Source organism: Hafnia paralvei ATCC 29927 (assembly GCF_001655005.1).
Lineage (GTDB): Bacteria > Pseudomonadota > Gammaproteobacteria > Enterobacterales > Enterobacteriaceae > Hafnia > Hafnia paralvei.
On record NZ_LXET01000054.1, the window covers coordinates 57,672 to 115,342 of the forward strand.

The window sequence follows — 57,671 nt, forward strand, 5'->3', positions numbered from 1 at the left end:
AAAGAAGGTACCGCGGCATTTGAACAACGCATTGAGCAAGCCCAACCGCTGTCAGCATTCTTATTTGATACGTTGATGCCACAGGTCGATTTGAGTACTCCCGATGGGCGTACTAAGCTCAGTGCTTTAGCTTTACCGCTGATTGGACAGATCCCAGGTGAAACCCTAAGGTTGTACCTACGGCAGTTTTTAGGACAAAAATTAGGCATTCTCGACGATAGTCAGCTTGAAAAACTGCTGCCGCGTCAGGCCGAAACGGGAAATAGTTACCAGCAGCCTCAGCTAAAACGCACGACTATGCGTATACTTATAGGATTACTGGTACAAAATCCATCGCTGGCAGCTGAAGTTCCAACGCTTGAAGGTTTACGGGAACATCCACTGCCGGGATTGCCATTATTTATTGAACTGGTAGAAACCTGTTTGGCGCAGCCTGGGCTAACTACCGGTCAGTTGATTGAGCTATACCGCGATAATAAATATGCTCAACAGCTTGAAACTTTGGCAACTTGGAACCACATGGTTGTTGAGGACATGGTTCATCAAACGTTCGTCGATACATTAGGCAGTCTCTACGACTCCATGCTCGAACAGCGTCAGGAAGAACTCATCGCGTTGGATCGAACCCAAGGCTTAAATGCCGATCAGCGACGAGAACTGTGGGCCCTCAATCAAGCACTGGCAAAAAAAACATAATCACCAAGACATAACGAATAAAACCTATTTATTTTAAGCGCAACACCTTGTTTTAGCTAGGAATGGCAAACACTTCCCAAACCTAAGAAGCAGGATTAGCGTTTAAAATCTGAATTACGGCTTAAGTGCCGATGAAAAGCGGGGACAAGCCCCCGCATAATGCCGCAATACCGGGGAGCGGCGCGCAATCAAAAAAACCCGTGTCAGTTATTGTTGGCGGTTCTGCTGCCCAACACCGATTTAAACTCTGAAGTGTGGATACCGTCTTATGGAGCAAAACCCGCAGTCACAGCTAAAACTTCTTGTTACCAAGGGCAAGGAGCAAGGCTACCTGACCTATGCTGAGGTCAATGACCATCTGCCGGAAGATATCGTCGACTCCGACCAGATCGAAGACATCATCCAGATGATTAATGACATGGGTATTCAGGTGATGGAAGAAGCACCTGACGCCGATGATTTGATGCTGGCAGAAAACATCGCTGACGAAGATGCCGCCGAAGCTGCTGTGCAGGTGCTATCAAGCGTAGAATCCGAGATCGGCCGCACTACTGACCCCGTCCGCATGTATATGCGTGAAATGGGTACCGTAGAACTTCTGACCCGTGAAGGCGAAATCGACATCGCTAAACGTATCGAAGACGGTATCAATCAGGTTCAGTGCTCTGTTGCCGAGTACCCAGAAGCCATTACCTACCTGCTTGAACAATACGATCGTGTTGAAGCAGAAGAAGCGCGTCTGTCCGATATCATTACCGGCTTTGTCGACCCTAACGCAGAAGAAGATTTGGCGCCAACCGCGACCAACGTCGGTTCTGAACTCTCTTCAGAAGATCTGAATGACGACGATGAAGAAGAAGACGAAGACGACGACAGCGAAGATGACAACAGCATCGATCCAGAACTGGCTCGCCAGAAATTCTCTGAACTGCGCGAGCAGTATGAGAAAACACGCGTAGCGATTAAAACTCATGGCCGCAGCCATGCGAAAGCGGCAGAAGAGATCCTGAATCTTTCTGAAGTTTTCAAACAGTTCCGCTTGGTGCCGAAGCAGTTTGACTATCTGGTCAACAACATGCGTCAGATGATGGATCGCGTTCGTACTCAAGAACGTTTGATCATGAAGCTGTGTGTTGAACAAAGCAAAATGCCGAAGAAAAACTTCATCACCCTGTTCACTGGCAACGAAACCAACACCACTTGGTTCGACGCTGCGCTGGCAATGGCTAAGCCATGGGGCGAGAAGCTGAAAGACGTGCGCGAAGACGTTGAGCGCAGCCTGCAAAAACTGCATCAGATTGAAGAAGAAACCGGTCTGACCATCGAGCAGGTCAAAGATATCAACCGTCGTATGTCTATCGGCGAAGCGAAAGCGCGCCGTGCGAAGAAAGAAATGGTTGAGGCGAACTTACGTCTGGTTATTTCCATCGCGAAGAAATACACCAACCGTGGCCTGCAGTTCTTGGATCTGATTCAGGAAGGTAACATCGGTTTGATGAAAGCGGTTGATAAGTTTGAATACCGCCGTGGTTATAAGTTCTCAACTTATGCTACATGGTGGATTCGTCAGGCGATTACTCGTTCTATCGCGGATCAGGCACGTACCATCCGTATCCCGGTACATATGATTGAGACAATTAACAAACTCAATCGTATTTCCCGCCAGATGCTGCAAGAGATGGGTCGTGAGCCGACGCCGGAAGAGCTGGCTGAACGCATGATGATGCCGGAAGATAAGATCCGTAAAGTGCTGAAGATCGCGAAAGAGCCGATCTCAATGGAAACCCCAATCGGTGATGATGAAGATTCACATCTGGGCGACTTCATTGAAGATACGACGCTGGAGCTGCCGCTGGACTCTGCCACTTCCGAGAGCCTGCGTTCTGCAACTCGCGACGTTCTGTCTGGCCTCACCGCACGTGAAGCGAAAGTCCTGCGTATGCGTTTCGGTATCGATATGAACACTGACCATACTCTGGAAGAAGTGGGCAAACAGTTCGACGTTACCCGTGAGCGTATTCGTCAGATCGAAGCGAAGGCACTGCGTAAACTGCGCCATCCTAGCCGTTCTGAAGTATTGCGTAGCTTCCTAGACGATTAATGTCTTCCGCTTAGGACTAAAAAAACCCGCCTAGTGCGGGTTTTTTATTATCTGAAATAATGACTAATCAGCCTAGAGCTTCGTTTAGCACTCGATAGCTCGCCACCAGTTCATCTACGGTAATACGGCTTAAGCCACTCGGATTGGGTAACACCCAAATTTGCGTGTTTCCTATCGTCTTGTCTTGACGGCCCCAATCGACCTTACGAATACCAAATGCCTGCGTGTACGCCTGTTTACCGAGGATAGCGATAGATTGCGGCTGGTAGCTCAGGATTTTCTCTTCAAGCGCTTCACCGCCCGCTCGTAGCTCCTCGCGGGTAACCTCAGCCGCAGTGACGGTTGGTCTTGATACCAGCGCCGTAATACCACAACCGGTATCGAGTAAATGCTTCTCATCTTGCGGAGCCAACTGACGCTGAGTAAATCCTGCCAGATGAATCACCTTCCAGAAACGATTAGTGGGATTAGCGAAGTGAAATCCCTGATGTGCCGAACTCAACCCAGGGTTAATGCCACAAAATACAACGCGCAGATCGGGAGCTATTATGTCCTGAATCATCTGTCTTACATCCTATTCAATTTCAGAATGATTAAAATCTTACAGAAATTACAACGATCTAGCTATGCGCAAAAAAACCGCAACCACAACAAAGCCACTGGATCTCATGCCCTCTTTTACTCTATAATCCCCGCCACTCGGCCCCTTAGCTCAGTGGTTAGAGCAGGCGACTCATAATCGCTTGGTCGCTGGTTCAAGTCCAGCAGGGGCCACCAAATTTTAGCTTTAGATTCAGTCATTTAGGCCGCTTCCTGCGAAGTGGCTTTTTTGTGCCTGAAGAAAAGTGTCGCAAAAGCATCCCCTCAGCCCACCGAGTGCCCCCATTCCTGCAAAATATCTGCGGTGGTTTTTACTTCAATTCGGTTTCCGGGAATGGCTAACGTTGCCCATACCTCATTGAAATAGGGAATGAGGTGTTCGGCTTTCAGAGAGCCGCGATCGGCGGTGGTGTGGGCGTCGCTCGCGATGGTTAGAGCATAACCACGGCTAGCGGCATTTTTGATAGTAGTATCAACGCAGTAATCCGTTGCACAGCCACAAATCGTGATGTGTTTTGCATCCAGAGCCGCTAGTTCATCCGCGAGCGTGGTGCGATAAAATGCATCACAGGCCGTTTTATCCACATAGATGCTGCCTTCCGGTTGGTAGAGTTCAGGTAACAGTTCCCATTCATCGCTGCCTAGCGGGAGGTCAGCTTCATTATGAAGTATAAAAATCACCCGTTCAGCAGCGCGGCTCAGCTGATTAATTCGTTCTACGCGACCGATGCGGTCCATTCTCGGGGTTAAAAAAACGCCCTTTTGCATATCAACAACCAGCAAAACACGGCTCATGCTTATCTCCATATCAGAATAGACACTAGGGTAAATGATTGATGCAGGTCACTGTTTTCACTCTTGCACCGCAACAATGTTGAGAACAATCACACTTCATTAACATACAACTTTCAAAGCAACGTGGAGAGACTAGATTTAAAGAACTCATCCGACCAGAAAGCTACCGTTTAGCCTGCGTGAAATAAGGAAAGCCGCATGAACCACTACCCTCACCTGCTTGCCCCATTGGATCTCGGGTTTACAACCTTGAAGAATCGAGTTCTGATGGGTTCGATGCACACTGGGCTAGAAGAGCATCCTAATGGCAGCGCACGCTTGGCCGCATTTTATGCCGAACGTGCACGTGCGGGCGTAGGCTTAATCGTGACTGGCGGTATCTCCCCGAATCAGCACGGCGTGGTTCATGCCGGTGCCTCTATTTTCGATCATGAGAATCAGATCCCGCATCATAAAATTATTACCGATGCGGTGCATCAGGCCGGTGGAAAAATAGCCCTGCAAATTCTGCATACTGGTCGTTATAGCTATCAGCCTCAACCTCATGCGCCTTCAGCCATTCAAGCCCCCATCAACCCTTATCCGCCCATTGAAATGACGGAAGATATGATCCAACAAACGCTGTCTGATTTTGCCCAGTGTGCACGTTTGGCACAGCATGCAGGCTATGACGGCGTGGAAATCATGGGCTCAGAAGGCTATCTCATTAATCAGTTTTTAGCGGCTCGCACCAATCAGCGCGATGATGAATGGGGCGGAGATTTCATGCGCCGTATGCGTTTCGCGGTGGAATGCGTGCGCCGTGTGCGCGCCGCCGTTGGACGAGAGTTCATCATCATCTATCGATTATCGATGCTGGATTTAGTTGAGGAAGGTTCGGACTGGAAAGAGATCGAACAGTTAGCCGTTCAGGTGGAACACGCAGGGGCGACATTAATTAACACCGGTATTGGCTGGCATGAGGCTCGCATTCCAACCATCGCGACCATGGTGCCGCGTGCAGGATTTAGCTGGGTAACACGCCGTCTGATGGGGAAAGTGTCTATTCCGCTTATCACCACCAACCGCATCAATCATCCAGACGTTGCGGAAGCCGTGCTGGCCGATGGGTGTGCGGATATGGTTTCTATGGCTCGCCCATTCTTGGCCGATCCTGCCTTTGTGCAAAAAGCGGCAAGCGGACGGGTCGATGAGATCAACGTCTGCATCGGCTGCAATCAGGCCTGTTTAGACCAAATTTTTGAGCACAAACTCACCTCATGTCTAGTTAACCCTCGTGCCTGCCATGAAACTGAACTGGTGCTCACCGCCACCGAGAAACCTAAACGGCTCGCCGTGGTAGGCGCAGGCCCCGCAGGATTAGCCTTTGCCACCACCGCCGCCCAGCGTGGACATCACGTAACCTTGTTCGACGCTGACAATCAAATTGGTGGTCAATTTAATATCGCCAAACAGATCCCCGGCAAAGAGGAGTTCCATGAAACTCTGCGCTATTTCAAACGGCTGCTGATTATCCACAATATTCAGCAACGCTTGGGGCAGCGCGTAGAAGCCGCGGATCTAAGTGAATTCGATGAAGTGATCCTCGCAACGGGGATCGTGCCACGCCATTTAGATCTGCCGGGTAGCGATATGCCACACGTTCTCAGCTACACGCAGGTTTTGCGCGATAAACTACCGGTCGGTAAAAGGGTCGCGATTATTGGCGCAGGCGGGATCGGATTCGATACCGCGGAGTATCTCAGCCAGTTTGGGCAATCCACCAGCTTAAACAGCGCGGCTTTCGCCGAAGAGTGGGGAATTGATTTACAGCTAAAACAACGCGGCGGATTGGCTAAGGATGGGATGCATCCGACTCACAGCCCGCGAAAAATCTATTTGCTGCAGCGCAAAACCAGCAAAGTCGGTGAAGGATTGGGGAAAACGACCGGATGGATCCATCGCGTTAGTCTGCAAAAACGTGGCGTAATCATGATAAACGGTGCCCAATATCATCATATTGATGAACATGGTCTCCACCTCATTCGAGATGGGCAAATAGAATGCCTGCCCGTTGATAATGTGATTATTTGCGCCGGTCAGGAATCACAGCAGGCGCTGCTGGCCCCGCTACAAAATATGGGAAAAACCGTCCATCTCATCGGCGGTGCCGATGTCGCTCGTGAGCTAGATGCTCGCCGCGCAATCGATCAGGGTACCCGACTCGCATTAACGATTTAGTTTTCCCATAAAAAAAGGGCCGGAGAGAATCTCCAGCCCTTTCAGCGATAATCACTATTTTACTTTGGTAATCTGCTTCACATCTAATTCAACAGAGTTCCAATCTTTATCAATTTTCCCCTGCAGCTCAACGGTGTCTTTCGGGGTAATGGTTTGCCCATTCCAGCGTTTGTGGTCGATATCCACGTTCATGGTGCCGCTTGCATCACGGAAGGTGTAGTGATCGCCGCCGATACGTTGCTCGATGTTACCGCGCAGGGTCACCCAAGTATCGTCACTCATGGTTTTGGCTTTCTCTACGGTCATCGCTCCTGCGCTAGGGCCATTGAAACCACCGGCTGCCTGAGTTGTTTGCGTAGTTTGAGTGGCCGGTGCGTTCGGGTCTACAAAGCCACCGTTCTGAGCCAGAACAGGCGCACTACATACGGCAAGGATGGCTAATAAAGCTGCTGTCTTTTTCATTATTTTTCTCTCTCTTTATTGTATTAATCTCTGCAGAAACAGTTGCTGTTTTTGCTCTTCGGAAAGCATTACACCAAAGAGTTCTTAACAAGATCTTAAGCATACAGTTTAACCAATTATATTTTTAAAAACTGCCTATTAGGCTGGATCCGCGCAGTGTTAGGCTGTACAAAGCCCTTGCCAAATAGTTAGATAAAACCATACAGCGCAGCATAAAGGACACGGTTATGCGGGTATTACTCATTGAAGATGACAAACTGATCGGCGACGGAATCAAAGCAGGTTTAATAAAGATGGGGTTTAGCGTCGATTGGTTTACCGAAGGTAAGCAAGGACTCAACGCGTTAGATTCTGCGCCTTACGATGCTGTGGTACTCGACCTCAGCCTGCCGGGCATGGACGGATTAGATATCCTGCGCAAATGGCGACAAAACGGACACGACGAGCCGGTACTCATCCTCACCGCACGTGACGCCTTGGAGCAGCGCGTTGCAGGACTGCAACAGGGTGCTGATGACTATCTGTGTAAGCCTTTTGCACTCATTGAGGTCGCCGCTCGTTTACAGGCGCTGATCCGCCGCCGTCACGGACAGGTACAAACCACATTAACTCACGGCCCGGTTTCACTCGATCCCATTAATCTCACCGTCACTCTCGAGGGTGAAGCGATCTATTTAAAGCCGAAGGAGTTTGCGTTGCTCGAACTGCTGCTACGCAACGAAGGACGCGTGTTACCCCGTCCGCTCATCGAAGAAAAAATTTATAACTGGGACGACGATGTCTCCAGCAATGCCATTGAGGTTCATATCCATCATTTACGTAAAAAATTCGGTAGCAGTTTTATTCGAACCGTTCACGGCATCGGCTACACGCTGGGAGAAGCAACATGAAATCGCTCACGCTTAGCCTGCGACTGCGGTTGATCATCGGGTTCATCCTACTCATCACCATTACTTGGGTCTGCGCGAGTCTGTTGGCGTGGAATCAAACCCGCAATAACATCGATGAGCTCTTTGATACTCAGCAAATGCTGTTTGCCAAACGCCTAACGGCGCTCAACATCAGCGATCTTACGCTTAAAAGCCCACAGCTACCGCGTAGCAAAAAGATCGTGCGCCACAGCCATGGCGATCTAGACGATGACGCGCTCACCTTTGCCATTTTCACCACTGACGGAAAAATGGTGCTGAACGATGGAGATAACGGCCCCGATTTGCAATATCACTACCGACGCGACGGCTTTACCGACGACCAGTTGCAAGGTGATAAAGATCTGTGGCGTTTGGTATGGCTAACCACTCCCGACGGCAAATACCGCGTCGTGGTTGGGCAAGAGTGGGATTATCGCCACGATATGGCGATTGATATCGTTAAAGCGCAGCTTGTGCCATGGATTATCGCCCTTCCCATCATGATTTTGCTGCTGATTTGGTTAGTCACTCGCGAACTCGCACCGCTCAAGCGCTTAGCAAAACGGTTGCACCAACGTCAGCCGGAAGATGAAACGCCGTTACCATTACTGTCACTCCCGAGTGAAGTGAAGCCGTTGGTTGAAGCGCTTAACAGCCTATTTGCTCGAACGGGTGAAATGCTAGTAAGGGAGCGTCGATTTACCTCCGATGCGGCTCATGAACTACGCAGTCCGCTGGCCGCGTTGAAAGTACAGACCGAAGTTGCTCAGCTCGCCGGAGATGATACCGCTATGCGCGAGCACGCGTTGACGAACCTCACAGAAGGTATCGATCGCGCAACGCGAGTGGTCGATCAGTTGCTCACGCTTTCACGCTTGGATTCATTGTCTGGCTTGGATGACGTACAGGAGATCGCCATCGCGGATATCCTGCAAACCGGCGTAATGGATAACTACCATAAGGCACAGGCCAACGGTGTGGAACTGATGTTGGATATTCGCCAAACACCGCCGCCTCGCCGCGCTCAGCCGCTGTTACTGGCACTGCTGGTACGTAATCTGCTGGATAACGCCATCCGCTACAGCCCACGCGGCAGCACGGTCAAAATCACGTTAACCGCAACGCATTTCAGCGTCGAAGACAACGGCCCCGGCGTCAGCCCCGAGTATCTAAAACGCATCGGCGAACGCTTCTTCCGCCCACCTGGTCAAGAAAAAACGGGCAGCGGTCTAGGGCTTTCCATCGTGCAACGCATCGCGACATTGCATGGGATGACGGCTAGCTTTAGTGACGGGGAAAGCGGAGGATTTAGGGTGGAGGTGGCTTTTACTTAGGAGGGTAAGTGTTTTATGTGTGTGGTGTAAGGTTTTGTACCTGATTTATGTAAGAACGGTTTAAGGTTTCGACCGCCTATCAATGACAGTGACCATCCGTAACTTCAATAGAAGGCGTTCGAGCCGGGTGCGGGTGCGCCAGCGCACGCACCCGGCACCCGTGCGCTTTTATCCGAGATGTCATTTCCGCTCCGGTTTGGTATCGCCCATCCAGGGCGCCCCAAACTCCGGCACGACATCCCTGTCGTGCCGGCTCTCCCTACCAAGACTTAAACAATTAAAAAGACACAAACAAAACAATATTACAGTGTCTTTTTCGTGTTGAATGAAATGCATGATAGAACCGCCATCAGGGAAGATGGCGGTAGGTCGAGGGCGTACAGGATGTGCGCTCTGAGACCGGTCGGCCAAGCGACGCGGTAAAAAGCGCGCGAGTTCAGAGACCACGCGCTGGTGGTCTCTGCCCGTACGCCTTCACTCATGTATCAATGAAACTCGGTATAGACAGGTGGGCGGAACCTTACACTGTAACCACATAAACGACAGACGAGCGGAACCTTACACAGCCATACCAGAACAGGCATAACTACCTACACCCACCCTTTAGCCCTAAACGACTTCAACACACTTACAAACACCTGCATCTCCTGCGGGGTGCCTAGCGTTAACCGGTTCCAGCCTACGGCTGGGGGGAATTCGCGGCCAACGTAGACGTTTTGCTGTTTCATACGCTCTTGGTAAGTTTTCACATCACCGTTGACCTTATGGAAAATGAAGTTTGCCTGTGACGGAACATATTCCAAATTTAACTCATCAAGCATTGAGGTCACTATTTGACGAGAAAGATCGATAGATTTACGGCTTAAGGCCACAAAAGTTTTGTCTTTTAACGATGCCAGTGCGGCAACCGCGCCAGCGGCATTGGTGTTATCCAGCGAGACAAAATTTTCCACCTCGGCAATCACCGAAGGGGCAGCAATGCCGTAGCCAATACGTAATCCGGCCAGTGCATAAATTTTCGAGAAAGTGCGCGTTACAATCAGGTTTTTCTGCCCGCTTTGTACAAGGCCTATCGCGCTTTTAAAACGCGGATCGTTAACAAATTCGGCGTAAGCTTCGTCGACGATAAAGAACGTATCTGCCGGCGCGTTTTTAATCCAACTCTCTATCGTGGCCGCAGGCGTAATCGTCGCCGTCGGGTTATTCGGATTGCACAGGTAAACAATCGATTTACCAGAGAAACCGTCGGCTTTTTGCTTCATAGTGGCCAAATCAAACTCAAGTTTGTCATTCAGCGGCACTTTAACAATATCTGCACCCAGCGGTTTAGCGTATAGCTCAGCATAATTGAACGTGGGATCGGGAACGATCACCTGTACTTTTTTCTGCTGCTGTTGTGACTGTAAAACAATAGCCTGCACGGCAGCCTGAATCGTCTCTGAGGAACCGTTGCCCAGAGTGACGTTTTCTGTCTTCAGATTAAATTGCCCAGCCAGTTGTTCGATAAGTTCTGCGCGCGCGGCGTCAGGATAACGAAATGCCGTCGGCAAACAGTCCACTACGGCCTGTTTAGCCTGCACAGACATCCCTAACGAGTTCTCATTGAAATTCAGTAACAACGGATGTTGTTCTGTAGGAAACGAGATTTCAGCCGCTTTTACGGGCGTTGCAGCCTGTGCGCGATTAATCAAACCGCTTAGCGTTAATCCACCGAGAATAGCACCTGAAGATTTAAGAAGAGTACGACGATCCATGGCAAAGTCCCTGTCAGCAGCATTATTTATTTTAAGAAGCGTTTTTTTGATCAGCCGTCAGGCGGCTGTAGGACAGAGCATAACCGAGGAAAAGTGCACAACACAATATGTTATGCACTTTTTATGACTATAAATTCACATTAACGTATGAAATTAACGACGTGGAGGAAGTTTTGTCGCTTTTAAAACCACAAACTTTTTGTTGGTTTCAATCGTTGTACAGTTGCCGAACAAACGCTTAAGCTTGTGGAAATAATCCAGATGGCGGTTACCCACAATATATAGCGTACCGTGAATTTTCAGGCAGCGCTTAGCGCCAACAAACATATCCCAAGCAACCTGATCGGTGATGGAATGCTGCTGATGGAACGGAGGATTACACAGTACCGCGTTCAGGCTACCGCCATCCACGCCAGAGAAACCGTTACCGACACGGAAAGCACAGCGATCCATATCTTCTGGGCGGTTCACTTCAACGTTCATCTGTGCCGATGCGACAGCCATGTATGACTCATCGCAGAACAGCATGTCAGCGTTTGGATTGAGCTCTAATGCCTTCAGCCCGATCACACCGTTACCACAGCCGAGGTCGGCAATCGATCCTTCAATATCTTTCGGCAAATGCTCAAGGAAGAAACGAGCACCGATATCTAAATTGCTGCGCGAGAATACGGATGCATGGTTATGCATCTGATAAGGTTCGTCCGTGCCGCACAGATCTAAGGGCCACACGGTAGTTGGCTGTGCCGGAGCAGGATTACGTTCGGCCACTTTACAATGAATTAGACGCGCTTTTTTCCACGCCAGCGAAGTATGAGTATCACCGAGGATGGTTTCAAACAGCTGCAGCGTGGAAGTATGGATATCACGCGCTTTGGCCGCTGCAATAATCACGGTATCTGGAGCAACGACTTCACGCAGTGCACGCAGTTGGTGCTCAAGCAGCGCTAACGCTTTCGGCACCTTAATTAACACCAGCGCAGGCGACTCTGGCAAAGGTGCAAGGCTATCGAGCAGGGTTACGGTATCGTCATCCATGCCGTTCAGACCAAGGTTATGACGCGTTGCCAACTGGCTCACATAGGAGTCACTCACGCTATATAGCGGCTGTCCATGCAGTGCACAGGCCAACGCGCCAAAGGCGTCGTTAAACACGATCACCGGACGACCTTCTGTCTGTGGCAGCTCAAAGCTCTGCAACAGATATTCATCGGCGGCTTCCCACGCTTGTAACGTTGGATCATCAGACTGCTGTGGGTAGCGTTCTAGCTCAAGGCCATTTTCTTCAAAAAAACCGGAGATCGGTTCGAGTTGGCTCATCGCCCCTCCAAAAACTCTATCCATTTGATTTAATGGACGAATAAAATAAATGATCGTTCAGACGCAACGGTCTTTCACCGCCGACGCATCATGCTCAGAATTGTTATGTCACGCGCATGACGTACAATAGTCCGCTATTGTACCTGAAGGAATTGAATATGACGTCTTTGACTTACTTGGCCGGCTATCCGGAACATCTGCAAACGCAGGTTCGCCAGCTACTCGACCAGCAACGTCTGGGGACGGTTTTATTGCAGCGCTACCCGCAGCCACACCAGCTCACCACCGATCGCGCGCTCTATCAATACACCACCGACCTGAAAAATCAGTTTCTTCGCAATGCGCCACAAATTAACAAAGTGGGTTATGACAGCAAAATTCAGGTGCTCAAACACGCATTAGGATTACATACCGCGATTTCGCGTGTGCAGGGTAACAAGTTAAAGGCAAAAGCTGAAATCCGCGTTGCTACCGTATTCAAAAATGCGCCAGAGGCCTTTCTTCGCATGATAGTGGTGCATGAGTTGGCTCATCTGCGCGAGAAAGATCACAACAAGGCATTTTATAATTTGTGCTGTCATATGGAACCGGCCTATCACCAGCTTGAGTTTGATACCCGAATGTATCTCACGCATTTAGAACTGGTGGGCGCTCTGTATTAATTTGCTGGGCTGAGTCGTATTAATGCAATAACCGTATTAATCCAAGAAATGCTACTCTGTGGAAAATCTCACTTTCCCGATCGGAGCCGCCCATGATCCGTTTTGCTGTTATTGGAACTAACTGGATTACTCAACGCTTTATTGATGCCGCTCATGCTACCGGCAAGATGCAGCTTACCGCCGTTTATTCGCGCCATCTGGCTCAGGCCTATACCTTTGGTGAGCCCAATAAAGCCCAGTATTTTTTCGACTCGCTCGACGATCTCGGGAGCTGTGAGCATGTTGATGCGGTCTATATTGCCAGCCCAAACTCTTTCCATTACCCACACACGCTAGCAATGCTACAGCATAAAAAACACGTTATCTGTGAAAAGCCGTTGGCTTCCAATCTGCAAGAAGTCGAAAGCATGATCGCATGCGCGCATGAAAATCAGGTGGTCCTATTTGAAGCGTTTAAAACCGCTTATCTGCCTAATTTCTCTGTTATTCAGCAAGCCCTGCCACGTCTGGGAAAATTACGTAAAGTCTTTCTTAACTATTGCCAATATTCATCGCGCTACCAGCGCTATTTAGACGGTGAGAATCCAAATACCTTTAACCCGGCCTTTTCAAATGGTTCGATTATGGATATTGGCTATTACTGCCTCGCCAGCGCGATATCGCTGTTCGGTGAACCTGAAACGCTGACGGCAAGCGCGACACTGTTAGATTCTGGCGTCGATGCTCACGGGCACGTAGGAATGAACTATTCAGCGAACCATGCAAATGGTGAATTTGATGTTGTGCTGTTCCACTCCAAAGTCAGCAACTCAGATATTCCAAGCGAAATTCAAGGTGAAGATGGCACTTTAGTTATCGAAAAAATTTCTGAATGCCAAAAGGTGATATTCACGCCGCGTGGTGGACAGCCTGAGATTATTTCTCAGCCACAGCATGAAAATACGATGTATTACGAGGCCGAAGTTTTCGCCAAGCTGGTGCAGTATCAAAGCGTAGAACACGCTGGGATTAACGTATCACGCAGCACAGCCAAAATTCTGACACAGATTCGCGCCCTGACCGGAGTAGAGTTCCCTGCCGATGCCGCAATTCCGCCAGAGACGGTGGTTGTCCCTAATACCCGCGGTTGATCGCATAAGGCCTCTCTTTCCAGAAGAGAGGCCTACGCTTCCTAACGGGAGCTTTTGACCTGTTGAATTGGCGCTTTTATAGGTCGTTTGCCGCCAAAGCTTAATACCGCTAAGGCAAGCACAATCAACACAATGCCACTTCCTTCGACCGAGCCAGGATTTTCACCCAGTAACCACCAAGAAAACAGCACTCCACAGACCGGTACCGCTAAGGTGCTCAGCCCTGCGATACCCGCGGGGAGATTTTTCAATACAAATAGCCACAGCGTCCACGCCAAAGCGGTAGCCAAAATAGCGCTGTATGACAGAGCAAAATAAACATAAGGATCCCATACGATGGGACGCTCGGGTACTAGCCACGCAATAACGCTCATAATGATCGCGCCGTAAACCATTTGCCATGTGGTGAGCGACAGCAAATCCACTTTGGGATATCGCTGATACAGACGCTTCGCTACGATGGCGCTCGCCCCCCAACTTATGCCGGAAAGGATCGCCAGTACTGCGCTTTTCAGTGACTCTCCCGTCAACTTCCACGGCTGTAACACCAAGCACAGTCCGATAGCCGCTACCACAATGGCCAGATACTGCACTCGGCGCATTCTTTCGCCCAAAAACAGCGCTGCCATAATAACCACCCAAAACGGCATGGTATAAGTCAGAATAGCCACTTTGCCGGCACCACCGCTTATCAGTGCCCACTGAGCCAAGCCAACCATACCGCAGGTCTGCAACACGGCAATGGCCAGCGTATAGAGAAAAGGCGTCGGTTTCATGCCGCGTCCGCGCAGCTTCAATACCACCAGAAGTAGTATGGCCCCGAACACGCAGCGTAACGCAGTAAAATCAAAGGCACCGATATACAACGTGACCTGCTTCATCGCGATCCAGCTATAGCTCCAGATCAGCGTAAGCAACACCAGCCCGACAAACGCCAGCGGGTCGGTTTTTCCTGCAACAGACATTTCGTTTTCCTAATTATTATCAATCGTGCTTATTATCACTTCCTCTATCATCTCTCATTACCGCTCATGAAATCTACTTTGTATATTTCACAATGGCATTAGAAATATTGGCCAAATACGTCTAATTTGTAGTCTTCAATTATCTGGAAAATATCCAACGGCGCAGTACTCAGGAGATTCTATGGCGGAGTTTGAAGTGAAGCCCTTTGTCATTCTACAGACCGGTGATGCTCCGGATGTCATTCGCCAGCAGCACGGCGGTTTTACCGACATGTTTTTGCAACAGGGTGAGATAAACCCAGCCAGCGTAGTGGTAGTCAATCTTCCGGCCGGTGAACAGTTGTTAAGCCCTGAGCACTATCGCGGCGCAATCATTACCGGTTCAGCGGCGATGGTGACCGAATTATTGCCGTGGAGCGAACAGGCTGCCGTTTGGCTGCGCGATGCCGTCGGTATGGGATTACCTATTTTTGGTGCTTGCTATGGACATCAATTACTCGCTCACGCACTGGGCGGCGAAGTGGGCTATCATCCACAAGGAATGGAGATCGGTACGTTAGAAATAGAGCTCTTGCCGGAGGCCAAAAACGATCCTGCACTGCAATACTATCCACCACGTTTTTATGCCAACCTGATCCATTCACAAACCGTACTACGTCTGCCTGAAGGTGCCATCGCACTGGCGCGCTCTGCGCAAGATCCCCACCAAATTATCCGTTACCGAGATAATGTCATGAGCACCCAATTTCACCCTGAGTTTAATGGGCCGATAATGCACAGCTACATGAGCTGGATTGCCGAGTTAGAACCAGAACATCAGACAAAATATCTCGATATTCAGCGTCGAACCAGCAATACCCCCGTCAGCCAATCTTTGCTACGCGAATTCGTCAGCGGTTTATAAATATCACGCGTCATGGCTTTACAATGTGTAAAGCCATGACGCTAGTTTTAGCTTTCCTAATTCTCTTGAAAGATTGACCTTAGAAACATTTTGCATTATTTTCTCACACGCAAAGGGGAGTAACTTCATTGCTGGTTAATCGTCATTACGGTGCGTGCTACGTACCCGGTTGCCAGGCAACACATTTTAGCGATGAGCTAAAATGTATCTAAGCGCCCTGCTTAGATGAATACCCATGTCATTCATTGAGTACAGCTAATTGCGCTGTTTCATTGATGACAGAGGTATAGAGTTGTAAGTGAGACCTTGCCGGAAGGCGAGGTGCGCTTAAAACTCAGACAAGAGTCGTCGCTGTCGTCCTCCGTCATCGTGATTTTTGTATTTAATGAGTGTTACGAAGGATACTCCCATGATCAACTCCATTGGCTCTCCCCTGCTCTGGGGCAGTTTTGCCGTCATTGTCGTCATTATGCTCGCCGTCGATCTGCTGTTGCAGGGACGTCGCGGTGCAGCCACCATGACACTACGCCAAGCCGCCATTTGGTCGCTGGTGTGGGTAAGCTTATCTCTGCTGTTTAACGCCGGTCTGTGGTGGTATCTCAGTGAAACCATGGGGCGCGCCGTAGCCGATAAACAGGCTTTGGCGTTCCTGACTGGCTATCTGATTGAAAAAGCACTGGCCGTCGATAACGTGTTTGTATGGCTGATGTTGTTTAGCTATTTCTCTGTGCCGCCAAATCTACAGCGTCGCGTGCTGGTGTTTGGGGTTCTTGGTGCTATCGTTCTGCGTACTATTATGATTTTCGCGGGCAGTTGGTTAGTCACTCAGTTCCAGTGGATTTTGTATGTATTCGGCGCCTTCTTGCTGTTCACCGGCGTGAAAATGGCCTTGGCGAAAGAGGACGACGGCGATATCGGTGATAAACCGTTGGTGCGATGGATCCGTAGCCATCTGCGCATGACCGATAAAATCGAAAACGAACATTTCTTTACCCGCAGAAACGGCGTGCTGTTTGCTACTCCGCTGTTGCTGGTACTGATACTGGTTGAGCTCAGCGACGTTATTTTCGCCGTAGACAGCATCCCTGCGATCTTTGCGGTGACCACCGATCCGTTCTTGGTCTTGACCTCAAACCTGTTTGCGATTTTAGGCCTGCGCGCTATGTACTTCTTGCTGGCCGGCGTCGCAGAACGCTTCTCAATGCTGAAGTATGGCCTCTCAGTGATTCTGGTATTTATCGGCTTCAAAATGTTGATTATGGATCTGTACCATATTCCGATTGCCGTTTCCCTGAGTGTGGTGGCCGGTATTCTGGTACTCACGCTGGTGATTAACGTATTGGTTAACCGCCGCAACGACCGTTTGAAATCACAGATTTAATATTTTTGCCCCGGCCTGTCCGGGGCTTTTCTTAGCAAAAATGTCCCCACTCTCTACATTGTCATAATCTGTATAAATAATCGTTTAAAAGTGTTTTACGCTATTTTTATCTGCCACTAATACCAGAACTATCTACTCCGCACGCAAAATCACCCTATTTTTACCATTTTTGTTACCAACAACACATGGATGTTAATTTAATGTTTTAATATTTTAAGCGGAGCAGAATTTTATACTTTTCCCGTTTCTTATTTAAACAGTTTCCCTATACTGGCTTGGCAAACACAATTAGTTACATGTCTGTGAGCTAGCGCTCAAGGACGACAATAAAAAGAAACAGGTAAACATTATGGAAAAACAGTCTGGATTCATGCGTTTCATTACGCGCGGTAGTCTGGTGGGGCAAATACTTGTCGGGTTAGTACTCGGCATTTTATTAGCAAGCATCGCACCAAATGCAGCTATTGAGGTCGGTCTGCTCGGCTCGTTGTTCGTCAGTGCGCTAAAGGCCGTTGCACCTATTTTAGTTTTTGTACTGGTTGCGGCCTCCATCGCTAATCATAAAGCAGGTCAGCGCACCAATATGCGTCCGATTCTGTTCCTTTACTTGCTGGGCACCTTTTCTGCCGCATTGGTAGCAGTGTTGTTGAGCTTCGCCTTCCCGTCTACGTTAACGCTGGTGGCGGGTAATACTGACATCACTCCACCGGGAGGGATCGTCGAAGTATTACGCTCTTTGCTAATGAACGTCGTCGATAACCCATTCCGTGCCCTAACGACCGGTAACTTTATCGGCATCCTGGCCTGGGCAATTGGTTTAGGTGTGGCGCTACGTCATGCATCTGACACCACTAAACTGGTGGTCAGCGATCTCTCCTACGGCATCACCTTTATCGTGCGCGTTGTGATCCGTTTTGCACCGCTCGGTATTTTCGGTCTGGTGGCCTCTACGTTGGCAGAAACCGGATTTGATGCACTGTGGGGATATGCGCAACTGCTGGCTGTTTTGATTGGCGCGATGCTGCTCGTAGCGCTGGTGCTGAACCCGCTGATCGTGTTCTGGAAGATCCGCCGTAATCCGTATCCACTGGTGTTCACCTGCCTGCGCGAAAGCGGTCTGACGGCGTTCTTTACCCGCAGCTCGGCGGCAAATATTCCGGTAAACATGGAACTGGCCAAAAAGCTGAAACTACACGAAGACACCTATTCAGTATCGATTCCCTTAGGTGCCACCATCAATATGGCTGGCGCGGCGATTACGATCACCGTGCTAACGCTGGCGGCGGTGCATACTTTAGGTATTACCGTTGACCTGCCGACAGCGCTGCTGTTAAGCGTAGTGGCTTCAATCTGTGCGTGCGGGGCTTCTGGCGTGGCGGGAGGGTCACTGCTGTTGATCCCACTGGCCTGTAGCCTCTTTGGTATCAATAACGATTTGGCGATGCAGGTGGTTGCCGTCGGCTTCATCATCGGCGTGCTGCAGGATTCTTGTGAAACCGCGCTGAATTCGTCTACTGATGTGCTGTTCACCGCGGCAGCCTGTCAGGCGGAAGAAGCGAAAGAATTAGCGAAGCAGCCAGAGCTGAGCTAATCATCAAGTTTACCGCTCCCTGTTTATGGGAGCGGTCATTCACTCAGGTTAGCTTTTACGTCGCGCAGACCATGCTACGGCCAAAATAATCAGCAACCCGCCAGAAACCATCCGTAAACTGGGTACTTCATGAAATAGCGCCCACGCGATCAGAATCGCATACACCGGCTCTAACGCAATAATCATCGCCGCCATACGCGCTTTTAATGCCTGTAAGCTGCTAATAAATAGGCTGTATGCAAGCCCCGTGCAAATCAAGCCAAGACAGGCAATCCACACCCAATCCATAGCACTGACCTGAGGCAGCTCATGGTAAGTGAAAGGTAACAACAACACGATCACAGCCAGATTTTGCCACCAGCAAACCTGTGTACCGTTGACGCTGGCCGCTGAGTGGCGATTTGCTAACGCGAGGATCGCATAAATTAAACCAGATAGAACGCCCCACAGCAGACCTTCGGTCGCACTGTTTTCAAAGTTAAAGCTTGGCGTCACCAGCACTAACCCTATAGTCACCAACAGTATTAAAACATACTCCGACGACGACAATTTTTCTCGGTATAGCAGCCCTTCCAGAATGGCGACAAACGCTGGGAAACAGGCAAAGCCGAGTGTTCCCACTGCGACGCCACCCACTTTAACCGCAATGAAGAACGTGACCCAGTGTGCGCACAGTAGCGCACCGCAGGCGCACAGGCGTCCCACGCTGCGCAAGTCGAGATCGCGCCACGGTAAACGTTTAAGCTTCATTAATAACAATGACATGGCGGCCAACGCAAAAATCGCGCGGCCAAATACCAAGACGGCAGCACTGCTGGCAATCAGCTTGCCGAAAATACCTGAAATACCGAATAGCACGGTAGCACCGTGCATTAGCCATAGCGCACGGCGACGATCCATGCTCACTCCTCAAAAAATTTGCTGAAGGATCAGCGACTCAATAGTTTAGGAATCTCACGCAGCAGCCAAGACTTGGCCTCACCCATACTGTCACGACGCCACGCCATAATAATGTCAGTTTCATGGCTATATTCCGCGCTCACTACGCGTAGACGTCCTTCAGCGATATCTTGCTCCACCAGCGGATACGGCATGGTGGCCACCCCTAAACCATCGATCAGCGCTTGGCGTTTATCCGCAATAGTACTTACGGTTAAGCGCTGTTGTTTATCAAGCAGTTGAACCGTGAGAACCGGACGCTCACGGGCGGTATCCGCCACGGCAATACCCCGATATTTCACCCGAACAGCGTCTGACAACGGTTCTGGTTCCAGATGGATAGGATGCTCTGGAGCCGCCACGTAAACGCTCATGATTTTATACAGTTTGCGCACGTTAATTTCCGAGGATGAGCGGAAGTGCATATCTGGCGCAATCACGATGTCTGCTCTTCCTTGCTCTAAACGTTCCCATGCACCGGCTAACACTTCCGTCATCAATGACAGCTGAGTATTGGCTTTCTTCGCCAGTTTATCCACCAAAGGGAATAGCTGGGTCGCTGGTACTAAGGCTTCGCACACTACGGTAATATGCGTTTCCCAACCACGGGACAGAGCCTCTGCATCCGTAGTCAGTTTATCTGCCGCTTCGAGTAGAATGCGCCCACGTTCGAGCAACATACGGCCTACATTGGTAAATTTGGTTCGATGCCCAGAGCGGTCGAATAGCACCACGTCCAACTCTTCTTCCAGCTTCTGCATGGTATAGCTTAAGGCTGAAGGGACTCTGCCTAACTCGTCTGCCGCCGCAGCAAAACTTCCACGACGATCGATGGCATCCATGACCCGCAGTGCTTCCAATGTCAGCGCGCGATCTTTACTCATAGCATCCTTCTATTCAGGAAATTTGAATATACCGACCAGATTAACTGGCTAACAATCTTACGTCCAGACGCTTACCATGGTTATATCCATAATTAAGAGCCTTGAGCGCCATGATTACACAACGAAAAGCCCAAAACTGTGGACACGCTGACTATGGTTGGCTCAAGTCCCGCTATACATTCTCATTCGGCCACTATTTTGATCCTAAGCTGATGGGATATGCATCGCTGCGCGTTCTCAATCAAGATGTGCTCGCACCCGGCGCGGCACTCCAGCCGCGTACCTTTCCACGCGTCGACGTGTTAAATATCATTCTTGATGGTGACGTTGAGTATCGTGACAGCGAGGGCAGCCATACCCAAGCGCATACAGGCGACGTCGTTTTGCTGGCGACACAGGGAAACATTAGCTACAGCGAACACAACCTCAACAGCGATAAACCGCTAACGCGAATGCAGCTATGGCTGAATGTCTGTCCTGAAAGAGAAAATGATGAGATTCAGCGCCTAACGCTGACTGAAGAACCTTACCGGTTACTCGCCTCGCCCGAAGGCGACAACGGCAGTCTACAGCTACGCCAGCAAGTGTGGATCCATCATTTGGATCTTAAACCAGGCGAAAAACATACGTTACCGTTGCACGGATCGCGCGCCTATGTGCAATCGATTCATGGGAGCTACAAAACGCAAGATAGCACCGAATTGCTGGCCTGCGGCGACGGTGCCTTTATCAATGATGAAGAAAACCTAACCCTCACCGCCGTCACTCCACTGCGTGCACTGGTCATTGACCTGCCGGTGTAATTTGAACTGACATGTGGCTCTCTTGTAAAATGATAAGAGAGTCATATCGACGAATGAAAGAGTCCTAAAACCCATACAAATCCTATTGTATTCTACAGCCACATCACACCTCATTAACCACCTAAGTACCACCTGCAAACAACCTCGTTTACATTGAGAAAATCGACCTCGCTCTCGGTTTGTATAACGTTTCTACCGAATATAAAAATCTTTGCGCTAAGTCAAACTACTGTGCTTTCACAAAAAACAAATACCATATATAGTGTCCAACACATTAGATAGCACCCATATGTAGTAGTTATCCACAAAGCATCCACAAAAGTCCGCCAGGCCTTATAGCATGCGGATTTCGGCTGTGGATAACACATGAACCGGGTAAAAGGAGCGAAGCGGTGAAACCTATAGTGATTAAACGGGACGGTTGTCAGGTACCTTTTGACGAACAGCGAATCAAAGAAGCTGTGGTGCGCGCTGCCCAAGCGGCAGGCGTTGATGATACCGACTATTGTGCAACCGTCGCCCGCGTAGTCGCTATGCAGATGGCGGATCTCGAACGTGTTGATATCCATGTGATTCAAAACGCCGTAGAAAACCAACTGATGGCAGGCAACTATAAGCAGCTTGCGCGCGCATACATTGAGTATCGTCATGACCGTGACGTCTCTCGTGAACAACGCGGCCGTCTTAATCAGGAAATCCGTGGCCTGGTCGAACAAAGCAATGCGGCTTTGCTCAACGAAAACGCCAACAAAGACAGTAAAGTTATCCCAACCCAACGCGATCTATTAGCGGGTATTGTGGCTAAGCACTATGCGACGCAGCATATTTTGCCGCGTGACGTTGTGCTAGCGCATGAGCGTGGTGAAATTCACTACCACGATCTGGATTACTCTCCGTTCTTCCCTATGTTCAACTGCATGCTGATTGACCTTAAAGGCATGCTGACCAACGGCTTCAAGATGGGGAACGCTGAAATTGAGCGCCCTAAATCCATCTCCACCGCTACCGCCGTGACCGCGCAAATCATCGCGCAGGTTGCCAGCCATATTTATGGCGGCACTACCATTAATCGAATTGACGAAGTTCTAGCGCCGTTTGTGACCGCCAGCTTTGAAAAGCATCGTCAGACCGCCGCAGAGTGGAACATCCCTGACGCCGACGGCTATGCAAAAACACGTACGGAAAAAGAGTGCTACGACGCATTCCAATCGCTGGAATATGAAGTCAACACATTGCATACCGCTAACGGTCAAACGCCATTTGTTACCTTTGGCTTTGGTCTGGGAACCAGCTGGGAATCACGCTTGATTCAACAGTCGATCCTAAAAAACCGTATCGCGGGCTTGGGCAAAAATCGCAAAACAGCCGTCTTCCCTAAACTGGTGTTTGCCATCCGCGATGGCCTAAACCACAAGTTTGGCGATGCTAACTACGACATCAAACAGTTGGCATTAGAGTGCGCAAGCAAGCGTATGTACCCCGATATTCTTAACTACGATCAAGTTGTTAAAGTGACCGGCTCCTTCAAAACCCCGATGGGCTGCCGCAGCTTCCTCGGCGTGTATGAAGAAAACGGTGAGATGATCCATGAAGGTCGTAATAACCTCGGTGTCATTAGCCTAAACCTGCCGCGCATTGCATTAGAAGCTAAAGGTGACGAAGCCGCATTCTGGAAACTTCTGGACGAACGTTTAGAACTTTCTAAGAAAGCTTTAATGACGCGTATCGCGCGTTTGGAAGGCATTAAAGCCCGCGTTGCCCCCATTTTGTATATGGAAGGTGCATGTGGCGTGCGTCTGAAAGCCGACGATAACATCGCTGATATCTTCAAGAATGGCCGCGCCTCTATTTCACTGGGCTACATCGGTATTCATGAAACTATCAATGCGCTGTTTGGCAACCAGACTCACGTATTCGATGACGAAGCGCTGCGTGCAAAAGCCGTTGCCATTGTTGCCCGTTTGCAGCAGGCGACAGACAGCTGGAAAGAAGAAACCGGCTACGGTTTCAGCCTGTACAGCACGCCGAGCGAAAACCTATGTGACCGCTTCTGCCGCTTAGATACCGCTGAATTCGGCGTAGTACCGGGCGTCACCGACAAAGGCTATTACACCAACAGCTTCCACTTGGACGTTGAGAAAAAAGTTAATCCGTACGACAAATTGGATTTCGAAGCACCTTACCCGCCATTGGCGAGCGGGGGTTTCATTTGCTACGGCGAATATCCAAACTTACAGCACAATCTGAAAGCGCTGGAAGACGTATGGGACTATAGCTACAGTCGAGTGCCGTACTACGGCACCAATACGCCAATTGACGAATGCTACGAATGCGGTTTCACCGGCGAGTTCGAATGTACCAGTAAAGGCTTCACCTGCCCGAAATGTGGCAATCACGACTCGGCCAAAGTCTCAGTGATCCGCCGCGTATGTGGCTATCTTGGTAGCCCGGATGCTCGTCCGTTCAACGCTGGTAAGCAGGAAGAAGTTAAACGTCGCGTTAAGCATTTGAATAACGGACAGATTGGTTAATATCGCGAACTGACTGAACAGGTTCTGTTTTGGGCTTGTTCAGTCAGCGTTATTGTCGCCGCCAATTTGAATGCGGCCTGCGCAGAAGATCCGGAGCATGCACGTACATGAACCGATTTTTTGCAAGAAAGTCAGCGCAGCCCGAATCCATAAACGGCAAGTAACATAGCCTAATGGGCAAACCTTCAATGAATTTCCATCAATATTACCCCGTCGATGTCGTCAACGGGCCGGGTACACGCTGCACGCTGTTTGTTTCTGGTTGCGTGCATGAATGTCCTGGTTGCTACAACAAAAGCACATGGCGTTTGAATTCAGGCCTACCGTTTACCCAAGAAATGGAAGATCAGATCATCAACGATCTGAACGATACTCGTATTCGCCGCCAAGGATTATCCCTTTCCGGCGGCGATCCACTGCATCCACAAAATGTGCCTTTTATACTTAAGCTCGTACAACGCGTGCGCGCCGAATGTGAAGGCAAAGACATTTGGGTCTGGACTGGCTATAAGCTAGACGAGCTCAACGCCGCTCAACAAGAAGTGGTTGATCTGATCAACGTTCTGGTCGATGGAAAATTCGTTCAGGACCTCAAAGATCCGATGCTGATCTGGCGCGGTAGCAGCAATCAAGTGATCCATAAACTACGCTAAAAACTCGGATATAAAAGAGCCAACCTTCAATGGTTCACCAGTGGCACTCTCTTCGAAGATACCGGTACCGACGGATATCTTCGATTTAAGCCACGGTAAGCCTGCATCCATCGCCCTGTAGCCTCTCATCTATTCATTCCTGTCATCTGACCGCCTTTAACTATTCATATTTCTGCAACATATAAATAACCATTCTGTCATTTTCGAACGGCACCATGAGCGCAACTTAATTTCGCCCAACCCACAAATGGGGGTTACGCCATGTCACCGATCATCCGCGTCACGAATCTAAGCAAGACGTTTGCAGGTCAGCAGGCGCTTCACAGCGTTGGTTTAGAAGTTCAGCAAGGCCAGATGGTCGCGTTGCTTGGCCCCTCTGGCTCAGGAAAATCAACCTTATTGCGCCATTTGAGTGGCCTTATCACCGGAGACCGTCGCGACGACTCCCATATCGAATTACTCGGACGAACCATTCAAAAACAGGGGCGTCTAGCCTCAGACATCCGCAGCAGCCGTAGCCATATCGGCTATATCTTCCAGCAGTTCAATTTGGTTAACCGTCTTACCGTTATGGAAAACGTGTTGATCGGTGCATTAGGCGCTACGCCGTTTTGGCGTACCTGCTGCGGCTGGTTTACCCAAGAACAAAAACAGCAAGCGATGCAGGCACTTACCCGCGTAGGCATGGCGTCATTTGCCCAACAGCGAGTGTCCACACTCTCTGGCGGACAGCAGCAACGCGTGGCGATCGCCCGAGCATTGATGCAAAAAGCCAAAGTCATTCTTGCCGACGAACCCATTGCCTCGCTCGATCCAGAATCAGCCCGCATCGTGATGGAAACCCTACTGGATATTAATCAAAAAGATGGCATCACCGTAGTGGTGACTCTGCATCAGGTTGATTACGCACTGCGCTATTGCGAACGCGTGATTGCGTTACGTCAGGGTCATGTGTTCTACGACGGTGCAAGCGCCCATCTACAGCGTGAACAAATCGAACATCTCTACCGTGGTGTTAACCGCGTTGACGTACCGAATCCAGAAGCCGAAGCCGTTGCGGCCTAAATAACAACCTTTACCAAACTTCATATGGAGTTGTCATGACTTACAAGGTAGCTTGCAAAACCGTAGCCGCACTGGCCTTCAGCGTCTGTACTCTTTTCGGCACTGCACACGCAGACGATCAGGCTCCAGCATTAAACTTCGGCATCATCTCTACAGAATCACAACAAAACCTAAAACCCCAGTGGGATCCATTCCTGAAGGATATGGAGAAAACGCTGGGCGTGAAGGTGAATGCTTTCTTCGCACCGGACTACGCAGGCATTATCCAAGGAATGCGTTTCAACAAGGTTGATATTGCTTGGTATGGCAACCTATCGGCAATGGAAGCAGTGGATCGCGCCAACGGTCAGGTCTTTGCCCAAACCGTGGCAGCAGACGGTTCCCCAGGCTACTGGAGCGTATTAATCGTTAACAAAGATAGCCCAATCAACAACGTTCAAGAAATGCTCGCCAAGAAGAAAGATCTGACCTTCGGCAACGGCGATCCTAATTCCACTTCCGGTTATTTGGTCCCCGGTTACTACGTTTTTGCCAAAAACAACACTGCCGCCAGCGACTTCAAACGTACCGTCAACGCCAATCATGAAACCAACGCCTTAGCCGTCGCCAATAAGCAGGTCGACGTCGCAACCAATAACACTGAAAACCTCGATCGTCTGAAGATCACCGCACCTGAAAAATTCAAAGATCTGAAGGTGATCTGGAAATCCCCTCTGATTCCGGGCGACCCGATCGTGTGGCGCAAAAATCTCCCTGAAGAGACTAAACAAAAGATCTATGGCTTCTTTATGAACTACGGCAAAACCCCCGAAGAACAGCAGGTATTAAAGGGCCTGAGCTGGGCACCGTTCCGTCCCTCTAGCGACCTACAGCTCGTCCCTATCCGTCAGCTTTCACTGTTTAAACAGAGCCAGACGCTCAAAGCCAACGAAGGGTTAAGTCCTGCGGACAAAGCGACAAAAACCGCAGCGCTACAGGCTCAAATGGACGATCTCGATCGCCTAAGTTCTGCACTTAACGCGATGAATAGTTTGAAAACAGCGACTCAGTGATGAGGCGTAAATCCTTATAGCAGCCTCTCGATAGAGGCTGCAAGACGGATGAAAGCTCACACATCACCGAATTGGAGAAACAAATGCAAACCACTCAATCCACCGCGCCAGCAGTGCCGGAGCAAAAACGAAGTTGGTTTAGCCTGTTCACTTGGGCAATTCTAATTGCGGTACTGGCTTGGTCTTGGCACGGTGCAGAAATGGCTCCGCTGACCCTATTTCGTGATGCAGGAAACATGGCTACCTTTGCCGCTGATTTCTTCCCTCCCGATTTTAGCCAGTGGCAGCAATATCTTGGTGAAATGCTGGTTACGCTGCAAATCGCCGTCTGGGGCACAGCCCTGTCTATTGTGCTTTCAATTCCACTCGGCCTGATGAGTGCTGAAAACCTTGTGCCGTGGTGGATCTATCAACCGACCCGTCGTCTGATGGATGCCTGCCGCGCGATTAACGAAATGGTGTTCGCCATGCTGTTTGTGGTTGCGGTAGGTCTTGGCCCATTCGCCGGCGTACTGGCACTGTTTATCCATACCACTGGCGTCTTGGCAAAACTGTTTTCCGAAGCGGTAGAGGCCATCGAACCTGGCCCAATCGAAGGTGTAAAAGCCACCGGTGCCAACAAGTTGGAAGAAATTATTTACGGCGTACTGCCACAGGTCATGCCGCTGTGGATCTCTTATTCACTCTACCGATTTGAATCTAACGTCCGCTCCGCCACCGTGGTGGGAATGGTGGGTGCCGGCGGCATCGGCGTCACGCTGTGGGAAGCGATCCGCGGATTTCAATTTCAGCAAACCTGCGCGCTGATGGTGTTCATCATCGTCACCGTCAGCCTGCTGGATTTCATGTCTCAACGTCTACGCAAGCACTTCATCTGATTAAGAGGCTTTGTTTGTATGCACTTATCTAGACATCCGACCAGCTATCCAACGCGTTATCAGGAAATTGCCGCCCTGCTGGAGCTTGAACTACGCCAGAACTATCAGTGTGGTGACTATCTCCCAGCCGAACATCAATTAGCCGAACATTATGACGTTAATCGCCACACCCTACGCCGCGCTATCGACGAATTAGTGGTACGTGGCTGGGTACAACGCCGTCAGGGCGTCGGTGTTTTAGTTCTGATGCGTCCTTTTGACTACCCGCTGCATTCACAGGCGCGCTTTAGCCAGAACTTACTGGAGCAAGGAAGCCATCCCACCAGCGAACGTTTGATTTCCGTATTGCGCCCAACGGTTAGCCACATCGCCGATGCATTAGGTATGGAAGAGGGGCAGCAGGTGATCCATCTACGCACCCTACGCCGTGTCAACGGCGTGCCGGTATGCGTTATCGACCACTTCCTGCCAGATCTCACTTGGTGGGGCGCGCTGCAACAATTTACCAGCGGATCGCTGCACGACTACATTCAACAACATCTCGGCTGTGAACTTAGCCGAACACAAACCCGCATCAGCGCTCGCCGAGCTCAGGCCAAAGAGAGCCGATTATTAGAAATTGCCACCCATGCACCGCTAATGTGTGTGCGTACCTTGAATCACCGTGAAGGCCAGTCTCAGCCAGCGGAATACTCCGTCAGCCTGACGCGCGCCGACATGATTGAACTGACTATGGAGCACTAGATGGACGCCTCACACACTCATGCACATTTCTCCCTTGCTGAACGCCAGCGCTGGATGGCGACTCTAGCGCACAGCCAACCGGACGACCTAAATCCATTGTGGGATGTCATGCACTTTCCCCACGTGGAATGGAAAAATATCCGCTCAGCAGAAACCGGGTTGGTTCAGATTCAGGCTCGCGCGGGAGCCCGCGGCCAGCGATTTTTCCTTGGTGATGCCACGCTGACCCGTGCGGTTATCCAGTTGGAGTGTGGTACCTACGGTTATAGCTATCTATTGGGGCGCGATAAGTTACACGCCGAACGTTGCGCGTTGATTGACGCCCTACTGCAAAAGCGGGAGCACGCGCCACATCTGTTGGAAAACCTGATTAATCCCCTCGCCGCGCTGCAACAAGAACGACACCAGCAGCGCGCTCAAGAAATTGCAGCCAGCCGAGTAGATTTCTTCACTCTGGTTCGCGGAGATAACTAATGACGTTGATGACCGCCTTTACCTTACCTGTGCAGGATGCACAACACCATTTTCGCCGCCTGCTCAAAGCCATGAGCGAGCCGGGTGTCATAGTGAGTTTGAATAACACGCCAGAGGGCTGGCAGCCGTTGAACAGTGCAACCACCAGCGTATTGCTCACCCTAAGCGACCAAGATACACCTGTATGGTTAGCGCCTGAATTATGCTCGGAAACTGCCTGCCAGAATCTGCGTTTTCATACCGGAGCAGTGCTCGCCACCGAACCATCACAGGCCACCTTTACCGTTGTGAATGATCAGGTACGCGCTAAGCAACTCAATGATTTCGCACAGGGAGAAGATGTCTCACCGGAAGCCAGCGCCACGGTGATTGTTGAGGTGAAAAGCCTTAGCGGCGGCCACATGCTACGCCTGACCGGTCCCGGAATTCTTGAAGAGCGCATGATTGCACCGCAGATTTCAGACGTTGTACTCAACGCATTAACCGAACGTTTACACGCTTTCCCGCTAGGCTGCGATTTTATCTTTACCTGTGGAGAACGTCTGCTTGCCATACCACGCACGACTCATGTGGAGGTGTTCGATGTACGTAGCCGTTAAAGGGGGAGAAAAAGCCATTGCAGCGGCCCACCGTTTGCAAGAACAGAAGCGTCGCGGATCAACGCAGTTTGACGAACTCAACGTCGATCAAATCGAGCAGCAATTGGCTTTGGCGGTCGATCGGGTGATGACCGAAGGCGGGATCTACGACAGACAACTGGCGGCGTTGGCGATCAAACAGGCCAGCGGCGATCTGGTTGAGGCGATCTTTTTACTACGAGCCTATCGCACCACGCTACCTCGTTTGGCGATCAGCAACGCGCTGGATACGGGTGAGATGCGGCTAGAACGAAGAATTTCTGCGGTGTACAAAGATTTACCCGGTGGGCAGGTGTTGGGCCCAACCTATGACTATACCCATCGCCTGCTGGATTTTACGCTGCTGGCAAACGGCGAAATGCCTAACGTAGAACAAGTTTCCGAAGCAGAAGAAATTCCCTGCCCACATGTTTTCAGCATGTTGGCGCAGCAAAATCTGGCTCGTGAAGAACACGATGACGGCCACGAACCCGATGATATCACCCGAAATCCGCCGGTTTATCCCTGCTCACGCGCCTCACGCTTGCAGCAATTGGCGCGCGGCGATGAGGGGTATCTACTGGCGCTAGGCTATTCCACCCAGCGCGGTTACGGGCGCAATCACCCGTTTGCCGGCGAGATTCGTAGCGGCTTCGTGAAGCTCAGCATTACGCCAGAAGAACTCGGATTTTCCGTTGACGTGGGTGAGCTGTTGCTTACCGAATGTGAAATGGTTAACGGCTTTGTCGCGGAACAGGATACTCCCCCACACTTCACGCGCGGCTATGGCCTGGTATTTGGCATGAGCGAACGTAAAGCGATGGCGATGGCGTTAGTCGATCGCGCCCTTCAAGCTCCTGATTACCAAGAACAGGTCAAAGGCCCTGCGCAGGATGAAGAGTTTGTTTTAGCTCACGCCGACAACGTGGAAGCCGCAGGCTTTGTTTCACATCTCAAACTCCCTCACTACGTTGATTTCCAAGCTGAACTGGAGCTGCTCAATCGCTTGCAGCAGGAATTCAATGACCGTCAGGAGAACGCACATGACTAACGTGCTAACCGGCTATAACTTTGGTTATCTGGATGAACAAACCAAGCGCATGATCCGCCGCGCTATCCTTAAAGCGATCGCGATCCCCGGCTATCAGGTTCCTTTTGGCGGTCGCGAAATGCCAATGCCCTACGGCTGGGGAACCGGCGGGATCCAGCTAACTGCCAGCGTCATTGGTGAGTCAGATACGCTAAAAGTGATCGATCAAGGTGCAGATGACACCACCAACGCGGTTTCTATTCGTCGCTTTTTCCAGCGCGTCACCGGCGTGAAGACGACCGAAACCACCGCCGACGCCACGCTGATCCAAACTCGCCATCGCATTCCTGAAACGCCGCTGCGTGAAGATCAAATCATCATTTACCAAGTGCCAATGCCTGAACCGCTGCGTTTTATCGAACCTCGCGAAACTGAAACCCGCAAAATGCATGCTCTGGAAGAGTACGGCGTGATGCAGGTGAAATTGTATGAGGATATTGCGCGCTTTGGACATATCGCCACTACCTATGACTATCCGGTCAAAGTGAACAACCGCTATGTGATGGCTCCATCGCCGATCCCTAAATTTGATAATCCAAAGATGAACATGATGCCAGCGCTACAGCTATTTGGTGCCGGTCGTGAAAAGAGGATCTATGCAGTTCCCCCGTTCACCAAAGTGGAAAGTCTCGACTTTGACGATCATCCCTTTAGCGTCCAGAAGTGGGATCAACCCTGTGCAATCTGCGGCTCGAAGCAGAGCTATCTGGATGAAGTGGTCCTCGACGATCAAGGCGCACGCATGTTCGTTTGCTCGGATACCGATTTCTGCCGCCAGCACAATGAGGCCAATGCGCAATGAATAACACAGATTCGATTTTCTCCGCGCCAGAGAATGACCTGCCGCTGCTTTCCGTGAATAACCTGACTCATCTCTATGCGCCGGGCAAAGGTTTTAGCGATGTCACCTTCGATCTCTATCCAGGAGAAGTGCTGGGGATCGTCGGTGAATCAGGCTCAGGAAAAACAACGCTGCTTAAAGCGATCTCAGCCCGACTCACGCCACAACAAGGCAGCATTCGTTACCTAAGTACTCAAGGCGTACGCGATTTATATGCCATGAGTGAAAGCGATCGCCGGCGTCTGTTACGTACCGAATGGGGCGTGGTACATCAACATCCTCTCGATGGTTTACGCCCCCACGTATCAGCCGGTGGCAATATCGGCGAGCGCCTGATGGCCGTGGGACAACGGCACTACGGCAATATCCGTGCGGAAGCGATGCGCTGGCTAGAAGACGTAGAGATCCCAGCAACCCGCATCGACGATCTACCTACCACCTTTTCTGGTGGTATGCAGCAGCGTCTGCAAATTGCACGCAATCTAGTGACGCATCCACGCGTGGTGTTTATGGACGAGCCCACCGGCGGGCTCGACGTTTCTGTTCAAGCTCGTTTGTTGGATCTCCTGCGCACGCTGGTGGTGGATCTGCAACTTGCGGTGGTGATCGTCACCCACGATCTTGGCGTTGCGCGTCTGCTAGCACACCGTCTTCTTGTGATGAAGCAGGGAAAAGTGGTGGAAAGTGGTCTGACAGATCGTGTGCTTGACGATCCGCACCATCCCTATACCCAACTGCTGGTTTCTTCTGTCTTACAAAACTGAGCGAAAATTATGACTACAACGACACGCTTACGCGTTGAAAACCTGAGTAAAACCTTCGTGTTGCATCATCAGAATAGCATCCATTTGCCAGTGCTAGCGGGCGCATCATTAGAGGTTCACTCTGGCGAATGTGTAGTGTTGCATGGCCACTCAGGCAGCGGAAAATCAACGCTATTGCGTTCACTCTACGCCAATTATCTTCCTGACGAGGGCAGCATCTGGGTGAATCATCAAGGCGAATGGCTGGATATGGTTCAGGCTCCGGCACGACAAATTCTTGCGGTACGCCGCAAAACCATTGGCTGGGTAAGCCAGTTTCTACGCGTGATCCCGCGGATTAGCGCTTTAGAGGTGGTTATGCAGCCCATGCTGGAGCTTGGCTTTGAACGCCAAGCCTGCGAGCAAAAAGCCGCCGCTCTGTTAACTCGCCTCAACGTCCCCGAACGCCTGTGGCACTTAGCGCCCTCTACCTTTTCCGGCGGTGAACAACAGCGGGTAAATATCGCGCGAGGATTTGTCGTCGATTACCCCATTTTATTACTTGATGAACCCACCGCATCGCTGGACACCACCAACAGCGCGGCTGTTGTAAGCCTGATTGACGAAGCCAAAGCACGTGGGGCTGCCATTGTGGGTATTTTCCACGATGAAGCCGTACGCAATCACGTAGCAGATCGTCTGCATGTGATGACTGAATAGCGGAGCAAAACCATGATCATTAATAACGTCAAACTGGTGCTGGAAAACGAAGTGGTTACGGGTTCGATCGAGGTTCAAGATGGCGTGATCCGCACCGTTGCCGACAGCGATAGTCGTTTACCCGAAGCGCTAGACGGCAACGGTGGCTGGCTTCTACCTGGGCTAATTGAATTGCACACCGATAATCTCGATAAGTTTTTTACTCCGCGCCCCAAAGTCAGTTGGCCAGCGCATTCAGCCATGAGCAGCCACGATGCATTAATGGTTTCCAGCGGCATTACTACCGTACTCGATGCGGTGGCGCTCGGTGATGTACGCGACGGCGGCGACCGTTTAGACAATCTGGAAAAGATGATCAACGCAGTGATCGATAGCCAGCAACGCGGAGTGAATCGTGCTGAGCATCGTCTGCACCTGCGTTGTGAACTTCCGCATCACAGTACGTTGCCGCTGCTTCAACAGTTGATTGAGAAACGTGGCGTCTCTCTGGTTTCGCTGATGGATCACTCCCCCGGTCAGCGTCAGTTCGTCAATCCGCAAAAATACCGCGAATATTTCCAAGGCAAATATCATCTCAGCGATGAGCAGATGGATACCTATGAACGCGAGCAGTTAGAAAACGCCGAGCGTTGGTCACAGCCTAATCGACATGCCATTGCTGAGCTTTGTCGCTCACGAGGTATCGCACTTGCCAGCCATGATGATGCCACCGAGGCGCACGCAGACGAATCACATAAACTGGGCAGCGTGATAGCCGAATTCCCGACTACCGCCGAAGCCGCGCATGCGTCACACCAGCGCGGTTTACAGGTCATGATGGGAGCCCCCAATATCGTGCGTGGTGGCTCGCATTCTGGGAATGTCGCCGCTCACGAGCTCGCCTCATTGGGCGTGCTGGATATCCTCTCTTCTGACTACTACCCCGCAAGCCTGCTTGATGCCGCATTCAGCGTAGCAGCCTGCGACAGCAATGCGTTTACGCTGCCGCAGGCTATATCCTTAGTGACGCGTAACCCAGCCAAAGCCCTCGGGTTATCCGACCGTGGCATACTGGCTGAAGGCAAAAGAGCCGATCTGGTGTTAGCACAGCGTCATGGCGAGCACGTTCATGTCAATCATGTCTGGCGCGAAGGCATACGGGTATTCTGATGGGAAAATTAATTTATCTGGTTGGCGCATCGGGATCGGGTAAAGACAGTTTGCTGCAGGCGCTACGCAAGCAGCAAACCATCCCACTGCTGGTTGCGCATCGCTATATCACTCGAGCCTGCAATGCAGGCTCTGAAAACCATATTGAGCTGAGTGAAACCGAATTTATGCAACGCCGGAGCCAAGGGCTTTTCGCGCTAAACTGGCAGGCTAACCAGCACTACTATGCACTGGGAATCGAAATCGATCAGTGGTTGGCACAGGGGATTAACGTGGTGGTGAACGGCTCACGTGCCCATCTTCCTTTCGCACGTGAACGCTACGGTAACGCTATGCTGGCGGTTTGCTTACAAGTTTCTCCTAACATACTCCGTCAACGGCTACAGGCTCGAGGACGTGAAACTCCTCAGCAAATTGAGCAACGTTTACAGCGAGCGAGAGATTATCAGCTAGCTGAAAACGCGGGTTGCTACTATTTGAACAATAATGATGGCTTGTCCCACACGGTTCAGGCTTTTTTACGCTTGATGGTTGAAACGACGCCCGTATCCGTTTCAGCATAAATTAGAGGCACTTTCATGTCTGACATTATTTTACGCCCCGCCACCGCGTTGGATGAAGCCGCCGTTTACCGGTTAATTTGCGAACTGGAACAGTGTGAATTTGATTCTGTCGCCTTCGCCAAAGGCTATGCGATGAATTTGGCTAATCCACATGTGCACTACACCTTAGCCACGCGAGGTCATGAGATACTGGGTTTTATCGGTATCCATCTGCAATACCATTTGCACCATGTGAACTGGATTGCTGAAATTCAAGAACTGGTTATCTCACCGCAGGCTCGCGGCGCTGGTGTTGGGAAAGCGCTATTGCGCTGGGCGGAGAATATCGCCTGTGAATTAGGTGCAGAGCAGATCGAGCTGTCTACCCGCGCGACACGCCACGACGCCCACCGTTTTTATCTGCGTGAGGGCTATCTACATACCCACTTCCGTTTCGTTAAGCCGTTGTCGGAGCTGTAGCAATGAGCACTCTCAAGCTGACGTTTTTAGGCACCGGCGGTGCACAACAAGTTCCAGCTTTTGGCTGCGAATGTGCAGCCTGCCTGCGAGCCCAGCAGCAACCGTCTTATCGACGAAAACCCTGTAGCGCGATGCTGGAATATAACGGCGCGCTCACGCTGCTTGATGCCGGCTTACACGATCTCACTGAACGCTTCACGCCTACACAAATTAGCCAATTTCTGCTGACGCATTATCATATGGATCACGTCCAAGGATTATTTCCGTTACGTTGGGGAATGGGGGCGGCCATTCCAGTTTATGGCCCCCCAGATGAACTGGGCTGCGACGATTTATTCAAACATCCGGGGATGCTTGATTTTAACCATCGGTTGAACGCATTTGAGCCATTTTATTTACAGGAGCTGCAGGTGACGCCGCTGCCGCTCAATCACTCCAAGCTGACATTTGGCTATCTTCTGGCAACGCCCGATCGCCGCATTGCCTATCTGACAGATACTGCCGGATTACCCGAGTCCACGTTAAACGTCTTACGCCACCAGCCACCGGAAATCATCATTATCGATTGTAGCTATGAGCCACGGGCTTTCACTCCGAAAAATCATAACGACCTCAATACGGTGGTTGAATTACAGAAAGAGATTGGCTGCCAGAAAATATGGCTGACACATATTAGTCATCAGTTCGATTTATGGATGATGGAAAATGCGCTACCCAAGGGGATTGAAGCGGCCAGAGATGGGTTAACGCTGACCGCAAAAGCTGACGGGTATGACTACGCGTATTTTTGAATCTGCTCGGATTCAATAATCTGCAAACGATACGGCGGTGGATTACGCGCTGATTTCAACATCGCCATAGCAACGGCCGACGCTTCAACCGCCTTCCACTTTTCAGGTAGCAGCTTAAAGATAGGCTCCGAAATCTGTTCTAACAGTCGTGGTTTAGAGCGTCCGCCCTGTAACATCGAAGGACGCAAAATCGTTAAGAATTGCCACGCCTGTAGCTCTAGTGCCTTTTCCATTTCCCCTTTAGTGCGGCTATAAAGGAATGATGACTCTGGATTCGCACCTAACGCGCTCACCACCACATAGTGCTGGCAACCATTTTTCAACGCAACAGAGCCACATTCAACGACCAACGTATAATCAACGTAGCGAAACGCAGCATCACTGCCAGCATCTTTGCGCGTGGTGCCTAAACAGCAAAACGCGATATCGATCGGGGTCGTCCATGTTGCCATCGTGGCACAGAGATCGTCTGCAACTGGATTCACCAGTTTTTCTGATGGCGGCAGTGGCTTCCGCGTTGGGGCATATATCTTGCTGATGCCCGGATCTTGCTCTAGAAGTTTGAGTAGTTCACTTCCGACCAAACCGGTCGCGCCTAACAATAAAGTTTTCATCCGTTATCCTCCCTCTCTTGAGTATAACGCTAGAAAAGCAGAGGGTATGAACTTCAGACATTAAGTTTCAGTGATACATATCTAAGTATTGTGACATCTAAACCGATGAAGCTGGATTATTCTTATTCGGGATCCCTCTCCCAGTGAATTTTCTTAGCAAAACCCAGTTTGTTGTCCGTCATTTTGATCTGATGAAGCGAAAGCTGCCACACCGGCGCAGACATGAGCCTCGCCGCCGGAAACTGTTGATAATAGAGACTACGCGCGCGCTGTTCCTCTTCCCCTTGCAATTGAACCGCCTCGCCAGAGAATTGTAGGCCACGAATCAGCGCAATGGTTTTAGTTTGGTGTGCGATGGTGCCAGCAACCTTAGGATTATTGAGCAGCATCCCACCATGGCGCGTGCGGGTTTCAGTCATAAAATAGAGCGCCATCCGCACCTCATCAAACACATAAAAGCAGTTAGCGCACCACATCTCGCCTTCCCAACAGGTCGCTAGCGTGAGCACATGCTGAGCATTCAAAAAGCGGCAAATATGCTCTTTATCGGTTGTCATTCGTTGGCCTCACAAGATCCTTTGATGGAGGGTATAATGCCATAAAGACGTTAATTGGCCTTACCCTAATGACCACTGAACCGCACGAAACCCTCTGGTATCTCTATCTAATCCGAACCGCTTCTGGTGCGCTTTATACCGGCATTACCACCGACGTGGAGCGCCGGTATCAGCAGCATCAAACAGGGCGAGGAGCCAAAGCATTGCGCGGCAAGGGACCGCTGCAGCTGGCATTCAGCGACTTAGTCGGTGAACAAGGACAGGCGTTGCGGCTAGAACATCGGATTAAGCAACTGAATAAAAAGCAGAAAGAAAGATTGGTTGCTGAAAAACCAGCATTACTAGAAGTATGGTTAGAAGCTATCTTGAGCGGTAAATCGGCAGTTTCAGGCAGACATCTTAGTTCAACGCAACTGTCTGCAAAACAAACAACTAAGCAATAAATCTTATAAATCAAGACGTAAACAACCTACTCCACTTCGGCAATTTGCATTTGCTCTACTGGTGAAGTCATACGTTCTCGTTATTCTTTTTTAGCGGTGCCCTGGTGAGGCGAAATCAGCATTTCCAGACAGAGCAGCCCTAGCAGATAACTTTTATAAGTTAAGCTGGTTTCTTTTAACTCTGTCACAGTCAATATAGACACTTTTGTCCCTTGTAGGAACGGGTGAAAACCACTCTTGTAACACGTTAAGGAAAGTGATATTAAACGTGGTTTAATTTAATTAATTAGTTTCGTATTTAATTATTCACATGCAAGGGTATATTTCATAATGAAGATCAATGTTACGGATGCACCAAACCCACAGGATGAAGAGTATGTGATTGACAGTCTTTGGGCTCATAACAGCAAAACCGAAGCCGTCGATATCCATCCATTATTTTTGACCGTTACCGACGATAATGGAGAAATCGTTGGTGGGCTGGTAGCAAGAACGTGGTGGGGAGGGCTTGAAGTTCAATATCTTTGGGTTAGCGATAAATATCGTAAATGCGGATATGGCCGTCAGTTAATGGTAAGAGCGGAGGCAGAAGCATCAAAACGCGGTTGCCATATGGCTTATGTTGATACTTTCGATTTTCAGGCCAGAGGATTTTATGAAAAATTAGGCTATCGCGTTTATGGTAATTTAGACGGTTATGCAAAAAAATTCACACGACACTACCTAGCTAAAGAAATTTAACCCTTCGTTGCGCGGTGAGGTTGAAATGGATTTGCCCGAAAAGAATAATGAAATTTATTTCAAGGGCCTCATTGCCATGATGGAACACCTGAGTGAGCCATGGGGCATTAAAGATCGCCAATCCCGCCATATCTATATGAACAAAGCGGCTTATCTCTATACCAATACGCCATTAGACTTTGATATTGAAGGTAAGCTGGACAATGAGTTTCCTGCTCATTGGGCTGAATTCTCACCTGAATTTATCGAGCATGATAAAAGAACTGAGGAATCTCAAGATCGCGTTACCGTAATAGAAACGCATTATTGGTATGGGAAAGATTTCCTCATGCCATTTATTAGCGAGAAGCTGCCCATTTATAATGATAAAAAAGAATTAATTGGTGTGATGTGGAACGCCAAACCGCTTAATAGCTTATCGCCGCTTAAATATATAAATCATCAAAAGCCAAGTATTCTAACCACCGAAACTAATAGTGAGACTTTTACCCGTGCGGAGCTCGACGTTATATTCCTAATGCTACAAAGGCTTTCAGTGAAAGAGATTGCAAAAATATATAACATCAGCACCAAAACAATAGAAAACAGAATCTATACGATTTATCAAAAATGTGACGTCCATACACAGCAGCAATTTGAGGAGTTCTGTCAATTTGAGCAATTGGACAACTATATTCCTGACAGACTGGTAGCAAAGGGAATTCAGTTTATCTAAACCCTAAATAATTTAAGTTGTAGGTACCCCATATGCAACTTTAAATATGACGGGAATAAACCATAAAAGGCATACCTTATCGTGATCAAAATTGAAGATTATCCACTGAGCAGAGTGCCACAGGATAAAAGGGTTTCATTTTTAAGCGTCGCTATCGTTCATATGGGCATGTTGACCGCGCTGGATCAATTCATGCTTGGCGCTGTACTCGGTAACTCCATGACATTGACTGATGCGTTTACCGCCATCCTCATCGGCAGCGTTATATTTGGAATTGTGACCTATGGTCTTGGGCTGGCGGGAATGCGCGAAGGGATCTCCGGTAGTCTATTAGCGAGATGGTGCGGCTTTGGACGCTTGGGCTCGGTGCTGATCGGGGTAGTTGTTGCCGTCAGTTTACTTGGTTGGTTTGGGATACAAAACGCTATTTTCGCTAAATCACTGGATTTTGCCCTTAACCATAAATTGGGCTTTGGCTGGGCGGCGGCTTTATCTGGTAGCTTTTTGACGATATTGGTCGCATTTGGTTTCAAGGCATTGCGCATTGCGGCAAGAATAGCAGTACCCATGTTTATTTCACTGGTAGCGTATATTTCCTTTAATGTTTTATCTGGACATAACCTGCCTGAAATCATGCAGTTATTGCCTCCCGGTGAACCCATTTCAATTAGCGCAGGTATCACTATCGTTGTCGGCGGCGCCATTGTGGCGAGCCTGATGACTCCCGATCTAACGCGTTACTCTAAAAATCGTAAACATGTATTAGGCGTAACGATTTTAACCATTGTTGCTGGTGAGTTTATCATCAACGGGCTGGCCATTTTGATCGCCAAGACGCTAGGAACAGCTGATGTTGTGACTATTATGGCTCAGGCTGCGGGTGGTGCTGGCCTGTTAGTCGTGGTGTTCTCAACGCTGAGGGTGAATGACCTTAACCTTTATTCTTCGTCGCTGGGCATTGTGAACGCTGTCGAAGGGCTAACGGGTAAAAAACTCAAATATATCTCAACGACGTTAGTGATTGGCATCCTTGGAACCACGCTTTCCGTGCTAGGTATACTGGATCGGTTTGTTGATTTTTTAACCGTACTCGGCGTGGTATTCCCACCGATCATCGGCATCATGCTGGTCGACTATTTTGTGGTGCGCTCTCACCGTAAGATTTTGGATCTGAGCCGGTCAGAAGGAAAGCTGCCAGATGACGTTCAAACGCCTGCTATTGGCTGGATAGCCATTATCGCCAGCATTGTTGGCAGTATTGTTGGATTGGTGACTGAATGGGGAATTCCGACTATCAACTCATTGCTTGCCGCCAGCCTGATCTATTGGTTGGCCACGTTGGCTGTCAATCGCAGCCAAAAAACCGTTGAACCTGAAAAGGCGCTGTAGTGAAATTTGTAGTGCAATAACGGTGCAATAAATACGCGGATACTCCCAGCTATGGGGGTATCCGTAGAAAAACACTTTATCTAGAACGTGGTGGACTCACCACGCCCAAAAGGCGCTGAGTATTCCACCACGCCTTTGCAATTCTCCATTTCACCACCGGCTAATGGATACACCAAAAAGGAGTCCTCAGTGCCTGGCAGATGGCTACGTAGCCCTTGCTGAGCGGCGTTCTGGAAACCAAAGCGAGAGAAATAGGCCGGTTCACCGAGTACAACGACAGCCGAATAGCCAAACTCATTCAGAGAATCTAGCCCCTCATAAATGATCTGTTCCGCAAGTCCTTGACGGCGATGAGCTTCATCAACCACGACCGGAGCCAGCCCAACGCATTGGCGATCTTCACCATCGACGTAAACGGGACTGAACGCCGCATAGCCAATCACACCGCCCTCTTCATCAGTCGCCACGACGCCTAGCGTCAGCAGACCATCTTCGCGCAGGCGATGCACTAGCTCAGCCTCTTCGCTCGAGGGAAACGCGTTGCGTAGCAGCCGGTCAATACCTGCAGCATCAACAGGAATTTCAACGCGGATTAGCATGGTGAAACCTCTTGGGTAGCGGACGTAGATACTTCTTTCATTCCAGCATCAACAAACTCTGCCAACTGTAGCAGACCAAACCGTAATGGTTTAGGCATTGCATCCAAATCTATCGCATCCATCAAGTTTTTGACATATAAGCCAAGCTCAGTATCACCTTCAATGCGTAAACGACGTTGGAAAAACAGCGTATCAGGATCTTCCTTGCGCGCAGCAATCAAGATTAAGTCGTTAGCATCGGCGCTGAAACTCACGTCAGCATCCTGATGTTGGCTCACTTGCAGCTTGCCTTCGTTTACGGTGACAAACCACTTAAGGCCGAGATCGCGCACTTCAACTTTCAGCCAACGCTGTTCCAGAAACTCTAATTCGTCATCTGCGAGCGCCTGACGAAATTGCCAGCCAAGCAGTTGTTCCAGCACCTGCCGTTGTAGAGCAAACGGCGTGAATTTTAACGGGACGCTTAAAAACGCCGGACCTTGACGCACTAAACGTGCTCGTAATTGTTCCAACACTGGAGTGACTCCTCATAATACTGGTTGTTGGTATTTTGCCACATCAGCAGCACAAGACCGCGCGCTATATCAACAAAATGCACCCTTATTAGCCAAGTAAGTCGATAGGCCAACAAAAATTTGGATAAAGAATAACCGTCGTGTTGCTGCTGTCAACACACGAGAAACTGCCTCAAATCAAAACAGCCGATGAATGGGTTCTCTAGAATGATCGCCATTAAAATTATCACTCAGGGTTCAACCGATCACCTGTTGTCATTAATTGCCACTCATCGCTACCGTGGCCCGTTCAGGAATGATATATGGAGTTGCTTTGCCCCGCCGGAAATTTGCCTGCTCTGAAGGCAGCTATTGATAACGGCGCAGACGCCGTTTATATCGGCTTAAAAGATGATACTAACGCTCGCCATTTTGCTGGCCTGAATTTTACTGAGAAAAAGCTCCAAGAAGCCGTGAGCTACGTGCATAACCATAAACGTAAGCTGCATATCGCTATCAATACGTTTGCTCATCCTGATGGCTACGCTCGCTGGGAACGAGCCGTGGATATGGCAGCACAGTTAGGCGCCGATGCACTTATTTTAGCCGATCTCGCCATGTTGGAATACGCGGCAGAGCGCTACCCACAGGTTGAGCGCCACGTTTCTGTGCAGGCATCGGCAACGAATGATGAAGCCATTCGTTTCTACAAACAACACTTCGATGTTTCGCGCGTGGTATTGCCGCGTGTGCTGTCAATTCATCAGGTGAAACAATTGGCTCGCACTAGCGAAGTACCGCTGGAGGTTTTTGCTTTCGGCAGCCTGTGTATCATGGCTGAAGGCCGTTGCTACCTCTCCTCTTATCTCACCGGTGAGTCACCTAATACCGTAGGTGCCTGCTCTCCGGCTCGTTTCGTTCGCTGGCAGCAAACGCCACAGGGAATGGAATCTCGCCTTAATGATGTCCTGATTGACCGCTATGAAGAGGGTGAAAACGCAGGCTATCCAACGCTGTGTAAAGGGCGTTATTTGGTCGATGGCGAGAAATATCACGCGCTGGAAGAGCCCACCAGCCTAAATACGCTCGAACTGCTGCCCGATTTGATGGGCGCGAATATTGCCTCAGTGAAGATTGAAGGACGTCAACGTAGCCCTGCCTATGTCAGCCAAGTGGCAAAAGTATGGCGTCAAGCCATTGACCGTTGTCAGAAAGATCCTGAGGGCTATAAAGCAGAACAGAGCTGGATGGATAGCCTTGGCGCGATGGCTGAAGGCACCCAAACCACGCTGGGTGCCTATCACCGGAAATGGCAGTAAGGAACAAAATCGTGAAATATTCTTTAGGGGCCGTGCTCTATTACTGGCCAAAAAATGAAATAGAAACTTTTTATCAGGCTGCCGCGCAAAGTGAAGCTGACATCATTTATCTCGGTGAAACTGTGTGTTCAAAACGTCGTGAGATGAAAGTTGCCGACTGGTTGGATGTGGCCAAGCAAGTAGCGCACTCAGGCAAGCAGGTGGTGATCTCTACTCTGGCGCTGTTGCAAGCGCCCTCCGAGCTTAATGAGCTGAAGCGCTATGTCGAAAACGGCGATTTTTTAATTGAAGCCAACGACTTAGGCACGGTGAATATGGCCGCGGAGCGTAAACTGCCGTTTGTAGCCGGCCACGCGCTGAACTGCTACAACGCGGTCACCTTGCGTCTGTTACAAAAACAGGGAATGGTACGTTGGTGTATGCCGGTTGAACTCTCCCACGACTGGCTGAAAAACGTGATGGACCAGTGTGAAAGCTTAGGCATTCGCAATAAGTTTGAAGTGGAAGTTCTGAGTTACGGGCACCTGCCACTGGCCTATTCCGCACGCTGCTTTACCGCCCGTTCAGAAGATTTGCCGAAAGATCAGTGCGAAACCTGCTGCATTAAATACCCCCAAGGACGCCGCGTTTTATCACAGGAAAATCAGCAAGTTTTCGTGCTTAACGGTATTCAGACACAAAGTGGCTATTGCTATAACCTCGGCAATAATCAGCTAGAAATGCAGGGATTAGTTGATATCGTACGCCTATCTCCGGAGAGCATGGACACGCTGAATGTGCTAAGCCAATTCCGTGCTAACGAGCGAGGGCTTGAACCACTAACGTTGGAAAATCGCGCCGACTGTAACGGGTACTGGCAACGAGTCGCTGGCTTAGAGTTAATACAGTAAGTTTTTATATTGTCGTAAAAATGGGAGCCTCGGCTTAATGCTGATCGTTTAAGAGATCGAGATACACGGGGCTAGCACACCGCGGGGCGCTCCGGCAGCTAAAGCTGCTACGACCCCATCGGTGCACTTCCCCTAAAATCACGCTTAAGTGACCGGCATTAAGCCTCGGCTCCCATTTTAAAAGGCTTCAAGTCGTTACCTGTTATGAGGCTTTCTTTGCCATTATCTCAATAATCTGAGTGTCGGTTTGCTGCATGGAATGGCAGGCCAGAGCACAAAGGTTGGCAATAGAGCGGTCCACATCGTCGGTTACAATCCCTTCATTCCCCGTCACACAGCTATCATCTAACGCCATCAGCACCGCTTTGTAGGCAGCCGAAACGCTGGTCGAAACCTTCATGGCACAGCTGTTAGAAGCTCCATCGCAAATCATACCGCTAACATCACCGATCATGCTGCTAATCGCCATCGCAACCGGTTCATAACGGCCTTCAATCAGCCACGCAATCCCAGCAGCAGCGCCCATCGCCGCCGTTGTCGCCGCGCACAGCGCTGACAGGGTAGGCAACTGGCTATGGATGTATATCGCGGTCAGGTGCGATAACATTAAAGCTCGAGTCAATTGCGCTTCATCCGCACCAAGATATTCAGCCACTACGACAACAGGCATCGTGGCAGTGATTCCCTGATTACCAGAGCCTGAGTTGCTCATGGCTGGCATCACGGCGCCTCCCATACGTGCGTCAGACGCAGAGGACGTGCGAATCATAATATCCGACAGTAGATCACGAGCCAATAAACCACGGTCACGTTGGCGCTGGAGCGTTGCACCAATGTGCAAACCATACTGCTTGCTCAATCCTTCCAACGATAGCGCCTTGTTTAACGTCGCAGCCTCCAAAATAAAATGGATGCGTTCTAGCGGGACATTAACGGCAAAATCGAATACCTGACGTAATGATGCTTTCTTCAGACAATACCCTTCCGCACAAGGCGCATCAGAGGATTCATCGGAGTGCAGCCGTGCGTCAAACAGCACTTCACCGTTTTTCACAATTTTAATGACGTTGGTATGCCCATCAGCAATGGTGACACAGGCCGATTCCGTTGCACCCAACACTGTGACCTGAGAAAACAGAATATGCTCACACGGCTGTTGAATAGAAACCGACACACCCCCACTAGCCAGAAGAGACTTCCCTGCCTCAACGGCCTGTGGCGTCGCATGTTTGAGCACTTCCAATCCTGCTTTGGGATCTCCCCCGGTCGCTCCAACTGCCGCGGCGATCGGGAGGCCGACCATCCCAGTACCTGGGACTGTCACCCCCATACCATTTTTCATTAGGTTAGGAGATACGCGCGCTTCGATACGCTCAACAGGCTCAGGAAGATATGAAGCGGCAATAGCAGCGGCCAGAGCCAAAGATACCGGCTCGGTACAGCCCACAGCTGGCTTGACTTCCTGCTGTACCGCACGGATAAACTCATTCCACAATTCATCACGCGATTCGGTACACAACAGATTTTCGCTTTCATACTTGCTCATAATTCAGACCTTAATAACAAGACTACAAAAATATTCAGTTTTTAACTTATTAGGAGAATGCTAGGAATGGAGACACACATAGCAGCAATCCGGTAATAATGATAATGGTGAGTGAAGTACCTTTGTATTTATGTAGAGCGGGTACTTTGTAGACTAAATAAGCCGGAATCAAACATCCGACCATCCCAAAAATAGGGCTGCAAATTGAAGTAAAGCTTAATACTGGCGCATTCAGAATAATTGCACTCCATGCCAATAAAATGGCAAACAGCATAATTCCGTTTTGTACCCATTTCTCATTGATCTTTTCAGCCGGCATACGACGACGCAGGATATTCATAACAATGCCCTGAGTCGCTTCACGGAAGCCTAAATAAACACCAAAGAAAGCAGTCATGACCGCAAAGATATTTAAAATAACGCTAACCACGGTCGCCCAGCTACCAGGAAAGAACTGCGCTGCAATCGCCAATGCTGAAATATTCTGCTCATAGGCTTTAACTGCTTCGTCATGCCCCATCGCTAAGGTGAAAGAAACTGCGTAAAAGAATACTGTGACAAATAAAACACCAAAGGCAATATTCATCGCTCGCAATGCTTTAAAACGAGCAACCTCACGCGATTTCTCTTTAGAACGGTATGAGATCACCATCGGACTCAGCGTTTGAATAAACAGGATAGACGTCAAAGTAAACGGCAGCGTGATAATCGCGTTCTTAATGAGCAGTCCCATCGGCGGCAAAGAGCCCACGTTATATAAATGCCACATGCCCACCATGGATACGCCTAACGCGGCTACGACCAACAACTTGGTGAGAACCATAAAGCTAGACAGTTTAAATAAAAGCTTTTCGCCCCGTGAAGAGATGGCAACCAAAATGCAGATAAGGACTAAACCATAGAATGGGTTTTCAGAAAGTAGTCCATCTGTTACGCCAAAAGTGTGTAAATATGAAGCGCTATCGTTGGTAATCGCTGTGGAATAAACAAACATCCAGATAACCAACATAACAAAATATAATGCGCCTAATAATATCCCCCAGTTTTTACCTAAGTATCCGCTAATAACACTAGGATAATCTTTACACTCTGGTGATTCCGCTAAGGTGTTAATGAATAAGCGCTGAAACAAATACATCGCTGGATAGCCAATAATGGATGAGAGTAAGAATACCCATAAACCCATCAGCCCTACCTGTACGGGTAAAAATACAATACCCGCGCCAATAGCCATCCCGATGCTCATAATAATCCAACCGGCATCAGTGCTATCAAACTTTGTTGCTGCTTTCCATTCGCTTTCTGTCATTCCTCCACGACTATCTGAAGGATAATCATTAACAACGACACTGCTATTCTCTGTTGCGGTTTCCATAATAGCTCTCGCTCGCAATATTATAAGTGTAGGTTTTATTTTCTTTTTAATGTACAGACGTAATTTGCAGGCTTTTTTATTATGCAAAAATGATACGCTGCTCTCTGGAGAATATTTTTTCAACTCACACCCAAGTAACGGCACGTTGCGAGAAAAATTTTCTACCAAAAGAGGATAACACTAAAAATTTTGACTCCCAGATAGCTACTTTATGAAATCCATAACTTGGGATACACCCTGATATCTACAATATGATGAATTTAAAAGATATTTTATCTTATGCGTCTTTTTAACTGATGTAACGTAATCGCCACTGGGATAATTTTTGTGAAGTCCAGCAGATTACCCTTAGTAGAAAATCAAAGAACAAAACCTTACTAACATGATGGACATCACATCTCTAGCAAGGCAAAACAGCCATTCAGCACAACCATCTTTATTTTGTTATAAAAATGAAATCAAATAGAATCTTAAACTGCATTTTCTCTCATAGCTTCATAGACCTCTCCTCCAGATAACGTTGCTTTCGCTGTAGCACGCATTAACACAGCCAGCTATTGATTAATTATCACATACGATTAACATCAACCTAAAAACCAGACCGATTGGTCTATTTATAGGAATCATGTGATGGCTGCCAAAAACGTACCTTTTTCAGTTCTCGATCTCTCCCCTATTCCCACAGGAGCAACGGCTCGTGATGCTTTTCATCGCTCATTAAGTCTGGCCCAACACGCTGAAGATTGGGGATACCATCGTTATTGGCTGGCTGAACATCACAACATGACAGGTATTGCCAGCGCCGCCACTTCGGTGCTGATCGGCTATATCGCAGGAGGAACTCAAACTATTCGCGTTGGGTCTGGTGGTGTCATGCTGCCTAATCATGCTCCCTTAGTTATCGCAGAACAATTTGGCACGCTGGAATCACTTTATCCCGGCCGCATAGATTTAGGGTTAGGCCGAGCTCCAGGCTCAGACCAGCGCACCATGATGGCGTTACGCCGTAGCCTGCATGGCGAAATTGATGATTTTCCGCAAGATGTCGCTGAGCTACAGCGTTACCTCGGTGAAGTGGCCGCAGGACAGCATGTGCAGGCAGTTCCGGGACAGGGTTTACATATTCCTATCTGGCTTCTAGGTTCTAGCCTCTATAGTGCACAACTCGCCGCAAAACTCGGACTGCCTTTTGCTTTCGCCTCACATTTTGCTCCGGATATGCTTCATCAAGCGCTGGCCATGTACCGCAGCCAATTTCAGCCATCGAAGGCATTAGCGCAACCGTACGCTATTGTCTGTATCAACGTGGTTGCAGCAGACAACGAGCGCGATGCACGCTTCCTGTTTACCTCGATGCAGCAGCAGTTCATTAATTTGCGTCGAGGAGAACCAGGGCCGCTCCCCGCGCCGGTAACAGATATCTCAGCCTATTGGAGCGCGGGTGAACAATACGGCGTGGAGCAGGCGCTTAGGATGTCAGTAGTCGGCGATCCACTGCAGGTGAAAAGCGGATTGGAAGCTCTGCTAAGAGAAACACAGGCGGATGAAGTGATGGTTAACGGGCAAATTTTCGATCATCAGGCTCGTTTACGCTCCTTCGAAATTGTTGCTGAAATCAAACAGCAGCTCAACGCAGCCGAACGTATCAGCTAAGGTGCATTGCGCACCTTAGCTGAAAGGAAATTAGCGCTGAATGAGATAGCGAATGGTCGGTCCATCCTGTTGGATATCAAGTACGGTATAACCGTGATTTTTGGCATCCAACGGGATGTTGTTGATCGACTGTGGGCAATCGCTAACCACTTCGAGAATTTCACCCACTTTAAGGTTTGGCATCGCTTCAAGCGTTGCCACCGCAGGATAAGGACAAGGCTCCCCTACCATATCCAAACGATAATCTGGAACGATATCTGTAGGTTTCATGCAATCTCCTTAACGGCGTTATTTACCTGATTTTTTGTACGGAAGAAACGTTTTTCCCATGCAACGACCAGCAAAAATGCGGCCAGCAACATGAGGTAAGTCACAAGCAAACCACCCAGTGGACCAAAGGTTTGCAGCAGGTTGATTTTATCGTAGGAGGTCGCTAGCGACGGAGCCAGATCGTCCCAGTAGTACGCAAGAATGGTCGCTCCCACAATATTGCCAAGCCCAACCCACCAGAAATGCACCTGTCCTTCGACGGCACGATACATCCAGCCCGTTTCACAACCACCGGCTAACACAATACCAAAACCAAACAGCACACCGCCGATTATTGCATTGGGGCCAGCCCACATAATTTTTGGCGCGAGTCCCATTTGTACATAACTGAAGATACCGATAGCACTCACCGCCATCCCGATAATAATCGCTTTCGCCATATGAGTTCGGCCGGTGATCCACAGGTCACGGAATGCCGAAGTAAAGCAAATCTGGGCTCGCTCAATCAGCAACCCAAAACCAACCCCAAATAACATGGCGAGACCGAGCTTAGGCGCATTCATCGCGGTTAATCCGCCCCATGCAACTACCGCAAAGAAGATAATCATCCCTAAGCGGAAGCGTCGTTTAGCTTGGTCAGGCTTCTGAGTCAGTGGAGAGGCTGCGCTGACCTTTTGCAGTTTGACCGGAATGCGAAACATCGGTAGCAGCGTAAAGCGCGCGCCAAAATAAGAGCCGACCGCAGTCGCTAGCGCGAAAAACCATGCATGCAGCGAAAACTGTGGAATGCCAGTGAAGAAGGCCGCGAGGTTACACCCCATAGCCAAACGTGCGCCAAAGCCTGCAATCATGCCGCCTAGAATCGCCTGCAGAATTCGGATGCGGTGCTGCGGCATACGAAGTTTAACGTTGTTGGCCCATAACGCGGCGGCGAAGCAACCACCGAACATACCGATGATCATCATGCCGTCAATGCGCTCCAGAGGCGAGCCTTCAAGGCCGATGACTTTAAAATAGCCCCACTGTTCTGGATGTGCACCAAATAGCTGTAATACATGCCCACCCCAGCGGGTGAATTCGCCGGTTACCGCCCAAAAGGTGCCAGTAATACCAAAATAGTAAGTTGATAAAATCCCCGCAGCGATAACCGCAGGGAGCGGAGCCCAGAATTTTATTAGATATTGTTGTTTGAAGTTTTGCCAAGACATGAATTATCCCCTTGTGATTACAGCCCCCGACCGGGGAACTGTCTTGAGGTTGTGAACCTCAATCGCCAAGCATCATACGCCGATAAAACGTATTTCAAAGGCAAGAAACAAGCTGAGCAATGAAGAACCATGCAATAAGCCACCACGGGGGATAATAGGCATAAAAAAAGCCAACCCTGAGGTTGGCTTAGTCATTGAGTTCAGAACAGCGTTATTACGCGTCGTTAGTAGTACGACGACGTGGCGGCTGTGCTGCATCATCACGGCGTGGGCCGCGCGGTGCTGCGCTACGATCGCTGTTACCGCGACGGTCGTCACGACGAGGTGCGCCATCACGTCCACCGAAGCTGCGACGCTCGCCACCGGCACTACGGCCACCGCGATCGCCTGCAGGACGTTCGCGACGAGGTTCACGTGCTGGAGCATCACCCATCAGCTGCATATTCAGCGGCTTATTGAGGATACGGGTACGGGTGAAGTGAGACAGCAGATCACCTGGCATACCTTTTGGCAGCTCGATCGTTGAGTGAGAAGCAAACAGCTTAATGTTACCGATGTAACGGCTGCTAATATCACCTTCGTTAGCGATAGCACCAACGATGTGACGAACTTCAACACCATCATCACGACCCACTTCGATACGGTACAGTTCCATATCGCCAGCATCACGGCGTTCACGACGTGGGGCGCCTTCACGGGCTTCACGTGGCTCACGGTCACCACGACGAGCGAAGCGATCGCCACCGCGTTCATTGCGATCGTCACGGTCGCGGAATTCACGACGTGGACGGCGTTCCATAACCGGATCGGGTGGCAGGATCAGCGGACGTTCGCCCTGTGCCATTTTCAGCAGTGCTGCGGCCAGAGTTTCCATATCCAGTTCATCTTCCGGCTGCAGTTTAGTCAGCAGATCGCGGTATTTATCCAGATCGCTGCTTTCCAGTTGCTGCTGAACTTTAGCGGCAAACTTAGCCAGACGACGTTGACCCAGCAGTTCTGCGTTAGGGATTTCAACTTCTGGAATGGTCAGCTTCATGATGCGTTCAATGTTACGCAACAGGCGACGTTCACGGTTCTCAACGAACAGCAACGCACGACCAGCGCGGCCAGCACGACCAGTACGGCCAATACGGTGAACGTAAGACTCGGAGTCCATCGGGATGTCATAGTTAACAACCAGACTGATACGGTCCACGTCCAGACCACGTGCAGCAACATCAGTTGCAATCAGGATATCTAAGCGACCATCCTTCAAACGTTCTAGAGTCTGCTCACGCAGCGCCTGATTCATATCACCGTTCAGAGCGGCGCTGCTGTAACCACTACGTTCCAATGCTTCAGCAACTTCCAGAGTCGCATTTTTGGTACGTACGAAGATGATTGCAGCATCAAAATCTTCAGCTTCAAGGAATCGAACCAGCGCTTCGTTTTTACGCATCCCGAACACAGTCCAGTAGCTCTGGCTAATGTCTGGGCGAGTCGTAATGCTAGACTGAATGCGTACTTCCTGAGGCTCTTTCATGAAGCGACGGGTAATACGACGAATGGCTTCAGGCATAGTTGCAGAGAACAGCGCAGTCTGATGCTGTGCAGGGATCTGCGCCATGATGGTTTCAACGTCTTCGATGAAGCCCATACGCAACATTTCGTCAGCTTCGTCCAGAACCAAACCACTCAGGTTAGACAGGTTCAGGGTGCCACGCTTCAGGTGGTCTAGCAGACGACCAGGAGTACCCACAACAATCTGTGGTCCCTGACGCAAAGCACGCAGCTGTACGTCGTAGCGTTGGCCACCGTACAGAGCAACAACGTTTACGCCGTTCATGTGTTTAGCGAAGTCAGCCATCGCTTCAGAAACCTGAACCGCCAGCTCACGAGTTGGAGCGAGAACCAGCACCTGTGGTGCTTTCAGGCTTGGGTCAATATTGTGCAGCAGCGGCAAAGAAAACGCTGCAGTCTTACCGGAACCGGTCTGAGCCATACCCAGAACGTCACGGCCATTTAAAAGGTGAGGAATACATTCCGCCTGGATTGGAGACGGTTTTTCATAGCCCAGATCGGTCAGGGCTTGGATAATTGGTGCAGCTAACCCTAGGTCAGCAAAAGAAGTTTCGAACTCAGCCATGTACACGTGCCTCATTGATGGCGGCCAGTCTACATAACTCGTCTAGAAAATGGACAATGATTTTCATTGAAAAGTGTGAACCGGCTCAAATTAGATTAAATAACGAACAAAAAGCCCTCACCTCAAAGAGGTGATAAAGCAATTAAAAATATAGGCGTAGTTGTTCGTCAGCTATTGCTGGTCCGATTCTGATAGGTCGTCTTGCTCTTGGCCCAAAAGCGCCAATTCCAACAGTGCATAGCGGTGCTCAACGAAGTTATGTACGTTGTTGGCAACCGTCAGTTTGAACAGCGCAGAGGCACTGCTCTTGTCCCCCAGACTCAGGTAATGTTTACCTAAATAGAAGTCAGTTTCACTGAGATGCTCAGCGAGCGAAGTGTTATCCGTTGCATCTTCCTGTAAGCGTGTCATCAATGTTTTCTGATTGATGGTGCCCAGGTAGAATTCGACAATATTCCATCCCCATTGATTCCTGTTCGCCTTGTTATATCGCTGTTCCAGCGAGGCAGTGGCTTTCTTTGGATCGATTTCACGTTCCACAAGGTAAAGCCATAACGAACGGAATGGATCATTGGGATCGTCTTGATAAAACGCCTGCAGATCATCCTGCGCTAACGAGTATCGACCACCGTAATACAGTGCGATGCCTCGGTTTAAACGCGCGTAGTTGTAAGTTGGATCAAGCTCTAGTACAGAATCAAACGCTTCATAGGCGGCATCAAAATTGCCAGCCTGCGTTAAGTAAATCCCCAGATAGTTAAAAACTTCTGGCATATCAGGACGAATAGCCAGCGCTTGCGAAAAATCGTTACGCGCTAAAGCTCTCAGTCCTAGACTATCATACAGTACTCCGCGCTCATATAAAAGCTGTGCGCGTTCATCATCTGTCAATGCACGACTCGCGAGGATCTGTTCCATGCGTGCCAGCATGACTTCCTGTTGCAGCGAAGGCTGTAACGGAATTGCTAGTACTTCGTCTTTACGCCAATCAAGGTTGCTGCATCCTGCCAGCAGAATTGCTGTCGCAACGTAACACCAGCGCAAGATAGGCTTCATTTCCCAACTCCCGAAGACCAACATCGGATTGATTTCCTATCATCCAATAAGCAAAACACATCCTGTGTTTGCGTAATAAACGGCTCCCCGCATATGCAGGAAGCCGTAGTACTGAATAAGCTATTATTCAGCAGCTGGAGCAGCAGCCTGTTCTGGCGCGCTTGCTTCTTTAATACTCAAGCGGACGCGACCCTGACGGTCAACTTCCAGTACCTTAACAGGAACTTCCTGACCCATCTGCAGATAGTCGGTCACTTTCTCAACGCGCTTATCGGCGATCTGAGAAATATGCACCAGACCTTCTTTACCGCCACCGATAGCAACGAATGCACCGAAATCAACGATACGGGTTACTTTACCCTGATAGATACGGCCAACTTCGATTTCAGCAGTGATTTCTTCGATGCGACGAATAGCATGTTTCGCTTTTTCGTTGTCGGTTGCTGCGATTTTAACAGTACCGTCATCTTCGATTTCAATGGTAGTACCCGTTTCGTCAGTCAGTGCACGAATAACGGAACCGCCCTTGCCGATAACATCTTTGATCTTCTCAGGATTGATCTTGATGGTATGGATACGTGGAGCGAATTCAGAGATATCACCACGTGGCGCATTGATCGCCTGTTCCATCACACCCAGAATGTGCAAACGTGCACCCTTAGCCTGATTCAGGGCCACCTGCATAATTTCGCGGGTGATGCCTTCAATCTTAATATCCATCTGCAGAGCAGTGATACCTTCGCGGCTACCCGCAACTTTGAAGTCCATGTCGCCCAGGTGATCTTCGTCACCCAGAATGTCAGACAGTACGACGAAGTTTTCGTCTTCTTTAACCAGACCCATCGCGATACCGGCAACGGCAGCTTTGATCGGAACACCTGCGTCCATCAGTGCTAAAGAAGCACCACAAACGGAAGCCATTGAAGAAGAGCCGTTAGATTCGGTGATTTCAGAAACCACACGAACAGTGTACGGGAATTCGTCTTGCTTAGGCATTACAGCCAACACGCCGCGCTTCGCCAAACGACCGTGACCAATTTCACGACGCTTAGGTGAACCCATCATGCCGGTTTCCCCTACGGAATACGGAGGGAAGTTATAGTGTAGCAGGAAGCGGTCAGTCTGCTCGCCAGTTAAACCATCAATGTTCTGAGCATCACGTTCTGTACCCAGAGTTGCGGTCACCAGAGCCTGAGTTTCACCACGGGTGAACAGTGCAGAACCGTGGGTACGCGGCAGGACACCGGTACGCACATCAAGGCCACGGATCATGTCTTTTTCACGGCCATCAATACGTGGCTCGCCACGCAGCACACGGCTACGTACGACATTTTTCTCCAGTGAACCCAGAACGTCTGCGATTTCGCCCGCGTTCAGAGATTCGTCTTCAGCCTGCAGGGCAGCGATAACGTCAGCTTTAATCTGGTCAATCTGAGCGTAGCGAGCCTGTTTTTCAGTGATGTGATATGCATCACCGATACGAGCTTCAGCCAGTGCTGCAACACGAGCATGCAGGGCTTCGTTAACCGCAGGTGCAGTCCATTCCCAACGAGGTTTGCCCGCTTCTGCAGCCAGCGCCTTGATGTTTTCAATAACAACCTGCTGCTGTTCGTGACCGAATACAACGGCACCCAGCATCTGGTCTTCGCTCAGCAACTGAGCTTCGGATTCAACCATCAGCACTGCGCCTTCGGTACCTGCAACAACCAGATCCAGCTTGCTTTCTTGCAGCTCATCGGTCGTTGGGTTCAGCACATACTGGTCGTTGATGTAACCAACGCGAGCTGCGCCGATTGGGCCATTGAACGGAATACCGGACAGGCTCAGGGCAGCAGAAGCACCGATCATCGCAACGATGTCTGGGCTAACCTGCGGGTTTACGGAAACAACGGTAGCGACAACCTGAACTTCGTTCAGGAAGCCTTCTGGGAACAGTGGGCGAATTGGGCGGTCAATCAGACGCGCAATCAGAGTTTCGCCTTCACCAGGACGGCCTTCACGGCGGAAGAAGCCACCTGGGAAACGACCAGCAGCGTAGGTACGCTCCTGATAGTTAACGGTCAGAGGGAAGAAGCTCTGGCCTTCTTTAGCTTTTTTAGCGCCAACAACGGTAACGAATACCGCGGTGTCGTCCATGGTAACCATGACAGCAGCAGTGGCTTGGCGAGCCATCATGCCAGTTTCCAGAGTTACGGTATTCTGACCGTACTGGAATTTGCGAACGATAGGATTCAGCAAAGTATTTTCCTTATCTTTGTAAGTTCAGTAACGCCATACGCAGCGCTACTCCTCATTATTTGCCTTCGATCACTTCGTTGCATTCTCGCGACTAATGGAAATCACTGGCACTCCAGAGACTTGCATTAGCCGCGCGAACATCTGCAAAAAGGATCGTCAAACGGCAGACGTTATCAACAAGAGCCAATCGACTCTATTTTTAACGCTTCTTTCTTTAACCACAACGATTTTAGCAGCCGTAATTTGGTTAATGACAGTACATTAACCTTATTTGTGATTGCTTCCTAGAAGAAAGGGGCCAATCTAGGCCCCTTTACTTCTGAAAATCGTTTGGACTAGCGACGCAGACCCAGACGTTCAATCAGGCTGGTGTAGCGAGCTACATCTTTACGCTTCAGGTAATCCAGCAGCTTACGACGCTGGGAAACCATACGCAGCAGACCACGACGGCTGTGGTGATCTTTTTTGTGTTCAGCGAAGTGACCTTGCAGGTGGTTGATCTGTGCAGTTAACAGAGCAACCTGAACTTCGGTGGAACCGCTGTCGTTAGCGTCACGACCGAAGTCAGCAACGATTTGAGCTTTAGCTTCAACACTTAGAGACATTATAGAACTCCAAATTCATAAAACGATTAAAAAAGCAGGCGCCGATCTCTAATTCAGCTGCCTAATACATAAGCCGCGCTATTCTACTCTGAGCGCAAAAAGATCGCAACAAAGCACCTGATGACTCGTTACTCAGGAACGCGCTCTTCTACAACTAAGCGACGTGGTGCCAAGCGTCCTTGGTCATCCACTTCGCCAACGCCGATAAATCGACGTTTCTCGCCAACGTTGATGCGCACCATACCTTCAGCAGGCAAACCTTGCACCTGCACCGGCTGTCCTTGTAGAACATAAGCGGCAACAACATCGGTAAGATTTATTTCCGGCAGATGAGACGCCGCGGTATCCATCGGCAACAACAGCGGGTCAAGAACCGTCTTAGGTTCAATGCCGGCCTCTTCGGCTGCGGCAACCATTTGCTGTAGTTGCTCCAAAGTCACCATGCGCTCTGACGGATAGTTAGAAACCTGCACACGACGTAAATAGATAACGTGCGCACCACAGCCTAAAACCTCACCCAAATCGTCAATAATAGTTCGGATATAGGTGCCTTTAGAGCAATGAATCTCTAACTCTAACTCATCATTTTCCCAACGGATAAACTGCAACTCATAGACGGTAATATCACGAGCTTCACGAGGGACTTCAATGCCCTGACGTGCATACTCGTATAGGGGCTTACCCTGATATTTCAGTGCAGAATACATCGATGGTACTTGCTGGCTATCTCCTCGGAACTGCTCCAGCGCCGCATCCAGTTGTTCCTGTGAAAACTCAACAGGACGTTCCTGAACCACTTCGCCATCGGCATCAGAGGTGTTCGTTCTTTGCCCTAAACGAGCAATAACGCGATACCGTTTATCAGCATCCAGCAAGAATTGGGAAAACTTAGTCGATTCGCCCAAACAAATAGGCAGCATACCGGTCGCTAAAGGATCTAGCGCACCGGTATGTCCTGCCTTGTTGGCGTTATAGATGCGTTTTACTTTTTGCAAAACGTCATTTGAAGATAGACCTTGGTGCTTGTCTAATAACAGAACGCCGTTAATATCACGGCCGCGACGGCGAGGTCGTGACATTATTCCTCCTCAGTGTTACCTGAAGCGTTACCTGATGCAGCACGACGCTCTTCGTCATTTTTCACAACGCTGGTGACGAGGTTGGACATACGCATACCTTCAACCAACGAGTTGTCGTACGAGAAAGTCAGCTCAGGAACAACGCGCAGGCGCATTGCTTTGCCAATCAGCATACGGATGAAACCAGAAGCTTCATGCAGCGCTTTCAGTCCAACTCTAACCGCGTTCGGATCGCTGTCATTCAAAAATGTGACAAACACTTTGGCATAAGCCAGATCGCGAGAAACTTCAACGCCAGAAACCGTCACCATACCAATGCGCGGGTCTTTAACTTCGCGTTGCAAAATGATCGCAATCTCTTTCTGCATCTCTTGAGATACACGCTGAGTACGGCTGAATTCTTTTGCCATTATGGCGTCCTCCAAGACGAATCGGGGGGCATTAAGCCCCCCAAAGATATTATAAGCTAGGCGCTTACTTAATTACTCGATGGTACGCTTAACTTCGATGATTTCGAATACTTCGATCATATCGCCAGAGCGAACGTCGTTGTAGTTCTTAACACCGATACCACATTCCATGCCGTTACGAACTTCGTTAACGTCATCTTTGAAGCGGCGCAGAGATTCCAGCTCACCTTCATAGATAACCACGTTATCACGCAGTACACGGATTGGGTTATGACGTTTAACCACGCCTTCAGTAACCATACAACCGGCAATCGCACCGAATTTAGGCGATTTGAACACGTCACGAACTTCAGCCAGGCCGATGATTTCTTGACGATATTCAGGAGCCAGCATACCGCTCATTGCCTGCTTAACTTCGTCGATCAGATTATAGATGACGGAGTAGTAACGCAGATCCAAGCTTTCAGCTTCAATCACGCGGCGAGCAGAAGCATCGGCACGGACGTTAAAGCCAAGAATGATC

General features: G+C 49.7%; 59 protein-coding genes and 1 tRNA gene (2 of these 60 cut by a window edge). 35 read left to right on the forward strand and 25 right to left on the reverse strand.

What is annotated here, in order from left to right; translation table 11 throughout:
* Window positions 1-696, forward strand: the 3' portion of a protein-coding gene (gene dnaG, locus M988_RS17425; RefSeq protein WP_004846663.1) for a DNA primase. It extends 1,053 nt beyond the left edge of the window; only the last 696 of its 1,749 coding nucleotides appear in the window; its start codon lies beyond the left edge, outside the window; the stop codon is at window positions 694-696.
* A gap of 268 nt (window positions 697-964) precedes the next feature.
* Complete coding sequence (gene rpoD / locus M988_RS17430) at window positions 965-2,797, forward strand: RNA polymerase sigma factor RpoD (protein ID WP_004846659.1); 1,833 nt, start codon at window positions 965-967, stop codon at window positions 2,795-2,797.
* Window positions 2,798-2,864: 67 nt separating this feature from the next.
* Here rpoD and mug read toward each other — a convergent pair whose 3' ends face one another.
* Window positions 2,865-3,359: a G/U mismatch-specific DNA glycosylase gene (gene mug, locus M988_RS17435; RefSeq protein WP_008814957.1), complete on the reverse strand. Its 495-nt coding sequence runs from the start codon at window positions 3,357-3,359 to the stop codon at window positions 2,865-2,867.
* 139 nt (window positions 3,360-3,498) lie between these two features.
* On the opposite strand from mug, the gene M988_RS17440 reads away from it, so the two are divergent.
* Window positions 3,499-3,574 (forward strand) — tRNA-Ile (locus M988_RS17440).
* 87 nt (window positions 3,575-3,661) lie between these two features.
* Here the strand turns inward: M988_RS17440 and M988_RS17445 are convergent.
* A complete protein-coding gene (locus M988_RS17445; RefSeq protein WP_064575132.1) occupies window positions 3,662-4,192 on the reverse strand; it encodes an isochorismatase family protein in 531 nt (176 codons plus the stop codon).
* Between the two features lie 198 nt (window positions 4,193-4,390).
* Between M988_RS17445 and M988_RS17450 the strand changes: the two genes are divergently transcribed.
* Window positions 4,391-6,412 carry an oxidoreductase gene (locus M988_RS17450; RefSeq protein ID WP_064575135.1) on the forward strand — a complete coding sequence of 674 codons (2,022 nt, stop codon included), beginning with the start codon at window positions 4,391-4,393 and terminating at the stop codon, window positions 6,410-6,412.
* 54 nt (window positions 6,413-6,466) lie between these two features.
* Here M988_RS17450 and M988_RS17455 read toward each other — a convergent pair whose 3' ends face one another.
* Window positions 6,467-6,874, reverse strand: a complete 408-nt coding sequence (locus tag M988_RS17455; protein WP_008814924.1) for a YgiW/YdeI family stress tolerance OB fold protein — start codon at window positions 6,872-6,874, stop codon at window positions 6,467-6,469.
* Between the two features lie 227 nt (window positions 6,875-7,101).
* Here M988_RS17455 and qseB point away from each other — a divergent pair, with 227 nt between their 5' ends.
* Entirely contained in the window at window positions 7,102-7,764 is a 663-nt protein-coding gene (qseB, locus tag M988_RS17460; protein WP_039187907.1) for a quorum sensing response regulator transcription factor QseB, read from the forward strand.
* Window positions 7,761-9,119: a quorum sensing histidine kinase QseC gene (qseC, locus tag M988_RS17465; RefSeq protein WP_064575138.1), complete on the forward strand. Its 1,359-nt coding sequence runs from the start codon at window positions 7,761-7,763 to the stop codon at window positions 9,117-9,119. Before qseB ends, qseC begins: the two co-directional genes overlap by 4 nt.
* Before the next feature lie 590 nt (window positions 9,120-9,709).
* Here qseC and M988_RS17470 read toward each other — a convergent pair.
* On the reverse strand, window positions 9,710-10,873 hold the full coding sequence (locus tag M988_RS17470; protein WP_064575141.1) for a pyridoxal phosphate-dependent aminotransferase: 1,164 nt from the start codon (window positions 10,871-10,873) through the stop codon (window positions 9,710-9,712).
* 153 nt (window positions 10,874-11,026) lie between these two features.
* Entirely contained in the window at window positions 11,027-12,193 is a 1,167-nt protein-coding gene (gene rlmG / locus M988_RS17475; RefSeq protein ID WP_008814920.1) for a 23S rRNA (guanine(1835)-N(2))-methyltransferase RlmG, read from the reverse strand.
* A 158-nt stretch (window positions 12,194-12,351) separates the two neighbouring features.
* Here rlmG and M988_RS17480 point away from each other — a divergent pair, with 158 nt between their 5' ends.
* Window positions 12,352-12,855 carry a M48 metallopeptidase family protein gene (locus tag M988_RS17480; RefSeq protein ID WP_039187900.1) on the forward strand — a complete coding sequence of 168 codons (504 nt, stop codon included), beginning with the start codon at window positions 12,352-12,354 and terminating at the stop codon, window positions 12,853-12,855.
* A gap of 92 nt (window positions 12,856-12,947) precedes the next feature.
* The gene (locus M988_RS17485; RefSeq protein WP_064575142.1) at window positions 12,948-13,985 is read left to right on the forward strand and encodes a Gfo/Idh/MocA family protein; all 1,038 of its coding nucleotides are present in this window, start codon (window positions 12,948-12,950) and stop codon (window positions 13,983-13,985) included.
* A 41-nt stretch (window positions 13,986-14,026) separates the two neighbouring features.
* Here the strand turns inward: M988_RS17485 and M988_RS17490 are convergent, their stop codons facing one another.
* Window positions 14,027-14,950 (reverse strand): DMT family transporter, encoded by a 924-nt coding sequence (locus tag M988_RS17490; RefSeq protein WP_008814917.1) that lies wholly within the window; start codon window positions 14,948-14,950, stop codon window positions 14,027-14,029.
* Window positions 14,951-15,131: 181 nt separating this feature from the next.
* Here M988_RS17490 and M988_RS17495 point away from each other — a divergent pair, with 181 nt between their 5' ends.
* The 3 genes from M988_RS17495 (at window position 15,132) to sstT (ending at window position 18,826) form a co-directional block, all read left to right on the forward strand.
* Window positions 15,132-15,854 carry a glutamine amidotransferase gene (locus M988_RS17495; protein ID WP_008814916.1) on the forward strand — a complete coding sequence of 241 codons (723 nt, stop codon included), beginning with the start codon at window positions 15,132-15,134 and terminating at the stop codon, window positions 15,852-15,854.
* 412 nt (window positions 15,855-16,266) lie between these two features.
* Window positions 16,267-17,235 carry a TerC family protein gene (locus M988_RS17500; protein WP_039188024.1) on the forward strand — a complete coding sequence of 323 codons (969 nt, stop codon included), beginning with the start codon at window positions 16,267-16,269 and terminating at the stop codon, window positions 17,233-17,235.
* A gap of 349 nt (window positions 17,236-17,584) precedes the next feature.
* Window positions 17,585-18,826, forward strand: a complete 1,242-nt coding sequence (gene sstT / locus M988_RS17505; protein WP_008814914.1) for a serine/threonine transporter SstT — start codon at window positions 17,585-17,587, stop codon at window positions 18,824-18,826.
* Between the two features lie 48 nt (window positions 18,827-18,874).
* Here sstT and M988_RS17510 read toward each other — a convergent pair whose 3' ends face one another.
* Window positions 18,875-19,726, reverse strand: coding sequence for a DMT family transporter (locus M988_RS17510; RefSeq protein WP_008814913.1), 852 nt, complete (start codon window positions 19,724-19,726; stop codon window positions 18,875-18,877).
* Window positions 19,727-19,755: 29 nt separating this feature from the next.
* Complete coding sequence (locus M988_RS17515) at window positions 19,756-20,649, reverse strand: LysR family transcriptional regulator (protein ID WP_008814912.1); 894 nt, start codon at window positions 20,647-20,649, stop codon at window positions 19,756-19,758.
* Window positions 20,650-20,759: 110 nt separating this feature from the next.
* Here M988_RS17515 and M988_RS17520 point away from each other — a divergent pair, with 110 nt between their 5' ends.
* The 3 genes from M988_RS17520 to nrdG all read left to right on the forward strand — a co-directional run bounded on the left by M988_RS17520 (window position 20,760) and on the right by nrdG (window position 24,636).
* The gene (locus M988_RS17520; RefSeq protein ID WP_064575154.1) at window positions 20,760-21,452 is read left to right on the forward strand and encodes a pirin family protein; all 693 of its coding nucleotides are present in this window, start codon (window positions 20,760-20,762) and stop codon (window positions 21,450-21,452) included.
* A gap of 392 nt (window positions 21,453-21,844) precedes the next feature.
* The gene (gene nrdD, locus M988_RS17525; RefSeq protein ID WP_039187898.1) at window positions 21,845-23,983 is read left to right on the forward strand and encodes an anaerobic ribonucleoside-triphosphate reductase; all 2,139 of its coding nucleotides are present in this window, start codon (window positions 21,845-21,847) and stop codon (window positions 23,981-23,983) included.
* A gap of 188 nt (window positions 23,984-24,171) precedes the next feature.
* Window positions 24,172-24,636: an anaerobic ribonucleoside-triphosphate reductase-activating protein gene (gene nrdG / locus M988_RS17530; protein ID WP_020303460.1), complete on the forward strand. Its 465-nt coding sequence runs from the start codon at window positions 24,172-24,174 to the stop codon at window positions 24,634-24,636.
* On the opposite strand, the gene M988_RS22900 is transcribed toward nrdG, so the two are convergent.
* Window positions 24,628-24,765, reverse strand: coding sequence for a hypothetical protein (locus M988_RS22900; RefSeq protein WP_156518188.1), 138 nt, complete (start codon window positions 24,763-24,765; stop codon window positions 24,628-24,630). The genes nrdG and M988_RS22900 overlap by 9 nt on opposite strands.
* Before the next feature lie 132 nt (window positions 24,766-24,897).
* Here M988_RS22900 and phnC point away from each other — a divergent pair, with 132 nt between their 5' ends.
* The 14 genes from phnC (at window position 24,898) to phnP (ending at window position 35,822) form a co-directional block, all read left to right on the forward strand.
* The gene (phnC, locus tag M988_RS17535; protein ID WP_004093798.1) at window positions 24,898-25,701 is read left to right on the forward strand and encodes a phosphonate ABC transporter ATP-binding protein; all 804 of its coding nucleotides are present in this window, start codon (window positions 24,898-24,900) and stop codon (window positions 25,699-25,701) included.
* A gap of 35 nt (window positions 25,702-25,736) precedes the next feature.
* Complete coding sequence (gene phnD, locus M988_RS17540) at window positions 25,737-26,753, forward strand: phosphonate ABC transporter substrate-binding protein (RefSeq protein ID WP_064575156.1); 1,017 nt, start codon at window positions 25,737-25,739, stop codon at window positions 26,751-26,753.
* 83 nt (window positions 26,754-26,836) lie between these two features.
* Window positions 26,837-27,631 carry a phosphonate ABC transporter, permease protein PhnE gene (gene phnE / locus M988_RS17545; protein WP_008814908.1) on the forward strand — a complete coding sequence of 265 codons (795 nt, stop codon included), beginning with the start codon at window positions 26,837-26,839 and terminating at the stop codon, window positions 27,629-27,631.
* 18 nt (window positions 27,632-27,649) lie between these two features.
* A complete protein-coding gene (gene phnF, locus M988_RS17550; protein WP_004093784.1) occupies window positions 27,650-28,375 on the forward strand; it encodes a phosphonate metabolism transcriptional regulator PhnF in 726 nt (241 codons plus the stop codon).
* The gene (phnG, locus tag M988_RS17555; RefSeq protein WP_008814907.1) at window positions 28,376-28,849 is read left to right on the forward strand and encodes a phosphonate C-P lyase system protein PhnG; all 474 of its coding nucleotides are present in this window, start codon (window positions 28,376-28,378) and stop codon (window positions 28,847-28,849) included.
* Window positions 28,849-29,448: a phosphonate C-P lyase system protein PhnH gene (phnH, locus tag M988_RS17560; RefSeq protein WP_008814906.1), complete on the forward strand. Its 600-nt coding sequence runs from the start codon at window positions 28,849-28,851 to the stop codon at window positions 29,446-29,448. Before phnG ends, phnH begins: the two co-directional genes overlap by 1 nt.
* Entirely contained in the window at window positions 29,432-30,517 is a 1,086-nt protein-coding gene (locus tag M988_RS17565; RefSeq protein ID WP_064575158.1) for a carbon-phosphorus lyase complex subunit, read from the forward strand. Before phnH ends, M988_RS17565 begins: the two co-directional genes overlap by 17 nt.
* Window positions 30,510-31,358, forward strand: a complete 849-nt coding sequence (locus M988_RS17570) for an alpha-D-ribose 1-methylphosphonate 5-phosphate C-P-lyase PhnJ (protein WP_039187896.1) — start codon at window positions 30,510-30,512, stop codon at window positions 31,356-31,358. The genes M988_RS17565 and M988_RS17570 overlap by 8 nt, the downstream gene beginning before the upstream one ends.
* Entirely contained in the window at window positions 31,355-32,161 is an 807-nt protein-coding gene (gene phnK / locus M988_RS17575; protein WP_048797488.1) for a phosphonate C-P lyase system protein PhnK, read from the forward strand. Before M988_RS17570 ends, phnK begins: the two co-directional genes overlap by 4 nt.
* Before the next feature lie 9 nt (window positions 32,162-32,170).
* On the forward strand, window positions 32,171-32,860 hold the full coding sequence (gene phnL / locus M988_RS17580; RefSeq protein ID WP_064575160.1) for a phosphonate C-P lyase system protein PhnL: 690 nt from the start codon (window positions 32,171-32,173) through the stop codon (window positions 32,858-32,860).
* Window positions 32,861-32,872: 12 nt separating this feature from the next.
* The gene (phnM, locus tag M988_RS17585) at window positions 32,873-34,009 is read left to right on the forward strand and encodes an alpha-D-ribose 1-methylphosphonate 5-triphosphate diphosphatase (protein WP_061059240.1); all 1,137 of its coding nucleotides are present in this window, start codon (window positions 32,873-32,875) and stop codon (window positions 34,007-34,009) included.
* The gene (gene phnN, locus M988_RS17590; RefSeq protein ID WP_008814900.1) at window positions 34,009-34,572 is read left to right on the forward strand and encodes a ribose 1,5-bisphosphokinase; all 564 of its coding nucleotides are present in this window, start codon (window positions 34,009-34,011) and stop codon (window positions 34,570-34,572) included. Before phnM ends, phnN begins: the two co-directional genes overlap by 1 nt.
* Window positions 34,573-34,587: 15 nt before the next feature.
* A complete protein-coding gene (gene phnO / locus M988_RS17595) occupies window positions 34,588-35,031 on the forward strand; it encodes an aminoalkylphosphonate N-acetyltransferase (protein WP_008814899.1) in 444 nt (147 codons plus the stop codon).
* Between the two features lie 2 nt (window positions 35,032-35,033).
* Window positions 35,034-35,822: a phosphonate metabolism protein PhnP gene (gene phnP / locus M988_RS17600; protein WP_008814898.1), complete on the forward strand. Its 789-nt coding sequence runs from the start codon at window positions 35,034-35,036 to the stop codon at window positions 35,820-35,822.
* On the opposite strand, the gene M988_RS17605 is transcribed toward phnP, so the two are convergent.
* Both M988_RS17605 and M988_RS17610 read right to left on the reverse strand, forming a co-directional pair.
* Window positions 35,807-36,436 carry an NAD(P)H-binding protein gene (locus M988_RS17605; RefSeq protein WP_064575162.1) on the reverse strand — a complete coding sequence of 210 codons (630 nt, stop codon included), beginning with the start codon at window positions 36,434-36,436 and terminating at the stop codon, window positions 35,807-35,809. The genes phnP and M988_RS17605 overlap by 16 nt on opposite strands.
* 122 nt (window positions 36,437-36,558) lie before the next feature.
* Window positions 36,559-36,993, reverse strand: coding sequence for a YhbP family protein (locus M988_RS17610; protein WP_008814897.1), 435 nt, complete (start codon window positions 36,991-36,993; stop codon window positions 36,559-36,561).
* Between the two features lie 68 nt (window positions 36,994-37,061).
* Between M988_RS17610 and M988_RS17615 the strand changes: the two genes are divergently transcribed.
* The 4 genes from M988_RS17615 (at window position 37,062) to M988_RS17630 (ending at window position 40,281) form a co-directional block, all read left to right on the forward strand.
* Window positions 37,062-37,436, forward strand: a complete 375-nt coding sequence (locus tag M988_RS17615) for a GIY-YIG nuclease family protein (protein WP_064575163.1) — start codon at window positions 37,062-37,064, stop codon at window positions 37,434-37,436.
* A 330-nt stretch (window positions 37,437-37,766) separates the two neighbouring features.
* The gene (locus M988_RS17620) at window positions 37,767-38,177 is read left to right on the forward strand and encodes a GNAT family N-acetyltransferase (protein ID WP_008814895.1); all 411 of its coding nucleotides are present in this window, start codon (window positions 37,767-37,769) and stop codon (window positions 38,175-38,177) included.
* A gap of 25 nt (window positions 38,178-38,202) precedes the next feature.
* On the forward strand, window positions 38,203-38,892 hold the full coding sequence (locus M988_RS17625) for a helix-turn-helix transcriptional regulator (protein WP_004093744.1): 690 nt from the start codon (window positions 38,203-38,205) through the stop codon (window positions 38,890-38,892).
* An 81-nt stretch (window positions 38,893-38,973) separates the two neighbouring features.
* Entirely contained in the window at window positions 38,974-40,281 is a 1,308-nt protein-coding gene (locus tag M988_RS17630) for a cytosine permease (RefSeq protein ID WP_064575166.1), read from the forward strand.
* 80 nt (window positions 40,282-40,361) lie between these two features.
* Here the strand turns inward: M988_RS17630 and M988_RS17635 are convergent, their stop codons facing one another.
* Both M988_RS17635 and ubiT read right to left on the reverse strand, forming a co-directional pair.
* A complete protein-coding gene (locus tag M988_RS17635) occupies window positions 40,362-40,880 on the reverse strand; it encodes a GNAT family N-acetyltransferase (protein WP_064575168.1) in 519 nt (172 codons plus the stop codon).
* Window positions 40,874-41,395 carry a ubiquinone anaerobic biosynthesis accessory factor UbiT gene (gene ubiT, locus M988_RS17640; RefSeq protein ID WP_008814892.1) on the reverse strand — a complete coding sequence of 174 codons (522 nt, stop codon included), beginning with the start codon at window positions 41,393-41,395 and terminating at the stop codon, window positions 40,874-40,876. Before ubiT ends, M988_RS17635 begins: the two co-directional genes overlap by 7 nt.
* Before the next feature lie 302 nt (window positions 41,396-41,697).
* On the opposite strand from ubiT, the gene ubiU reads away from it, so the two are divergent.
* Together ubiU and M988_RS17650 are read left to right on the forward strand one after the other, a co-directional pair.
* Window positions 41,698-42,693, forward strand: a complete 996-nt coding sequence (gene ubiU, locus M988_RS17645) for a ubiquinone anaerobic biosynthesis protein UbiU (RefSeq protein ID WP_008814891.1) — start codon at window positions 41,698-41,700, stop codon at window positions 42,691-42,693.
* 11 nt (window positions 42,694-42,704) lie between these two features.
* Entirely contained in the window at window positions 42,705-43,583 is an 879-nt protein-coding gene (locus tag M988_RS17650) for a U32 family peptidase (RefSeq protein WP_008814890.1), read from the forward strand.
* 202 nt (window positions 43,584-43,785) lie between these two features.
* On the opposite strand, the gene M988_RS17655 is transcribed toward M988_RS17650, so the two are convergent.
* Entirely contained in the window at window positions 43,786-45,102 is a 1,317-nt protein-coding gene (locus tag M988_RS17655) for an L-cysteine desulfidase family protein (protein WP_174705381.1), read from the reverse strand.
* 76 nt (window positions 45,103-45,178) lie between these two features.
* The gene (locus tag M988_RS17660; protein ID WP_008814888.1) at window positions 45,179-46,504 is read right to left on the reverse strand and encodes an SLC5/6 family protein; all 1,326 of its coding nucleotides are present in this window, start codon (window positions 46,502-46,504) and stop codon (window positions 45,179-45,181) included.
* A gap of 630 nt (window positions 46,505-47,134) precedes the next feature.
* Here M988_RS17660 and M988_RS17665 point away from each other — a divergent pair.
* Entirely contained in the window at window positions 47,135-48,157 is a 1,023-nt protein-coding gene (locus M988_RS17665; protein ID WP_064575170.1) for a luciferase-like monooxygenase, read from the forward strand.
* Window positions 48,158-48,187: 30 nt separating this feature from the next.
* Here the strand turns inward: M988_RS17665 and yedF are convergent, their stop codons facing one another.
* From yedF to infB, 10 genes are all read right to left on the reverse strand, one after another.
* Window positions 48,188-48,427 carry a sulfurtransferase-like selenium metabolism protein YedF gene (gene yedF / locus M988_RS17670; protein WP_008814886.1) on the reverse strand — a complete coding sequence of 80 codons (240 nt, stop codon included), beginning with the start codon at window positions 48,425-48,427 and terminating at the stop codon, window positions 48,188-48,190.
* Window positions 48,424-49,635: a selenium metabolism membrane protein YedE/FdhT gene (gene yedE / locus M988_RS17675; protein ID WP_008814885.1), complete on the reverse strand. Its 1,212-nt coding sequence runs from the start codon at window positions 49,633-49,635 to the stop codon at window positions 48,424-48,426. The genes yedF and yedE overlap by 4 nt, the downstream gene beginning before the upstream one ends.
* Window positions 49,636-49,849: 214 nt before the next feature.
* A complete protein-coding gene (locus M988_RS17680; protein WP_008814884.1) occupies window positions 49,850-51,760 on the reverse strand; it encodes a DEAD/DEAH family ATP-dependent RNA helicase in 1,911 nt (636 codons plus the stop codon).
* Window positions 51,753-51,827 carry a protein YrbN gene (yrbN, locus tag M988_RS23390; RefSeq protein WP_102961607.1) on the reverse strand — a complete coding sequence of 25 codons (75 nt, stop codon included), beginning with the start codon at window positions 51,825-51,827 and terminating at the stop codon, window positions 51,753-51,755. Before yrbN ends, M988_RS17680 begins: the two co-directional genes overlap by 8 nt.
* Before the next feature lie 104 nt (window positions 51,828-51,931).
* Complete coding sequence (gene nlpI, locus M988_RS17685; protein WP_008814883.1) at window positions 51,932-52,816, reverse strand: lipoprotein NlpI; 885 nt, start codon at window positions 52,814-52,816, stop codon at window positions 51,932-51,934.
* A gap of 123 nt (window positions 52,817-52,939) precedes the next feature.
* Window positions 52,940-55,054, reverse strand: a complete 2,115-nt coding sequence (pnp, locus tag M988_RS17690; RefSeq protein ID WP_008814882.1) for a polyribonucleotide nucleotidyltransferase — start codon at window positions 55,052-55,054, stop codon at window positions 52,940-52,942.
* A gap of 335 nt (window positions 55,055-55,389) precedes the next feature.
* Window positions 55,390-55,659: a 30S ribosomal protein S15 gene (gene rpsO, locus M988_RS17695; protein WP_004093717.1), complete on the reverse strand. Its 270-nt coding sequence runs from the start codon at window positions 55,657-55,659 to the stop codon at window positions 55,390-55,392.
* Between the two features lie 128 nt (window positions 55,660-55,787).
* Window positions 55,788-56,738 (reverse strand): tRNA pseudouridine(55) synthase TruB, encoded by a 951-nt coding sequence (gene truB / locus M988_RS17700; protein ID WP_039187876.1) that lies wholly within the window; start codon window positions 56,736-56,738, stop codon window positions 55,788-55,790.
* Window positions 56,738-57,148: a 30S ribosome-binding factor RbfA gene (gene rbfA, locus M988_RS17705; RefSeq protein ID WP_004093715.1), complete on the reverse strand. Its 411-nt coding sequence runs from the start codon at window positions 57,146-57,148 to the stop codon at window positions 56,738-56,740. The genes truB and rbfA overlap by 1 nt, the downstream gene beginning before the upstream one ends.
* Window positions 57,149-57,220: 72 nt before the next feature.
* Window positions 57,221-57,671, reverse strand: partial view of a translation initiation factor IF-2 gene (infB, locus tag M988_RS17710; RefSeq protein ID WP_004093714.1) — the 3' portion only. It continues 2,252 nt past the right edge of the window; only the last 451 of its 2,703 coding nucleotides appear in the window; its start codon lies off the right edge, out of view; the stop codon is at window positions 57,221-57,223.

Bases quoted from the DNA above. Each gene is read 5' to 3' on its own strand.
- rpoD (WP_004846659.1), top strand. From the start codon at position 965: ATGGAGCAAAACCCGCAGTCACAGCTAAAACTTCTTGTTACCAAGGGC.
- mug (WP_008814957.1), bottom strand. From the start codon at position 3,359: ATGATTCAGGACATAATAGCTCCCGATCTGCGCGTTGTATTTTGTGGC.
- M988_RS17445 (WP_064575132.1), bottom strand. From the start codon at position 4,192: ATGAGCCGTGTTTTGCTGGTTGTTGATATGCAAAAGGGCGTTTTTTTA.
- M988_RS17450 (WP_064575135.1), top strand. From the start codon at position 4,391: ATGAACCACTACCCTCACCTGCTTGCCCCATTGGATCTCGGGTTTACA.
- M988_RS17455 (WP_008814924.1), bottom strand. From the start codon at position 6,874: ATGAAAAAGACAGCAGCTTTATTAGCCATCCTTGCCGTATGTAGTGCG.
- qseB (WP_039187907.1), top strand. From the start codon at position 7,102: ATGCGGGTATTACTCATTGAAGATGACAAACTGATCGGCGACGGAATC.
- qseC (WP_064575138.1), top strand. From the start codon at position 7,761: ATGAAATCGCTCACGCTTAGCCTGCGACTGCGGTTGATCATCGGGTTC.
- M988_RS17470 (WP_064575141.1), bottom strand. From the start codon at position 10,873: ATGGATCGTCGTACTCTTCTTAAATCTTCAGGTGCTATTCTCGGTGGA.
- rlmG (WP_008814920.1), bottom strand. From the start codon at position 12,193: ATGAGCCAACTCGAACCGATCTCCGGTTTTTTTGAAGAAAATGGCCTT.
- M988_RS17480 (WP_039187900.1), top strand. From the start codon at position 12,352: ATGACGTCTTTGACTTACTTGGCCGGCTATCCGGAACATCTGCAAACG.
- M988_RS17485 (WP_064575142.1), top strand. From the start codon at position 12,948: ATGATCCGTTTTGCTGTTATTGGAACTAACTGGATTACTCAACGCTTT.
- M988_RS17490 (WP_008814917.1), bottom strand. From the start codon at position 14,950: ATGTCTGTTGCAGGAAAAACCGACCCGCTGGCGTTTGTCGGGCTGGTG.
- M988_RS17495 (WP_008814916.1), top strand. From the start codon at position 15,132: ATGGCGGAGTTTGAAGTGAAGCCCTTTGTCATTCTACAGACCGGTGAT.
- sstT (WP_008814914.1), top strand. From the start codon at position 17,585: ATGGAAAAACAGTCTGGATTCATGCGTTTCATTACGCGCGGTAGTCTG.
- M988_RS17510 (WP_008814913.1), bottom strand. From the start codon at position 19,726: ATGGATCGTCGCCGTGCGCTATGGCTAATGCACGGTGCTACCGTGCTA.
- M988_RS17515 (WP_008814912.1), bottom strand. From the start codon at position 20,649: ATGAGTAAAGATCGCGCGCTGACATTGGAAGCACTGCGGGTCATGGAT.
- M988_RS17520 (WP_064575154.1), top strand. From the start codon at position 20,760: ATGATTACACAACGAAAAGCCCAAAACTGTGGACACGCTGACTATGGT.
- nrdG (WP_020303460.1), top strand. From the start codon at position 24,172: ATGAATTTCCATCAATATTACCCCGTCGATGTCGTCAACGGGCCGGGT.
- M988_RS22900 (WP_156518188.1), bottom strand. From the start codon at position 24,765: ATGAGAGGCTACAGGGCGATGGATGCAGGCTTACCGTGGCTTAAATCG.
- phnC (WP_004093798.1), top strand. From the start codon at position 24,898: ATGTCACCGATCATCCGCGTCACGAATCTAAGCAAGACGTTTGCAGGT.
- phnD (WP_064575156.1), top strand. From the start codon at position 25,737: ATGACTTACAAGGTAGCTTGCAAAACCGTAGCCGCACTGGCCTTCAGC.
- phnE (WP_008814908.1), top strand. From the start codon at position 26,837: ATGCAAACCACTCAATCCACCGCGCCAGCAGTGCCGGAGCAAAAACGA.
- phnF (WP_004093784.1), top strand. From the start codon at position 27,650: ATGCACTTATCTAGACATCCGACCAGCTATCCAACGCGTTATCAGGAA.
- phnG (WP_008814907.1), top strand. From the start codon at position 28,376: ATGGACGCCTCACACACTCATGCACATTTCTCCCTTGCTGAACGCCAG.
- phnH (WP_008814906.1), top strand. From the start codon at position 28,849: ATGACGTTGATGACCGCCTTTACCTTACCTGTGCAGGATGCACAACAC.
- M988_RS17565 (WP_064575158.1), top strand. From the start codon at position 29,432: ATGTACGTAGCCGTTAAAGGGGGAGAAAAAGCCATTGCAGCGGCCCAC.
- M988_RS17570 (WP_039187896.1), top strand. From the start codon at position 30,510: ATGACTAACGTGCTAACCGGCTATAACTTTGGTTATCTGGATGAACAA.
- phnK (WP_048797488.1), top strand. From the start codon at position 31,355: ATGAATAACACAGATTCGATTTTCTCCGCGCCAGAGAATGACCTGCCG.
- phnL (WP_064575160.1), top strand. From the start codon at position 32,171: ATGACTACAACGACACGCTTACGCGTTGAAAACCTGAGTAAAACCTTC.
- phnM (WP_061059240.1), top strand. From the start codon at position 32,873: ATGATCATTAATAACGTCAAACTGGTGCTGGAAAACGAAGTGGTTACG.
- phnN (WP_008814900.1), top strand. From the start codon at position 34,009: ATGGGAAAATTAATTTATCTGGTTGGCGCATCGGGATCGGGTAAAGAC.
- phnO (WP_008814899.1), top strand. From the start codon at position 34,588: ATGTCTGACATTATTTTACGCCCCGCCACCGCGTTGGATGAAGCCGCC.
- phnP (WP_008814898.1), top strand. From the start codon at position 35,034: ATGAGCACTCTCAAGCTGACGTTTTTAGGCACCGGCGGTGCACAACAA.
- M988_RS17605 (WP_064575162.1), bottom strand. From the start codon at position 36,436: ATGAAAACTTTATTGTTAGGCGCGACCGGTTTGGTCGGAAGTGAACTA.
- M988_RS17610 (WP_008814897.1), bottom strand. From the start codon at position 36,993: ATGACAACCGATAAAGAGCATATTTGCCGCTTTTTGAATGCTCAGCAT.
- M988_RS17615 (WP_064575163.1), top strand. From the start codon at position 37,062: ATGACCACTGAACCGCACGAAACCCTCTGGTATCTCTATCTAATCCGA.
- M988_RS17620 (WP_008814895.1), top strand. From the start codon at position 37,767: ATGAAGATCAATGTTACGGATGCACCAAACCCACAGGATGAAGAGTAT.
- M988_RS17625 (WP_004093744.1), top strand. From the start codon at position 38,203: ATGGATTTGCCCGAAAAGAATAATGAAATTTATTTCAAGGGCCTCATT.
- M988_RS17635 (WP_064575168.1), bottom strand. From the start codon at position 40,880: ATGCTAATCCGCGTTGAAATTCCTGTTGATGCTGCAGGTATTGACCGG.
- ubiU (WP_008814891.1), top strand. From the start codon at position 41,698: ATGGAGTTGCTTTGCCCCGCCGGAAATTTGCCTGCTCTGAAGGCAGCT.
- M988_RS17660 (WP_008814888.1), bottom strand. From the start codon at position 46,504: ATGGAAACCGCAACAGAGAATAGCAGTGTCGTTGTTAATGATTATCCT.
- M988_RS17665 (WP_064575170.1), top strand. From the start codon at position 47,135: ATGGCTGCCAAAAACGTACCTTTTTCAGTTCTCGATCTCTCCCCTATT.
- yedF (WP_008814886.1), bottom strand. From the start codon at position 48,427: ATGAAACCTACAGATATCGTTCCAGATTATCGTTTGGATATGGTAGGG.
- yedE (WP_008814885.1), bottom strand. From the start codon at position 49,635: ATGTCTTGGCAAAACTTCAAACAACAATATCTAATAAAATTCTGGGCT.
- M988_RS17680 (WP_008814884.1), bottom strand. From the start codon at position 51,760: ATGGCTGAGTTCGAAACTTCTTTTGCTGACCTAGGGTTAGCTGCACCA.
- nlpI (WP_008814883.1), bottom strand. From the start codon at position 52,816: ATGAAGCCTATCTTGCGCTGGTGTTACGTTGCGACAGCAATTCTGCTG.
- rpsO (WP_004093717.1), bottom strand. From the start codon at position 55,659: ATGTCTCTAAGTGTTGAAGCTAAAGCTCAAATCGTTGCTGACTTCGGT.
- truB (WP_039187876.1), bottom strand. From the start codon at position 56,738: ATGTCACGACCTCGCCGTCGCGGCCGTGATATTAACGGCGTTCTGTTA.
- rbfA (WP_004093715.1), bottom strand. From the start codon at position 57,148: ATGGCAAAAGAATTCAGCCGTACTCAGCGTGTATCTCAAGAGATGCAG.